The organism is Chryseobacterium sp. RU33C (assembly GCF_900156015.1).
GTDB classification, from domain to species: domain Bacteria; phylum Bacteroidota; class Bacteroidia; order Flavobacteriales; family Weeksellaceae; genus Chryseobacterium; species Chryseobacterium candidae.
Map to the genome: position 1 here is coordinate 1 of NZ_FTMT01000024.1, position 57671 is coordinate 57671.

Consider the following 57671-nt stretch of genomic DNA (forward strand, 5'->3'; position numbering starts at 1 on the left):
AGCATATAATTTCATGGACAAAAAACCTTCGCTTAAAAACAATTTTGTAGATACTAAACAACTGTATTTATTTCAATAGTTATATCGAACTCACGTTAAATAAACATCCGAACCATAAACCGTTGTCTGATATTCACTTAAATTGACACAGGGATTATGGATAGCAGCTCCCGACATTCTGGCTTCATTAATATAGACTTCAGTTCTGTAAAACCCGCCGCCGTTATTGATAGCGGAGACCATAAATTCGATAGGATAATAGACCTTGAGGTATAAACTCTGATAACTTTCCACAGCATAGGAGGCAGAATGTGCTTTACAGAATGAGTATACTGCAAAAGATTCGATTTGCCGGTATACTTCCATGGATAACTGTTCGGGATGTCCCAGCTTTTTACAGGATTCAAAGAAATTATCCTTTACCTTCTGTAATGCCGATAAAGATCGCCCTTTGCCACTCATGGCTCTTCTGAGAACATCTCCATCAGGAGCGGATAACCCACCAAAATGCAGGACAATTTTAATAACATCTTCCTGATATACCATAATGCCATAAGTTTCTCCCAGTTCTTTTTCAAAAACCTCATGGAAGTACTCAAATTTTGTAGGATGGTTATGTCTGAAAATATATTCCCGCATCATTCCGCTTTGAGCCACGCCGGGTCTAATAATGGAAGAGGCAGCTACCAGTACTTTATAGTTGTCGCATTTCAGTCTTCGGAGTAATCCTCTCATGGCAGGAGATTCAATATAAAAACAGCTAATCGTTTTTCCGGAACTTAAGAATTTATTGCATCGGGCTTCGTCTTTTGAGAGAGAAGTGTCCTGGATATCAATATCAATTCCTCTTTTTTCGTTAATCAGCTTTACAGTGTCATCTATAGTTCCTAACCCTCTTTGTGAGAGAATATCAAATTTTTCAAGGCCAATCTCTTCAGCAGTGTACATATCGAACTGTACGATCGGAAAACCTTTAGAAGGCATTTCGAGTGCAGAATAATTAGTGATAGGTTCTTCTGAGATCAGAATCCCACAGGAGTGCATACTTCTCTGGTTAGGAAACTTTTCTAAAAGCTTTCCGTAGTAATAAACCTGTCTGGATACCGAATTAATATCATGTTCTTGGATGGGTTTTGTTGCCAGTGTATCGAATTCCTCTTTCGGAAGACCAAATACTTTTCCTACTTCCCGGAAAATAGAACGGTATTTAAATTCAACATTGGTTCCACAGAAGGCAACATGGTCTTTACCATATTTCTCAAAAATATATTCAAGGATAATATCCCTGGTCTGCCAGCTCCAGTCTATGTCAAAATCCGGAGGTGTTTTACGGTTGAGGTTTAAAAAACGTTCAAAATACAGATCAAGTTCCAGAGGACATATATCAGTAATTCCGATGCAGTAACTGACAATGGAATTGGCACCGCTGCCTCTTCCTACGTGCATAAATCCCATCCTGTTGCTGTATTGTATAATATCCCAGGTGATGAGAAAATAAGCACAGAAATTAAGCTGGTCAATAACCCCCAATTCTTTATCCACTCTTGCTTTTGCCTGTAGGTTATCATCGGAATACCTTTTTGAAAGTCCCTCATACGCTAACTTCTTTAAAAGCTCAAAATCATTTTCCCTGCTGTCAGTGAAATGCTTTTTGTTTTTAGGTGTTGAAAAATCAAAATCAAAATGGCAGCTATTGACCATATATTTTGTGTTTTCAATAATCTGTGACTCATGGTAAAATTGAGCGAGAAGTTCTTTTTTATCAGTAAACATTTCGTTGTCTTTACAGTAATCAGCTTCTGTAAGTTTACTGATCAATGTATTGTGATCAATAGCCCTTACTATTTTATGAAGTTCATATTCTTCAGGAGTTGTAAAGGTAACGGGATGCAGGATGACCATTTTATGGATGAACGGTTTCAATTCAGGTTGAATTAAAAGGTTGAGCTGGTCCTTTCTGATACCTATAAATTCATGATCTGCTAATTGTTCCGGAATATTCTCCAGTGGGTAAATAACAAAAGTATCTGTAAAATCAGGATTTGCTTTAGGAATTTCTATACCTTCACAATTAAACGCAGTTAAAAGCCTGTTGATCTCTCCGATACTTCTCTGATTTCTGGACAGGCAGATATAATACAGTTCATCCTGAACCCGTATTTCCACTCCGACGATCGGTTTGATATTATGATCCTGACAAAGTTTATAAAAATCATAGATCCCGGTAATGGTATTGATATCTGTAAGAGCTAAGGTTTTAATATTAAAATGTACAGCCTGCTTAACCAGTTCTTTAATAGAAATGGTTCCATACCGAAGACTATGATAAGAATGACAATTCAGAAACATCTTATACTTATTTTAATAAACCTGAGGCTCTTCCTACACTTGAAGTTCCAAACCTGTTCTTGATTTTATCCATTGTCTGATACAAGGAGATCAACTCTTCCGTATCTTCAAAGAGATCCATTTGATGGCATCCGTGAACCAGTCCGGTAAACTTTACTCCAACTAACCTGATTCTCATACGTCTGGTATATACTTTTTTAAAAAGTTCTAAAACATACCTGAGCAGGGTATGGTCAGCTGAGGTGTAAGGAATTCTGCATTGTTTGGTTTCCGTATCAAAATTGGCATACCGGAGTTTTACCACTACTACCGATACCAGCCATTTCTCTGCCCGGAGCTGATAACAGAGTTTTTCAACCATTCCTGAAAGTATACTTTGAATCCCCTGAATATCTATAGTATCCTGAGCAAAAGTATCTTCTGTAGAAATGGATTTTCGTTCAGAGTAGGGAACGACAGGGGTTTCATCAATTCCGTGTGCTTTTTTCCAAAGTTCATTTCCGTTTTTACCAATCAGCTGCCCAAGCACATCGACAGGCATTTCTGAAAGCGTTTGTATCGTTCTGATCCCCAGTCTTGAGAGCAGTTGAAAGGTTACATCTCCGACCATAGGAATCTTCTTTACCGAAAGCGGGTTTAAAAACGGCTGAATGTCAGGTTGTTTCACTTCCAATCTTCCGGTTGGCTTTGATTCTCCGGTTGCGATTTTGGATACGGTCTTATTGGTGGATAGAGCAAAACTTATCGGTAAACCTGTATTTTTCTGCACGCTTTCCGCTATTTCATGCGTCCATTTGTAACATCCGAAAAACTGATCCATTCCGGAAAGATCCAAATAAAATTCATCAATACTTGCTTTTTCAAGAACAGGTACTTTTTCCTGAATAATCTCCGTTACCATATGGGACATATTGGAATACATTTCCATATCTCCCTTAATGACTTTTGCTTCGGGACATAGCCGCAAAGCCATTTTGATCGGCATGGCACTCCTTACTCCGAAAAAACGGGTTTCGTAAGAGCATGACGCCACAACACCACGATCTCCACCTCCGATGATCACAGGCTTATTCTCGAGTTCAGAGTTTTTCAGCCTTTCACAGGAAACAAAGAACGTATCCAGATCCATATGTACAATTGCTCTTTCCATGTGGTAAAATTAGTCACGTTTTGAAACAAATTTTGTATTTTTGTTGTCTAAAATTGTAACAATGTCAAAATTCTCTGATAACATCGTGTTTTTGAGAGGAAAGAAAAATATGACTCAGCAAGAACTGGCAGATCTATTATTTCTTACCCGATCCAGATATGTCGCCTATGAATATGGCAGAACGGAACCTCCTATTGAAATATTGCTTAGAATTTCAAAATTCTATAACATCAGCATTGACCTACTATTAACTGTAGATGTCAGAAAATTTTCTATCGATGAACTCATGGAGCTTCCTGAGAACAGGATTGTTCTGCCTATAAAGGTTGATCAGGATGGAAACAATCAGATTGAGATAATCCCCCAAAAAGCTTCTATGGGCTACCTGAATGGTTATGGAGATCCGGAATACATAGAAAGTCTGGAGACCATATCATTACCTTTTTTAAAAGGGGGTAAGTTCAGAGCATTTCCTGCTGACGGAGATTCAATGCCCCCCTATAAGAACGGAACCTATATCGTCGGAAAATATGTAGAAAATCTTTCGGATTTGAAAACGGACAGAACTTATGTTTTCATTACCACCAATGATGGTATCAGTTACAAAAGGTTTCAGTTTCATGAAGCAGATGGTATATGGGTGAAGGCTGACAATCAATTTTATGAGCCTTATAAAATTCCATTGCCTGAAATTAAAGAGATCTGGGAATTTGCCTGTAGCATTACTACCAAAGAATATGAGCCTGATGAATTTGCAGAACACCATATTCAAAACTTTATCACAGAAATTAAAACGGATATTAAACAGATCAAAGAAAAAATGGGAGATAAGAATTGAATTTATTTTGAGTCTATAGCATAATTAAAAAACTTCCCCGGAGGGAAATAAAAACACAATTGATGAAAAATTATTCCGTAGAAAGGGAATGAGACATAGTTAAATGTTTTAAATACAAACTACAATGAACCAGCTGAGTTTATTTGATATAGAAGAATTCTATGAGTTTCCAAAAGATCTTTTGGAATACAAAGAAAATTTCCTGAGCAGGGAAGAAGCCAACCTGCTTAAAAACAAATTATTGGATACTGCTCCCTGGGAACAGCGTACCCAGAAAATGTACGATAAGATGGTGCTTACTCCACGATTGACTGCTTGGTATGGAGATTCAAAATATAATGATTCTGAAGCAGATAAAAAACCAACCCATCCATGGACTCCTGAATTGTTTTCATTAAAACAAAGAATTGAAAAGGAATTTGGCTGCCAATTCAATGGGGTTCTGTTAAATCTATACCGTGATCATAATGATTCCGTTGCCTGGCATCGGGATAAAGAAAGCCGATATGGAAAACGACCTGTCATTGCATCAATAAGCCTTGGACAAACCAGAAACTTTGATTTCAGGAAAAAAGACCACCATCGGAGTAAATATAGTCTGCCATTGCCTAACGGATCACTCCTTATCATGAAAGGCGATCTTCAGGAACACTGGGAACATCGCATTGCGAAATCAACCATACGAATGAAAGAACGAATTAATATGACTTTTAGATTAATAAAGTCTTAAAAATCAACTGTACTTGGAATGTGCTATAGTTTTTGTAAATGCTCTTCGGCACATTCATGTAAAATTCGATCAATTTCCGAATCAATCTCAAGTGAGATGTCTTGTATCCTGTTAAATCCAACTCTACCGCTTCCAGACTGTCCGAAAGTAATCATATACGCTGTTGAAAGATCGATTTTTTCTTCAGAAAGAAAATCCTTATGTTTTTCCTTAAGTTCTGCTATTTTAATTTCAACACAGTCTGAAAATCTTTCAGCACCATTTCCAAAAAGCTTTTCAGTTAAGCCCATAGTCTTTCATATTTTATTGTAAATATCGATATTTTTTAAGTAAATATTTATCACTTAAAGCAAAATTCTTTTCATTACTACGAAAAACTAGTGATTTTATATGATTTCTGTTGTCCAATTTTACATCACCAATAATCATAAAAATCACAGTTATGAATATCGAAAGAACAGAATTTATAGCCTGGATGGAGAGAATCATGGAAAGATTTGACCTACTGAAAGAGCAAATGCTTAAGAACCAGTCCAGATTTATAGAAGTAGACGGGGAACAGCTTCTGGATAACCAGGATGTTTTGCAGCTTTTAAAAATAAGTTCCCGATCATTACAGCGGTATAGGACTGATAAAAAGCTGCCTTACTATACCATCAGCGGAAAGCTGTACTATAAGCTTTCTGATGTCCATCAACTGATCAGAGAATGTTTAAACTCTTGATGGTAATAAGACATCAACAGCCAAATTATTCATCACCATTCCAACCTTTAGAATACTCTTAATTGAGCCTATATTTTGGTTCCATTAAATGAAATACAATGGAAAATGAATTGATAAACCATCAGGAACCTAGTGAACTCAAACCGGCAACAGACACACTCCTTGTCCTGAACATTCATACCAATCAGGTTGAGATGGTCAAAGGTATAGATAAAGAAGGAAATCTTCAAAAGGTTCCTCCACAAGAAAAAAAGGATAACGATCCGCTGATCAGGGTAGATAAACATGGAGATATTTTCTCCAACTTCTTTTCTAATTTTTACCGGCAGCTTAAAAATCCAACGCATTTCAACTTTTTCAAAGTTTCAGAATACGATGCAGTTAATACCGCCCAGGATCTGCAAAAATATGTAGATCAAGCATCCCCCGAAGAAAAAGAAAAGCTGAAAGACTATGAAGTTTTACCTCAACACAACAACAATCCTAAAAATCAAAATACAATGGACAACAACACAGACAATCAGGAATATCGTTTTCAGCCGGAACAGATCGACTGGAAAACGATGGAGAAATTCGGACTTAATCAGGAAAAGCTTGAAAAAATGAATGCGATGGATGCATTACTCAGAGGTTTTAAAACCAATACACTAATTCCCATCACTATTAATCTGGGAACGGCGGTCAGTAAGATGGATGTCCGGTTATCCCTTCAGACAGGAGATACAGGACAGGTTGCCGTTCACCTGCATGGTATCCGAAAGGAACCCAACCTCAATAATACATTCTTAGGTCACCAGTTCACGGATGAAGACAAAAAGAACCTGAAAGAAACCGGGAATATGGGCAGGATAGTAGATCTTGTCAATCCTAAAACTGATGAAATCATTCCATCAGTGATCAGCCGTGACCGTTTAACCAATGAATTGGTTGCTTACAGAGCGGAGTACATGAAAATCCCTGATGAAATCAAAGGAATTAGGCTTGATGAACATCAGAAGCAAACCTTACTGGAAGGAGGACCATTGTATCTTGAAGGGATGACTTCCAAAAAAGGAGAATTGTTCAATGCCACCGTACAGTTCAATGCGGATAAGCGCTATGTGGAATTTCTGTTCAATAATAATCAGAATCAACAACAAAGACAACAACACAATCAACAGCAAACTCAATCTACGGATCAAGAAGCACCCAAAGTATTCAGGGGAAAAGAACTGGATGATTCACAGTATGAAAAATTCAAAGCTGGGCAAACCGTGTACGTTGACGGTCTTACCGATGCTAAAGGTAAAGCCTATCAAGGTTATATTACCTTCAACAAAGAGACTTCCAAAACCGATTTCTCCTTCAATCACCCTAATAAGCTCAAAGAAGAGGCAAAACCTACAGAAGATCATAAAATCCAAACTGCGGTTAACACCCTGGGTAAAACCAATGAAGCTACTAAAAATGTGAAGGAGCCTTTAGAATCCAAACAGCAGCAGCCTGCCAGTCAACAGCAGGAAGACCAGCAAAAAAAGGTTAGAAAACCAAGAGGACCCAAACTATAATAAACATCTAAATCCATCATATGAAAGCAATCATCGCAGAAAAACCGAGTGTCGCAAGAGAAATCGCACAATTATTAGGAGCCCATGAAAAGAAAGATGGTTATCTATCCGGTAACGGATACTGTGTCACTTGGGCATTGGGACATTTGATATCGTTAGGAATGCCAGAAGATTATGGTATAAGAGGCTTTAACAAAGCCTCTTTGCCTATCTTTCCCAACCCTTTTATTCTAACTCCTAAAAAACTAAAGAAAGCAAAAGGCTATGAGCCTGATCCTTCCGCTTTAAAACAACTCAACACCATACAACAAGTCATCAAGCAATGCAGCAGTATTATTGTCGCCACAGATGCAGGAAGGGAAGGAGAGCTGATCTTCCGTTATATCTATCATTACCTACAATGCAACAAACCTTTTGAAAGACTCTGGATCAGTTCCCTGACAGAAAAAGCAATACAGTACGGTTTTAAAAGCCTTCAGCCAGGCGATGCCTTTGACGGTTTGTATCAAGCTGCTAAAGCCAGAAGTGAAGCGGACTGGCTGGTAGGAATCAATGCTACTCAGGCATTAACCATCGCAGGGAACCAAGATGTTTATTCATTAGGCAGAGTGCAGACGCCAACCCTGGCTTTAATCTGTCAACGGTTTCTTCAGCATCAAAACTTCACCAAGCAAAAATACTTTCAGATTCAGCTGAGCCACAGAAAAGAATATACAGACTTCACCAGTCTTTCGCTATTACAATGGGAAGAAAAAAAGCAGGCAGAACAAATTCAAAAGATTATAGAGCGGGAGGGTAGAGCTATTATAGAAGATGTATCTGTTAAAACAGTACAGGAACAATCTCCATTACTTTTCGACCTCACAGAATTACAGAAAGAAGCCAACAGGAAACTGGGGCTTTCTGCTGATGAGGTTTTACAAACAGCCCAAAGCCTCTATGAGAAACAGTTCATCACTTATCCCAGAACCGGCAGCAAGTATATTCCTGAAGATGTATGGACTGATATACCTGAGCTGGTCAGAATACTGAATCAGACCGAACCCTTCAAAGCCGCCATAACCCATTTAAAATTCGGAAACTTCAACAAGCGTATCGTTAATGATCTAAAAGTTACCGACCATCACGGATTACTCATAACCACTAAAACACCTTCTGCACTTAGCGCTACGGAAAAAGCCATTTACGAGATGATTGCTTACCGCTTGTTGGAATCGCTATCCCACACCTGTACAAAGCAAGTCACCCAGATCCAGATAAAAGTCCATCATTACGAATTCCAGATCAAGGGATCAAAAATACTCAACAAAGGCTGGCGAGCCATTAAAGGCATTCTTTCTGACAATGAAAATTCTAATAATAAAGATGAAGTCCTTACTGAACTTCCGGAATTCAAAGCAGGAGATGAACTTAAGATTTCAAAAACTGAATTGCTGGAAAAAACCACACAACCACCCAAACTTTATACAGAAGCTGACCTTTTATCCGCGATGGAAAACGCAGGCAGATCTATTGAAAATAAAGAAGAACAGAAAGCGCTATCTAATATCGGCATTGGAACTCCGGCCACCAGGGCATCCATTATAGAAACGCTGCTCAGCAGAAACTATATTACCAGGAAAAGCAAAATCGTACATCCCACCGATAAAGGCTTACAGGTTTACAACCTTGTCAAAGACAAAAAAATAGCCAATGTCCAAATGACCGCAGAATGGGAAATAGCACTGGATAGAATTGAAAAAGGTGAACTCAATAAAGACCAATTCATGAACGACATCCAACACTATACAACTGAAATCACCAACGAACTCTTATCACTTCATATTCCCCAAGAAAATATTCCCCAACTCAAATGCCCAAAATGCCAACAACACGATCTTATTATCAAAGATAAAATCATAAAATGTCCCGATGAGCAGTGCAACTGGATTCTCTTCAGAACTATATGCGGAGTACAACTCAGTAGTAAAGATCTTACTTTACTGTTAACTCAAAACAAAACATCATTAATCAAAAATATGAAGAGTAAAAACGGTAAAAAGTTTGATGCTTACCTATTACTGAAGGATGATTTCAGTACATCATTTGAATTTATAAACAAGAATTAATTTAAAGAAAATAATAATGTAAAGAAGCAGCCAATAAGCTGCTTCTACATTTTACATTTTATCCAAGTCTAATCCCCTTTTTCGCGCTCGTGAGGTTTTAGCTTTGGATGCTTAGGTTGATTGGGAGGGGTTACCCTTCTTCTTCTGTCAGGTTCTCCATCTGGTTTTTTAGGCTTGGGGCCTGGCTTGATTGCTTCGATTGTATTCATAGTACAATAAAGATTAATTAATAATTATTTTGATATCAAAACAGATTAATACCAGATCAAAAGTAAATTTTTGGTCACCATTTTCATTACGGAAAGCCGTAACCGCTGGTTTCTGAAAAGATGGATAAGTATTTTTAGACAATCAATTTTGATTGCAATTACCTCCTTCTAGGAGCGCTTCTTGTATGTGGTCTAACATAAGTTCCATCTTTTCGCGTATAACCTTTAACATGTACTGATCCGCCTGAATTTGATTGAGAACTGTAACTAGAGGATGATCTTACTGATGGAGAAGAATACGATGAGGTTTTAGAATAGTCACTATAAGCTGTGTAGCTGGGCTTATAGGCCCACCCGTAATAATTTCCCCATTTAAGTTTGCTGTAATTTTTCTTACCAGCTTTTGAAGACAAGAAAACTTCCGTATCTTTAGGAATAGTGGTAACTGATTTGCTGCTGTCACTGCTGTAGTAAAGAGGCGTGTCTTCCTGTAGTCTAACAGTGTAATAGTTGGTACATGAAATAACGGAGAGAAGTAATACAAGATAAAGTAATGATTTTTTCATTGTAGTTAATTTTATATCTGCAAATCTAAATTAACTTTAAAGGAACTAATTACGGTTTTCCGTAGTCTTCTGAATCTTACAATTTTAGTTTTGTTAAAGCCGAAATTAACCTCTCTTTCTCCCCACTTCCCGTCGTCGAAAACCTTACCAACGGAATTCCATACTTCTCCAAAATCTCATTCTTCATATGATCTCTTTCAGCTTGTCGGCTTTCCGTTTTATGATATTCATAACCATCAACTTCAATAGCCAATACAGAATTTTTCCCCAACTTGTTATAAATCAGAAAATCAAGATGTGTGGCATGATGTCTAGCATATTTTTCTTCTTCAGTATTTAATTTGGAAAAATCTAACAGTAAATTTCTCAATGGATGGTGTAGAATGACGCCATACTTTGAAAATTGATCGTCGGACAAAACTTCCTTAATTAACGCATACATTAGATTCTCACTGTCGAAAACAGATTTCTTTTTTTGATCTGATAAAAGGGCTCTTCTTTTTTCTTCATATCCTTTGTACAGGTAATCAAAAATAGAATGTACTTCACTATTGATCGTGCTAAAATTATTGTAATCAATATAACGGATCAGATCTGAGATGTTGGTGTCGTTGTCACTTTCATTTCCGTTCACCAATAAAATCAGTTGATCTTTGGCTCTGGAAATGGCTACATTCAGTCGGTTCGGGTTGTCGGTGAATTCAGAGATTTCATTATCTACTGTAGAAAGAATGATCACATCATTTTCTCTTCCCTGAAATTTATCTACCGTGTCGGCTTTGACATCTGTTCCCTGAAATGTTCTTTGCAGTGCGATGGTCTGATTACGGTATGGGGTTACAATTCCGAGATTCATGCCTTCCAGCTTTTGCTGTGGAATGATTTCCTGAACAATCACATCAATCTGCCGCTGATTCTCTCTCTGCCGGGCATGGTTGCCTTTAGTTGTTTTATATACTAATAAAGGTTCTCTTTCCGTCTGTCCCTCCGAAAGTATGATTAACTGATCATTATAAAACTTACGGTTACAAAAATCAATGATTTTAGGATGACAGCGATAATGTTCCTTTAACAATGTTTTCGGTACTTCTGGAAATACTTCTATTATAGAAGAAAGGAGACTATGATTGGAATACCGATAAGATTCCGGAATATCATAGTTCTTAAAGATCTGATCCGTATTTTCTGCTGTTGCAGAATCCACTACATTGGGAAGCTGTTTTAAATCTCCTACAATGACAGCCTGCTTCGCGCAGGATAATGCGAGTACACCCGTTGCAAGATCCACCTGTGAAGATTCATCAACAATCACATAATCGTAGACTACGTTTTCAGCAAGGCTTCTTCTCAATGAGTAGGTTGTACTCATAATAACAGGATAATCTTTAATAAATTCTTCTGATTTAAAACGAAGATCCCATTCCGTATATTCTGAACGTTTTTCTCCTTTATATTTTTGGTAGAGCTTGTTTTTAAACAGCTGTATCGATCCTTTTGTATATTCTTTCATTTTATCATGAAAGGAAAAATGCTGTAACGTATTTTGCAGTTCCTGCTTTCTTAAGTCAAGTTCTGAAATTTTTACTTCATAGTATTTTGACTGAACAATCCTGATCATTTCTTCATACGATAAGGTATAAAAAATCTTATCTCTTACCCCATACAGAAAAGGAAATATCAGTTTACGCCACCAGTAAAATTTCTTGCCTGTTTTCTCATAGTCTTCCAAGGTAACCCATAAAGAAAGCAGCTGATCTGAACTGATATTCTTTTTAAAACGGATTTCGCTTGCTAAAGCGACATCTTCCGTAAAATGCTGATGTTCTGTTCTGATCTTATCGATTTCCAGCGTAAGCAAAGCCAATTCATTCTTTAGTTCCAACTTTTCAGCAAGTTCAGCGAAAAGAAGGGGAGTAGACTGCATAAGAGATTCTTCCTGTTCTTCCTCTAATCTAAAATCTGATAGATCCGGTATTTCAGTCTGAGCATCGATAAATTCTTTTTTATTCTGACTGCTTCCCAATAATGCCGCTATAAAAGAAACTCCATTGCTCTCCAGTTTCTCAAAAACATTTCTTGTCGCCGAATTATTGCTTGAAACAACAGCCACACTCTGATTATTCATCACTGCATTGGCAATAATATTTAGAATAGTCTGGGTTTTACCTGTTCCGGGAGGACCTTCTATAACACTTAGCGGACTTGAAAATGCATTATCAACTCCTGTTCTTTGGCTCAGATTAAATCCAAAAGGAAAGATTTCAATAGGAGAGGTGTAGTAATTCTTTTCGGGTTCTTTCCCATTAAGATAATTGTAAAGAATTGAAGTCTCAGGAATAAAACGAATACTCCCATAGCTATTGGCAAGAATGTTATTGCCTTCCTCTGTCTTCAAACCAACACTTTCTGCAATCGCCTTTAGATAAGAAAAAATATTTCCTGCTCTCTCACTCTGAATAGCAGATCTCAACATCTTAATTCTATGTTGGGGATAAGAATAGGCCTTCCCACTGTTTTTATACACCACCACACACTTATTACCCTCAAAATAATAAGAATCTATCTCATCAGTTCTGTTCTTATCATCAATATATATCGCTTGTTCTTTTAGTTTATGTATGGTAGATTTTTGCATAATAGCGGATTAAATTCCTGATATTAATTCTTTAAGTTTCTGCATATTGGGGTCTTTCTCTATAGGGTTTATATCGTTAAATGAGTTCTTAGAAAGGGTTTCGTTCAATATTTTTACCTTTTGGAGCATTGGTACAACGTATTTTAGAAAATGGTTAAAATGTTCAGAAACATCTGAATACTTTGTTGCAAGTTTATAACCAGGTTTACCAGAATGGCTTACAATAAATAGTCCTTCATATCTTAGGTCTCTGATTAATATTCTGACTCTTTCACTTTTGATATTAGGAAAAAAATTATTGAGATAAATAAGCAGTTCAGTTGTTGAGACTAAACGATTAGGATTTAGTTCTGACTGGAATCGTAGATATTCTAGTAGCCTAGCTTTTTCTTTAGTTTTTTGAACATTGGTTGATTCTAAGAATTTCTGAATTAACTGATAGTTCATTCTCATGATTTGCCTGTCAAGTTCGGGTTTGCCCTCTATTTCTTTTGTTATCTAGCGCTTTATTTATTAGAAGAAATAATCATTATCCAAAATTAATTGTGAACGAAGCAAATGCCTATACGACGGATACTATGCATAGAGTTTCTGTTAAAGAGGGAATTTCTATTAATGCCTTAGTCGCAAGTTATTACAATTCTTTAAGTTTTGCTTTTGCAGAGGTCAGTGGTAGAAGCCATGGAGGTGGTGTTCTTGAATTAATGCCTAATGAAGCAGAAAATATACTATTACCATATAGTGTCCAAAACGAAAATTTACTTCAAAATATAGACAATATGATGAGGGCGGGGCAAAATATTGAACAAATTTTAGAATTTACTAACCAAATAATTTTAAGGGATAGCTATAACCTCACTGATCATGAAATAAATATTGCAAATAGTATCTGGAGAAAATTGAAAAACAGAAGGTTAAGTCGTAACTGATTTTTAACTAAATTTCAAGTTAATGTAACTAATTTAAAAAGCCAGGATAATAGTTCAAATTATCCTGAGCTTTTAAATAATCCCATCTCTTCTAAGTAAACCATAAGCTATTTTGAAGTTAGGAAAATATGTTATTCTATTAATAGTAGATTCATTATCAATCTCCGTCACAAATGAGGTTTTATCTGCCTTTGCATAATCCGAAGTATTACTAGATAAAAAATTATAAGAATATGATCTATCTGAGCACATTTTTCTAATTTCTAAGCATGTACCCCATATATAGCAGTCTTTATATTCGCCTTTCTTTTTTGCGGGAGGTATTTTGTTAGTAGTTCTAAAATGTGCAAAACTAGCAAATGAACTATCTTGACCTACGAATATAGTCTCTTTTGTTATCGCGAAAATTATTTGACATAACAAATCCTCCAATCCATATGTAGATATATCAATATCTGCTATTGGTGCTATTCCAATATTAGATTTATTTATAAATCCTATGAAATTATTAAATCTCTTTGAGATCGCTTTACTCTCAGTGTTTAACTTTTGTATCCAAGAATCAATGTGATCATTAAATTCAGTAATACACAATTCTGAAGATAAACTGATAACATCTTTGGAAACAATTTTATTTTTTATCTCGATAATTTGTTCTAAAGCATCAATGGTATGATTTCGTTCGGGTAGAGGCAGTCTTATAATATCAAGTAATGCGCAAGTATCCCAAAATATTACTGGTTTTTTCTCCAAATCTAAATAATCGATTACCTCACTCTTGCTTAATATTAATGAGTCAATGATTTTTGACATAAAATTCTAATATAGATAGTGCATACTCATAATCTAAAACAATTTTGGTAACTAAATCATTGTCATTCCAGCCTTTCTCTTCCATTAGCCACCTTTCAAGCAGATCAGGAGTAAGTTTTGACTTATCATTGAATGATAATGAAACAAAAGACGCCCACCTATCAAAATCGAAGCTGTTGATATTGCCTGTAGCATGATTACAATTTTTTTCCCAGTTTATTAAAGCATCATATGCTGAATCTCCAACTATCTCTTTTAGATCATATATGCCACCAGTTTTTTTCACAATAACATTCTTACCATCTAAAAGATCAGCAATACATTCGTTGTTAAAACGATCCAAAATATCATTATATTCATCGTGTGTTAATGATCCCAAAACTATGGGAACAATATTGACAATTTTTAATTCATTTTGCCATAAAACAAACCATACTAGTGCCTTGTTTCCATTTATAACTGGAGACTCAAAGCACCCAATTTCATTTTCTGGCTTACTAATATTACTAGCATAATCCCTTACTAAATCTTGTCTAAACTTCCAGTCGGCCGGTAGTTTTGAAATTATTTCTTCTAAAATATTCTTCAGAGTGCTACTGTCATCAGTAGATATTATAAGTTCCTTAAATGTCTTCATTTTTTTAATTTTTATCAGCTAAAATTAATGTTGTAGGTTTTTAAAATATGTTTACAACAGAATCTCCATCTGTACATTGATTTTATTAGTCTTAGTACAATTATTTTGTTTTAAATGTATTTTCAAAAATAGTAATATTCTAATAATGTAAAATCCGTATAAATACGGTAAATTACAATCTTTTTAAATCATATTTTTTACCAAATGATAGTTTTTTATCTAAAATATGTAGCTATTGTATTAAGTATCATTATTATTTATTCCAGAAATTAATTATAAGATATATGAAATTAGATTGGGAAGATTGGTTGATTCCGGCAAAGAAATGCTTAGACTGGTTTATAAGTGAAATGGGAGAAGAGGAGTGGTCAAGGAGAAGAATGACAGTTGCAGATTATTTTCAAGGTTTAAAACAGGTGACTTTAACAGAAGAAGATATTCAACATGGTGATTTTGCCAAAAAATTTTCGCCGATAGCAATTTATTCTGATTGGATTTCTTGGTATATGTATCTGGTTGAAAGTATTTTTTTGAGGCAAGGTTGCGATGACCCTAGTCAATCATCACGAATTTATCCATTTTTTGCAGTAATTGGGGGTGGAATTGAACTCTTGAAGAAAATAGAGGGAATTAATGAAAAAATCTCTACAATTTTAAATGAGAAACAGAATATGCCTGATTCAACATTATTTGAATTGACAATAGCACTATTTTATGCAAAGAAGGGCTATAAAGTTATTTTTTTAGAGGAGAGAAAGGACCAGAAGATGCCTGACTTGAAGGTTTCAAAAGGAACAGAGATTTTTTTTGTAGAATGCAAAAGGTTTGGTAAGACAACAGGATATGCTGAAGAGGAAAGGCTTGAGTGGCAAAGGCGTTCGAAACATTTATTTAATGCAATGAGAATTCAGAAAATACCCTCACATGCGGATGTAATTTTCAAAGTTCCTCTTGCAGAAACTGATGAATTTTTGCTTGGTAGAGCATTTACAGCGTATGTTAAAAGTAATAAGATAAATGATGGATCAATTTTATCAAATCATCAAATTGACTTTAGAGCATATCCCTTAGATATTGATGAATTTAACAGAAAACTTAGCAATGCACCTAGTCGACCAAATTCTCCACAAATGATTTATGATCTACTAGGAAAATTTGATATTCAAGGAAATTATACTTTACTGGCAGGTCCGTCTCGTATTGACTCAATAAATCCGGATGATAAATTATTTGTTCTAAATGATTTTTATGGTGCAGTTCATGAAGTTTACAGTGCTCAATGGGAATCTATATCGGATGAGTCAATCAATTACAAAGCTAAGGACATAAAGAAGATTTTAAGTAACGCTGTAAAACAGATACCTGATGGAAGCAAGGGTATTATTCATATTGCCTATGAAACAGTGATGGGAAATCGAGTTGAAAAAATTCGCTATGAAAAAATAAGAAAAGTAATTGATGCATTTGATTTCGGTGAAAAAAACATTCAGTCGGTTTATTGTCATGCTATACAGTTATTAACCGATGTGGATGGTCCCAACTGGGCGGAAACGTCTTCTTTCTTTAAAAATAAAAGTTTTAATTTAAGTGATGATATGTTATTTGACTTTCCTGAAACAGATCAGACCCCACACTGGCTTTAGCTACACTCAATTTAGAGAACAATTTAATGCTAAGAAATATTTTGCTAAAATTAAACTAGCTGTCTAATTTTTAGGAATTAAATGTTGTACATTGAAATAGTAAAGATCATTCGTTATTGGGGTTCTTGTTTTTTTATCTGCCACCCTTACAGGAATTTTAAATTTTTTTCCAATTTCTGCTGTTGAATTTTCCCCGGCAAAAACTTTTTCAACTAAATTCTCGTACAATGATTTGTTTTGATCTGGATTTTCAACATAGTATTGATCTATTTCGATATAAGCTGTAGCTCTTCCCAAATAAAAATTGTGGTATTCGAACATTCTTTCTTTCAAAATAGGATCATTATCGAGGCGAATGTATGAAGAGCTAAATATCATAACGTTTCTTCTCCTAAAAGCAGATAATAATTCAGCATAAAAATGTGCTGCTTCACTTTTAGAATTGACATGGAAAGTTGTTGCAAAATGAATTATTGCACTATAGTTATTATCTTCAATTTTAAGTTCAATGTAGTATTCCATTAATTCTGATGAGTTTTTTTAATTTGTTTAATAGTTGAAGGTGATAGTTATAAACACACGGTTCTAATTCTTTTCGTTTCTTTAGAACCCTCTATCGGAAAATCCATGAAATATCTATCCGACAGATCTACAGATGTTGTCATATGGATAAGATTAGAAATGAAGTAAGAATGGGATAATTCTTCGAGTTCGTATAAATTATAGAAATTTGAATTACAGTCAGCATTTGTAGGAGGGTCTAGTTCAGAACCGTCAATCCAATGTCTAATAAAAATATTTCCTCCTAGTGAAAAGTGATTAATAATTCCTCGAGATAGCCTTACTGAATCATCTATGATATTAGAGTTTATTTTTCCTCTATAATCAAATGAAATTAAGCCCCTAAAAATTCTATTTTCATCTGTACGACATAATGTTGGAAATCGATTTATAAAATTAAAATTTTCAACGATTTTGCTTAATCCATTTTTATCAGTTCTGCTGGAAGAAATATTTGTTTTAACTTCAATTATAGCTCTCACTGAACTTGGAGTTACGATTACAAAATTACCCTCTTCTAGTAAAGATCCGTGATTGTTATCGTATACAATAATGTCAATTTGCTTAGATAGTATATTATCTGTTGGTGAAATTGAATTCAGTATAAATCCAGTTCCAACTGATAGGTTGTTTGGCAGCTTACTTTTTATGATATTCCTTAATTTGTCTTCTTTGTATCTACCATCCTCTCCCCAATGAGCATTCCCGATTAGATTTCGAACTCTGTCCTTAAAAATGTTAAGTTCTCTATTTAAGGATTTTTGATACTCTAGAGTGTTGATCATAGTTGTTATAGCTTTGTTATTATTCAAATATACAAAATTATCACCTCCCATTTGCAACAATTGCAATCATCAACTTATCTGTAATTCTTTACCAAAGCAATACATAACTTGCTAATTCTGAGAAGATGTTAGAGTAAAAAGAAACAGTATTACAACAAAAAACAAAACTCTTAAAAGAAACAGAAGAAGTTCTGGAGCCATGTTCTGATCGCTATTGTAAAGAAATCAACAAATAAAAAATCTTAATTAATAAGTTAGGATTTTTTATTTGTTTTAGGCGTGGCTTTTAATATATTGTTTTCTTTCATGTAAAATTCAAAATCAAATTTTAAAGAGAAAAGAATTTGAGGTTCAATTCCAGCAGCTAATGAGATTCTAATTAATGTTGAAAGCTTGGGAACATTTTCTTTATTAATCAATCGATAAACCTGTTTTCTATCTACATTAGCTGCTGCTGCTAAGTCAGATATGTCAATATTCTTTTCCTCAATCACATTTTTTATATAATCAGAGATTGCAATAAAGTATTTATCTTCAATATATTTCATTAAATAAAAGTGACATATTTGTCAAATTTATCATTGACAAATATGTCACTTTTTGAAAAATTTTATTATATTTGTAAAATAAGTTACTGTAATGTAACTTTGCGATACTTCAAGGAATTATAGAAGCTATTGCTTAGAATCTCGCTTAGAAAACTGGTAATTTACGGAACGAGAGGATAAGTATTAAGCTCACGACCTAGGCGTGGGCTCTCTTATCTGTTCCAAGGCATACCAGTGCCCCTAAGCTGATAATGTTGAGTCCCATGCCGTTTTTTTTCAATGCAGTCGCTTTATCTCTACACAAAAAATCTAAGCCCGCTTTCAAAAATAGTATCAGACTACACGATACAATAGGAGGGTACAACCTATTGCGGCTTTAAAAAGCTTACACGGGAACACAGATTTCATTCATATTAAATTCTTTCCGGTGCCTTACGGTCACTGATTGCAGAACCTCACCAGTCCTTTTTCACACCATAGGGCATCAGGAAAGTCTTTACATCAAAAATGAATCAAAAAACTACTCAACTTAAAATCAGAAGAAAGAAAAAAGCCCCTTCCCATGCAGTTTGGACACTTACGGGAAAGAGCGTAGTTCAGTAATTAATCTTTAGAAATTAAAAACCTTTACAAATCTATGAAAAATTCCTATTACCATATAGGAGGCATTTTCTTTGGGCTCATGCTTACTGGTGTAAGCATTACTACAAAAGCCCAAACACGCACCATTTCCGGTACCGTCACCTCATCAGGTAAACCTTTACAGAGAGTCGTAATCTCCCAAGAAGGCAGTGATCAGGTAACCATGACCGGTAACAACGGAACCTATACATTGGAGGTTTCAGCAGAAAATACCATCCTATTGTTCAGACACCCTGATTATGCAGTAGAAAAATTCACCCTCACTAATCAGAACGTCGTTAATATCAGCTTAGAACAAAAAGTAAAGGGAATCGAAGAAGTTATTCTCAACGCTGGCTACTACAAGGTTAAAGACAAAGAAAGAACCGGTAGTATTGCCAAAGTTTCAGCAAAAGATATAGAAAACCAGCCTGTCTCCAATGTCTTATCAACCGTGCAGGGAAGAATGGCAGGGGTAAATATCACCCAGAATTCAGGAGTTCCGGGTGGTGGCTACAGCATCCAGATTCGAGGGCGCAACAGCCTGAGAACTTATGCCAACAGTGAAATCGATGGCAGTCAGCCCTTATATATAGTGGATGGTGTACCAGCGGGAAGCGGAATGACTGCTACCTACGGTGCCAATATTTTGTCAGATGCCAACCTAAATCCTTTAAGCAATATCAGCCCTAATGATATCGAAAGCATTGAGGTTTTAAAAGATGCAGATGCCACGGCTATTTATGGTTCAAGAGGAGCCAACGGCGTGGTTCTGGTAACGACTAAACGGGCCAGGAAAGGAACATTAGGGCTTTCTATCAATACATCCTATGCTTTAAGCAGCAGCCTTTCCAATCTTACCATGATGAATACGGAGCAATATCTGGGAATGCGCAGACAGGCTTATGCAAATGATGGAATTACCGTATATCCGGCCACTGCTTATGATATCAACGGAACATGGGACCAGTCCCGTTATACGGATTGGTTCAAAACACTTCTCGGTAATACATCGGTTACCTCCAATGTCCAACTGTCTTTATCAGGTGGCGGGGAGAAGACTTCTTTTCTGGTAAGTTACGGACATAATGAGCAGACTACAGTATTTGCCAAAGATTTCCGGTATAAAACCAATACATTACTGGGTAACCTGTCACACCGCTCGACAGACAACCGTCTGAACTTTACCATGTCAACACTCTTTTCCAAGCTGGAACATAATGTAATCAGCCTTGACAATACCGGCAGTGCTTTGTTTCTGGCTCCCAATGCTCCCGCTCTGTACGATTCAGGAGGAAATATCAACTGGCAGAATAATACTTTTGATAATCCTTTGGCTGCCTATAACAGTACTTATTCCAACAACAATGTGCAGTTCATGAATAACTTCACGGCGGATTACGAACTTATGAAAAATGTACAGGTCAGACTCAATGGAGGAATCAGTTACCAGACCTTTGATGAACTGTCATTGCAGCCCAGTACGATCTATAACCCATCATTAGGGATAGGCCCTGCCAATTCCAGGGCGTTACAAAGCAATAAAAGCAGAATGTCCTACACTTTGGAACCGCAATTGAACTGGAGCTTTAAAAAAGGTAGCCATCAGGTGGATGTCCTGGCCGGAGGTACCTATCAGAGTGATCTGAATACTCAGGGTGCCATACAGGGATATGGTTTTACCAGTAATGCATTTATTGAAAATATTGCCGCAGCTACCACAAAACTGATCTCGGACCAGACCAAAACAGAATATAAGTATACAGCCGTCTTCGGAAGACTTAATTATCAGTTTGACCATCGCTATATCATTAATATTACGGGCAGAAGAGACGGAAGCAGCCGTTTTGGAACCAACCGTAAGTTTGCGAACTTCGGGGCGGTGGGAGCGGCCTGGCTGTTCTCCAACGAAAGCTTTATGAAAGAACTGTCCTGGCTCTCCTTTGGAAAGCTGAGAGGAAGTTATGGCTCATCCGGAACTGATAATATTGGGAACTACCAGTATAACGATACGTTTATCACTTCTACCTTAGGATATAATAATGTAACAGGACTGGTTCCTTCCAAACTTTTCAATCCTAATTTCAGCTGGGAGAAAACCGTCAAATTAGAAGCCGCACTCGAAATGGGATTCTTTAAGGACAGATTTCATGTTACGGCATCCCATTACCGCAACCGTTCATCGAATCAACTGGTAGGCTATCAGCTTCCATCGGTAACAGGGTTTACTTCAGTGCTGGCCAATCTGGATGCCACCATTCAAAATACGGGGTGGGAATTTGAGATCGCGGGCCGTCCGTTTACCGGAGCTTTTAAATGGGAAACATCAGCCAATCTAAGCATTCCGAAGAATAAACTTCTGTCGTTCCCGGGACTTGAAGGGTCTACCTATGCCAACTCTTATGCCATAGGGCAATCCGTTAATATTATAAAATTGTATCATCTGGAAGGTATCAATCCTCAGAGCGGTCAGTATATCTTTACGGATTACAATGGTGACGGCAGGATCAGTTCCCCTGATGACAGGCAGATTATTAAAAATATAGGCGTAGAGTTTTTCGGGGGTTGGAGCAATAATTTCAGCTATAAAAATTGGTCGCTGTCACTTCTTGTCCAGTTTGTCAAACAGCAGAGCCGCAATTTTAATTATCAGATGTCTTCCCCCGGACTGATGCGGAACCTTCCTGTAGAGGCCTTGAATGTCTGGTCATCCGACAATCCTAATGGATTGTATATGCCGTATCACGCTGCCGCATCACCCCTGCACAGTTTATTTCAGATGAGTGATGTCACTGTGTTCGATGGGTCGTTCATTCGGTTGAAAAATATTCAGCTCAGCTACAGGATTCCTTTGCAGGGGAAACTCATCAAAGAAGCCAAGATTTATTTTCAAGGGCAGAACCTCTATACCTGGACCAAGTATTTCGGGCTGGATCCGGAGTTTTCATCTTTAGGATTTCTACCGCCTCTAAAAACGTATTCTTTCGGCATGCAGATTAACTTTTAAAACCAGTACAATGAAACTTTATAAACAATTCTATATCATAACAGGATTTTTAATACTAAACAATATGAGTTCCTGTGAAAAGCTGATCGAAGTAGAACTGCCTTCCAATCAGATTGCTTCAGATCAGGTATTTGTAGATGTACAGACGGCAGATGCTGCTCTGGCTGGATTATATTCTGGACTGCGCGACAACTCACCGTTTGCAGGGGATCAATCGGGCAGACTATTAGGGCTTTACACTGATGATTTGGATTTTTATTCCACTACAGCAACCAATGGATTACCGGAGATATCCCAAAACCTTCAGAACGATTCCAATGCCAGTATTTATACAGACTGGTCAACTTCATATAAGCAGATCTATGTGGCCAATGCCATACTGGAAGGCATTGAAAAGTCAAAGTCTATTTCCCTGGCAGACCGCAACCGAATCAAAGGAGAGGCATTAATGGTCAGATCCATGCTGCTGTTATACCTTCAGCAGGTATATGGAGATATTCCTTATCCGACAACTACCGATTATCAGGTTAACCAGACGATTTCAAAAACTGATAAGGCACAGGTGCTTATACAGCTTCGTGAAGATCTTAAAGAATCCATCAGCCTGCTTCAGGACAGCTACAGAAATACGGAGAGGATTTTCCCTAACCGTAAAATGGCTGAATTGCTATTGGCTAAAGTCTATCTGCTGGAGGGAAAATGGGTAGAGGCTGAGTTTCTGTTAAAGGGCATTATTCAAAGTCCGCTGTATCAATTTCAGAATGATATTACCAAGGTCTTCATCAAATCCGGTTCGCATATTCTCTGGCAGCTGAAACCTAAAAATTCCGGTGACGGCACCAAAGAGTCCGGAATCTATTATTTTAACAATTCAGCACCTTCAATGACGGCGCTTAGTTCAGCGCTTGTCAATACCTTTTCTACTGCAGATCTCAGAAAACAATACTGGATGGCACCGGTAACTTTTAACGGAACAACCTGGTACAGAGCTGAGAAATATAAAAACAGGACAGCGAATACAACGGAGTATTCAATTATTGCCCGGCTGGAAGAAGTATATCTTCTTTTAGCTGAGGCTTTGGTACAGCAAAATAAAATAGATGAAGCCCTTTTTTACCTCAATAAAACCAGACAGAGGGCAGCAGTAGCATCATTAGCTTTGCCTTTATCAAAAGAAGAAGCACTCAGTGAGATCATATTGGAAAACCGACGAGAGTTTTTTACAGAGATGGGACATCGTTTCTTCGATTTGAAAAGAGTCGGAAAGCTGGATACATCTATACAGGGAAAGCCTAACTGGAAGTCTTTTCATAAACTATGGCCAATTCCCCAGCAGGATATTTTGTTAAATCCCAATTTAAAACCTCAAAATGAAGGCTATTAAAATCAAAGCGCTGTTATGCATAATGATTATCTGTATGTGCAGCCAAAGGCTTTTGGGACAATATAATATTGATTCTATACAACAGAGATATGCTGCATTTTATACTATTGCTCATTTAAAAGTATCAGATGATAACAGATGGGTTTCTTTTTCAAAGATTTACAAGAAAAATACAGATACCACCATTATTGCCACTGCTGACAAACAGCAAACTGTCAAAGCTGTTTTAACTGGAGTTTCTGAAAGCTACTTTTTGAAGGATAATCATTTTTTCTGGCTGGGTAGTGACAAGGCACAACTTATCAATCTTCGAAACGGAGATAAGAAAGATTTTAAGGAAGTTAGCAAAATAGAAATACTGCCCGCTCTGGGATATTATGCTGTTTGGTACAAAAGCCGTTTTCTGGAAGTGTTTGACAGCAAAAACAAACTTGTTGCCTCAGTTTCTGATGTGACACAGTTGGTTAGTAATAAACAGGATAAATTATATGTAATAGTTAACCGAAGCAATCTCTCATCGGTTTGGTCTTTGCAATCCAAAGAATTTAATAAAGTCTATACCTCTGAACAGAATATAAAAAAAATCATGCTCGCACCCTCACAGAAATATCTGGCAGTTACAGAGCAGGAGAAATCTTCTGATGGATTACAGCTTGTATTACTCGATACCAAATCACTCAAAGTTTCAAGAGTTGGCAATGGTTTTATTAAGTCTGATTATATTGAGGTGCGTGAGATCAAAAACGGAGTTGCCTTTTTTCTGGATTTTAATAGTCGTCCAAAACCTGCTCCTACCGCCCAGCCGGAAGTAAAATATGGTACCGATCCCGATTTATGGGTTTATAGAATGGGAGAGCAATATCATGAGTACTGGGTGTATGATGTAAAGTCAGAGCAGTCTCAAAAGGTAGATACTGGTTTTGCGTTTATGGTTGCTATGGATCATGAACGATATTTTCTGAGCTTTGACCGAAAAGAAAAGAATGCCTACATCAGTTCTGTTTCTTGGTTTGACATTTATTTGTATGACCGCTATAGTAAAACTTCAAAAAAGATACTCTCTCAGATCTCCAACCTTGTAGTTAGCCGACAGGGTAAATATGTAGTAGGATTCAGTGAAGAAGAAAAGCGATGGATTCTGTATAATACTTTACTATCCGGAAAAATGACGATTGAAAACCCTCATATTGGGAGGGCAACTTTTAGCGATGACAATCATTATGTTTTTTTTGAGAGCGAGAATGGAATATACAGGCTTAATGTACGGACGAAAAATCTGGAACAACTGCCCTTAACAGCGAATAAAAAAGTTGCTATTCTCAATGTCAAAGAAGATGTGATTTATGGAACGTTAGGCGCAGATTTTAGAATCCGCAGCATTAATGCCAAGAAGCCTATTATCATTGAGCAGTATGATCAAAACAACAATGAAACATCATATGTTCAATGGTTTCGGGATAAAGTAAATGTACTTCTTCCGGCCACTAAAAATAGGATAAGTGATTTCAAAATAAATCTCCAGAGCCAGGCGGTTTTCAGTCTGGAAGAGAATTTTAACAGCCCTCAGACAATTTATCAATATCATAGCGGTCATAAGAAAGAAGTGTATCAAAGCAATAGACATGATCATGAGATCACTACGGCCAGGCAGGAAATACTTTCATACAAGAATAGTTTGGGAGTACAAATCAAAGGTGTATTGTATTATCCCCTTAACTTTGATGTCCGAAAGAAATATCCCTTGATTTTGTCGATCTATGAAGTTCAGAATAAAAGTGCATCGGTATATCCCTATCCTTATTTTTCGGGGATAGGGAGTAATATCCGGTCACTCATTGATAATGGCTATTTTGTTTTTCTTCCCGATGTGGTTTTGGATAGCCGGGGACCTGGGTTCTCTGTGTTGGATTGTGTGCAATCAGGACTGGATGCCCTAAAAGGATATGCCAATATTGACAGCAATAGAGTAGGACTGATGGGGCATTCCTTTGGCGGTTTCGGCACCAGTTTTATATCTACCCGTTCCCATCGTTTTGCGGCCTATATATCAGGAGCAGCCGTTACCGATCTTGTTAAATTTTATTTTTCCTTCAGTCAGGAAAGAAAGCTTCCCAATTACCCCCGCTTTGAAAACGGACAGTTTGATATGAAGGTGCCGTTTTCTAAGAATAAAATGCTTTACTATGATAACAGCCCTATTGCCAATGTAGAGAAAGTTAATAAGCCGATCCTTCTCTGGACAGGACTGAAAGACGGAAACGTTCCTTATACTCATACCGAAGAATTGTATACGGGTTTGCTGCGGAATCAAAAAAAGGCGGTAGTACTGTATTATAAAAATCAGGATCATGACCTGGCAAAAAACAGTGTGGAGAGCATAGATCTGCATTTGAGAATCCTGGAATGGTGGGATTACTTTTTGAAAGATAAAAAAGATATTCCCTGGATTGATAAAGAAATGAAAAAGGATGCCCTGTAAGGCATCCTCTTCTTTTACTGTGGAATTTCTCTGAGAACATTATCGCAGAAAGTTTCTGAGACCTGTTCTTTCAGCTGGGTGCCGTCTGACAGTTCACAGATCGGTCCTGTCGGAATGTCACTACAGTTTTTACCTGCTTGCTCACAAGTGAAATTTCCATTACCATCCGGAACCATTACGTATCCCGGTACAATAGCTTTGTTTGTCTGATTTGCCATCTTAGTGGCAAATGCTGTTCCTGTTCCTAGTACCACTAGTAAAGCAGGGAAAAGGATTTTTTTCATAGAATGAAATATTTAGTGCTGCCTACTCTGTTGATCGGTTTTCGGCTTCCCCGATTTAATATATTGAGATAATGCTTTTGTCATTTTATGTTGGGTGAGTTCATTATTATGGATGGTGTACAGATATTTTTCGGTTACAATGATATCATTGAGTGTATGATCATCTTTCTTGAAAATATAGATGCTGCCTACATAACTTTGGGAATCAATTTCGTAAACATCTAATACATCTGATTTTTTCCAGGCTTTTCTCGATTCGTGTCTGCCCATCAGGTTGGATTGAACGAAAAGTAAATTTTTGTACACCACGGATCTGACATTGACCTTTAGTGCCGGTGCTTTCATCTTGTAAGTGCCGTCAGAAAGCTTCGTAGTTTTAATCTGGACAGTTTTTACGGTATCAATAGTTTTTAAAAATTTTTGCACCTGCATACTGCTGTTCATGACAATTGCCTGATTTCTGTAAGTATAGGTATATAACAGTTTTTTCGTATGCGATTCGTAGGCCATGCTTCCGTCGACGTCAAACAGACCATCGGTCTGTTTCTTTAAAACAGTTGTTTTTAATTGTAATTTCTCAGGACTGTCAATATCAAGTAATCCCAGCACCAGATGATTGCTTGGACGTATCTGTGTCCTAATGGCAAAACGGGAAGAGTCAATGACCTTGAGATCATTAAAATAAGCATCTTTGTAACTTATTCTTGTAGTAGATTCGGTCCCAAGTTTACCTTTAAATAAGATAGGTACCGACCCGTCATAAATATAGAAATGATTGTCCGCTACTATTTGCCTGATATTTTTATAAGGATGATCTGTTTCTATTCGGGCAGAGGTAATCGCTTTTCGGTGCATTGAAGAGTCTATTGTTAGGAGCTGCTGAGGATATTTCTGGTTAGACAGATAAATGTTATGATCATCAAACCCAGCAAAATAATAGAAACCATTGTCCAAATGTACTGATTGATGTTGGATAACAGGGTGCTTGATAAACCGCCTTGTAAAATTATTTTCTTTTTTAATAACATGCTCCGAGGAAAGAAACATACCTATGATTAAAATAATGCTCAGTACGATTGATGTTGATACTGTTATAGCAGTTTTTGATTTCCGGACAAGAATATTCTTTTCCATTAAGAATAAGGCAATAATTATAAGTAATACACATATTACATTAAAAACTAAATGTTCAGTCCAGCCCAGTTTTTCGAGGATTCCTCCACAGGAACAGGGTACAAAGTCACTATAGTTGAGAATGATGAAAATATAGGCTGTAAATGCTGACATTAAAAAAAGTGAGAGGTATAAGCCTGATCGTCTGCAGATGGGTACCAACAGTAACATGGAAGCAATCCATTCTATTATAATGACACTGTAAGAAACAAAACCTGCATAAGCGCTGAGAAGTGGTGATTGTGCTAATTGAATCTGAAATCTTTCAAATTCAAAAAGTTTACTTACACTCGCGTACACAAATAATACAATAAAAAAGTAACTTACAATAGTAGGGAATATGTTGGAAAAATTTTTCATGCTTTGTTGTCATTATGTTTAACAGACCTGAACCAGTCTCCATTTGATTTTCCATCCGCAATATTCAGGCATTGGTTCACCTTTAAAGAGGGTTACAGTTGTTTTAAAATTCCCCATACTTTCCCAGATGCCACTCTTTGGACATGGTAAGCCTGTAACAACTGATATGGAGGTATGGGGAATCATATTTTTTTTGTTTTTAATCCTGAGTAAGCCGCCAATTATCACCGTCTCTGACAGGAGGATCTTTTGTTCCAGGATCTTCAATGACTTCTATGGATTTAGCAGAATCCTGTTTCATTACTAAACCATTTATTGTGGGCTCTGATTTTTCAATATATTCACTATTTGAAATCATATCTTCATCTCGATGGGTGCAGTTTTGTAGACAAACTGCTACGATGATTATGCTAAAAAATGGGATAAACTTTTTCATTTTGATAATTTTAATTGGGTTATCCCGGCCGGATTATATTAGAATTCTGATGTCAAAATTATCCGGCTTATGAGCTAAAAAAAACTGTTATATGGCTCTATTTTAAAATTGTTACGTCTCAATTTTAAAATTAATACATGAGAATATCAGAGTTCAAGTGGCTGTATTTGCATGTTTTACAGGATTTTTATGTTTCTGTTATTTAATTCATTGAAATTTGATTTATTTAAAACATAAATGTTTATTTTTGAGATAGTGAGGTTCTAAATATCAGTATATGAAAAAGTTTTATTGCTTTCTCATCTTATTTCCTGTTTTTTCACAATTTTTATTTTCACAAAAGAAAGATGAAAAAACTTTCAGTGAAATTAGAAAGCCTTATGAAAAAATGGCAATAGATGACATTCATGCAATGCCCTATGTAAAACTGTACATTGAGAAAGCAAAAAACGAAAATAATTTTTCAAAGCTAATTCAAGGGTATAGAGATGCAAGACAGTTTGATTATAAAAACAAGATGAAGTATGCTGACAGTGCGCTTACTGTCAGTTTGCAGCATGGAAGCCAAGATGACATCAGTAAAGAATATTTAAGCAAGGGAATCATCTATTATTTTTATCAAAAAAAATTTAAGCTGGCTTTAAATGAATACATTAAAGCCTATACGTATTCAAAAGGCTCGAAAGATGAGTACCATAGATATAAAGTCCTTTATCATTTAGGAATTGTAAAAAGTCATTTGGGCTATTATGATGATGCCATGAAGCATTTTCTTGAATGTACTTCATTTTACAGGTCAAAGCTAAATGAAAATCATCATGAAAATGAACAGTTTAACTATGAGAAGGCGTATCTCAACTGTTTACATCAATTGACTGTACTTAACAGATATCTGTATCATTTTGCCAAGAGTGATAGTTTAAGCAATTTAGGTTATCGGATAACTGCCAATAATAATGATTTTGTACTTGAAAAAAGCTATTTCCTAAAATGCATAGGAATTTCCAGATTTCATCATAAAGATTATGTTGGTGCTCAGGATCACTTGCAAAAATCTTTACCCAATATTCTAAAGAGAAATGATTTCGCCTGGGCTTCGGTCGTCTATTTTTATATGGGTAGAACTTATGAAGCGCAGAATAATATCGAAAGTGCGGTGAGATGCTATGAAAAGATAGACTCTATTTTCAATAAACATGATTTTATACTTCCAGAGGTCTATAAGAGTTATCACTATCTTATCGATCATTATAAAGATAAAGACCTAGAAAAGCAACTGTACTATACCAATCAGCTTTTAAAAGCTGACAGTTTAATCAGTAAAGATTTTCCCTATTTATCTTTGAAACTTCATAAAGATTTTGACCGACGTACACTGATGGATGCAAAAGAAGAAATCGAGAGATCCAGTACTAAAAAAATAGTATTGGCTCAGATACTGATTGCTTCAGGAAGTTTAGTTCTTGGCTTTTTTGTTGTCCGGTATCGAAGAGATCAAAAGATAAAAAAACAATATCAGCTTCTCCAAAAGAGAATTGCTGAAGGAAGATATAATATGAATGATATTGTAAGAGAAGAAATGATAGAACTGCCTGTAAGAAAGACTTCTCTTACCCCGGAAATGGCTTTAGAAATAAAAGAAAAGCTTGAGAAGTTTGAGCAGGAGCAACATTTCAAAAAGAAAGGGATTACGCAGAAAAGTATTGCTTTAAAGCTGGGAACCAATTCCCACTATCTTTCGGTTTATATCAATGAACAAAAAGGGATGAATTTTAATAAATACATGGCTGAACTGAGAATTAATTATATCACCAATCTTCTTAATACCAACAGTAAATATTTAAATTATACTATCGAGGCTCTGGCTGATGAATGTGGTATAGCGGCACGCCAGAACTTTTCAAATCTGTTCTTTGATATCAATGGGATCAGACCTACTGATTATATAAAGAATCGGAAAAGGGAGCTGGGTATTAGTTGATTAAGTCGTGCTTTAGGTAATTTTTGTAAATTCCTTAAAAAAGGACATGGTAACAAAAACTATTTTTAAAAGAGCTTCGAAGTTATTGGAGGATCTGGACCTAAAGATTAACGAAGTCAATGCTGACGGAAATGATCTGATCAAAATTTCAGAAAAGGCATTGCTTATTATTGATGAGTCGATAAGGAAATTAAAACTTTTGGTTTCCAACCATCATTTTGATCATATTGCTGAAGAAGTATTCTTTTTTAAAAAACTGAAACCGCAGTTTATCTCAAAATTTATTTATTATTCTGCAGTACTGGATATTGAATCTCATAAGCCGGCTGCCGGAAATAAGACTTTAAAAAAATATTATGAAGCAGAACAGGAAAAGTTGAAAGACTTTTATTTGGAGCATTCTGAATTTTACAGCTACTATAAACGGGAAGCAACCTATCTTGATCATAAAATATTTGTTCGCAATTCCTACGACCTAAAAATGAAGTTATCATCCGGATTTTATAATTATGATCCGAGTTTTACAACTTCCCACGATCATATGATCGCCAGATTTATTTCCAATGAGCAATTCGATCAGTATTTAAAAAAGCAAATTGAAAATTCAAATGATAACTTTATGGCAAAAGTATTTTCTCCTTTGAGCTGGTCGGGATCAAAGGTCGGTCTTATAGAGCTTATCTATGCACTTTACCAGATGCGTTGTTTTAACGGTGGTAATATAGAGTTAAGCGAAGTGATAAAATTTACAGAAAAGTCATTGGATTGCGATTTAGGTAACTTTCATAAAACCATCTTTGAAATCCGTAACCGAAAACAGGGACCAACCAAATTCCTTCAATTGGTGAGTGACAATTTGAATCAATATTTTATGAACAGTGATGCTGAGTAACATAAATACAAACAGAAACCTCAAATCGTATGGTATTTGAGGTTTCATTCTTTAATCCGATTTCAATAAATGTTGCAAATCAGGATCATTTTTTATTCGATCCATTTCATCTTTGATGATATTGAGAATATCTGACTTAATTTCTCTGTAATTATCCTGAATCTGCCTGGTCATAGAATCATTCCCGTCTTCATCAATAAAGGATCGGATCGGTGGTATCTGCTGAAAGCTTTTCATTTCTTGAGAAAGCTTAATATTGTCTACGATAATCTCGGAATGAAAAATCTTCTGCCGAATCCTTTCATCAAAGTTATCAGATACAGCACCGACAAAAAATCCCTGGGTTAAGGTAGAGATCTTCGAAGCAGGTATCAAACTGTCCAATTGGGTAGAAATAGAGGTCGAAGTATCGTTCCTATTGATGGATATACTTTGTCTTTTTTGCAATATTTTTCCAAAACGTTCAGATAAGGTTTTTGCTGTTTCCCCAACCACCTGACCGCTGAAAATATTGCCGACCGTATTCTGAATGACTTTACTTTCCTTATCTCCATAGTCTCTTGTCAACTGAGAAAAATCCTGGAATCCGAGACATACGGAAACTTTATTACTTCTGGCAGTAGCAATTAAATTATCCAGGCCTCTGAAATAAATGGTAGGCAACTCATCAATAATCACCGAACTCTTCAACTGTCCTTTTTTATTAATTAGCTTAACAATTCTTGAATTGTACAGCCCAAGAGCAGCAGAATAAATATTCTGACGATCAGGATTATTTCCTACACACAGAATTTTAGGCTCATTGGGGTTATTGATATCCAAAGAAAAATCGTCTCCGGTCATTACCCAGTATAATTGTGGTGAGATCATTCTTGACAAAGGAATCTTTGCGGAAGCGATTTGTCCCTGCAACTGATCCTGTGCACCCCCTTGCCATGCATCCATAAAAGGAGATAGGTAGTTTTCTAATTCAGAGTAAGAGGTTAATATCGTAAAGACCTCTTCATATTTTTTGTTCAACAGCTCTATAGCGTGTGGAAAAGTGCAGTATTTACCGTTTTCATAAATTTTAAGAAACCATATGATGGCAGCTAGCAGTATGATAGGACTCTCAACAAAGAAATCGCCCTGTTTTTGTATCCAGCTTCTGTTCAGGTTTAACATAATGGTATAGGCCGCTTCATATGCATCCGATATATCCGTCATAAAATCGGGATTTAAAGGATTACATCGATGACTTTTTCTGGGGTCGTCAAAATTGATGATATAGAATTTCGGCTTTACGGTATAAGCATCAGAATGATTGAGAAGATGGTTGTACGCAATAGTAGACAAATCATCGAATTTAAAATCATAAATATACATGGAAAATCCTTTTTCAATATGTTGTTTGATATAGTTGTTGACAACAGCATAGGATTTTCCTGAGCCTGGAGTTCCTAAGACAATGGTGGCACGAAAAGGATTGACTACATTAATCCATCCCTGATGCCATTTCCCCTGATAATAGAATTGTGTAGGAAGGTTAACAGAATATTCATTATAGCGTAATTGGGTTTCCTGCTGAAAGCTTTCATTCTCATTGTTAAAAACATCGGTCATTAAGTTTGTTTTGAGTAAACGGCTCATCCAGACTCCTGCTTGCATCAGGAAAATGTATCCGGAACCGGTAGATAGAATATAAAGCAGAGCTGAAAAGCTGGTATCAAGTTGTAAAATAATTGTGTTTAAAAAGAATAAGACAAAACCAATAAAAAAAGCAATACTAATTTTTTTCCAAGTGATCTTATCATTTTTTACGCCTTTGGTACCAAGACAACTCAAAGCCAGTAAAACAATTGCGAAGAGCTTAGAGTAGATGGTATGAGAAAATAGCCCTGCTGTTTTGTTAAAATTATAAAGAATCTTATTGATGAGTTCCAGTGTCCATTGTTGATGTGCAAAAAATCCATAACAAAACCAGTACAGATGCATTAGTACCATAATAATACTGACCGCTCGCATAAACGCCATGATTTTGGCAAGTCCTCTTAAATCGTCTTCACCCTGCATATTACATTTTAGACGCATAAATAACTGATTATGCATTCTCAAATATAAATGCGCCGTTGCATGCATCTATTGGCTGGCTTAGGCTCTTTGAGCATAGTTATAAGACCGTTTTTGCAAAAGAATATTATTTTTTTCTTCTTTTTCTTTGTCTCTTTTTCATTTGTGATTCAAAAATTTGTTCCTCTTGATCCTCATGAGGACCTGAAGACAATAACCCGCTAAAAAATCCGTCAAATACTTCGTAGCTGTTATTGTTGAAGAAATGTTCTGAAGATTTTTCAAGCGATATATCATTGTTAGAACTATTATATGAATTGGTTTCAGGCTTTGTTTCTACCTCATTCCATAGTTTGTTGAATGCGTTGGCTGAAAGCTCTTCACTCAACTGTGAACCATTCCAAACAGATTTGGAGTTATGGTCTATAAATGTGATTCCGTAGATCCTTCCCTCATCATTCTTTCGTATGACCGTAGCGATTCCCTGTTCCAAAAGTTGAGACTTAAAAGAAGCTTCCGATTTACTCGTGCTGAGAACGGTTTCAATAGTTCTTTTAAGAATGAATTTTGAAGGATTATTTTTCATTTTTACTTTAGATTTTTCAATAAGCACCTGAATATTTTCTACTCCTACATGCTTACCAAAAAGGGATGATTTAAAAGGATTGCTTATTTTTTTTCCATTTTTATCCGTTGCAAAATAGACCATTCCTTTTCTCATTTTTCCATGCAGTTCTCCAGTAACCTCTTCACAGGAAATATTAAATTGATAGAGTAAAGCGTTATATGCACCTATACTTTGAAAGCTGTAGGCTTGAGGCATGTGTCTTATTACTGATGATAATTGTGTTTTGATATTCCCCTTAGTATAATCTACAGGTTTAAAAATAGGGCTTTGATTTAAACTTCTATTCTCACCAGCAACCTTTAAGTTGTATCGTTTTTCCAATTTCCTGCAGACTTCCATTGATCGGGGGTGATCATAGCGATCTGATATTTTCTTCCCATCGATCTGGACACAGGTGGTGACGATATGAATGTGAGTCCTGTCAATATCCGTATGTTTAAAGACAACGTAGGGTTGGTTGCCATAACCCATTTCCTGCATATATTGCTGGGCCATTTCCCGATAATCTTTGTCATTAACCTTATCTCCAGGATCAGGATTAAGTGAGATATGTCTTACCGGTTTTTCAGTTTTGTTATTCGCTATCAAGTAGGGTTCAAAATACTGATGAAAAAATTTAACCGAATAAGGGCGATCCCACAAATCAGGAATCTTGTTAGTAAATAAAACAGTTCCTTTTTCGTTGTCTACTTTCTGTTGATTGTAGGTAAGCGCACCCCATAGGTTTTCACCTTTTCCAATTTTTGCGATCATTTATCATAAGTTTTTTGAATATGGTTTTGTTCAAATTCTTTTGTGAGTTCTATAATCTGCTTACCAATTAAAGCTAGTTCTCTGGTATGATTTTCCAGTTTAAAGAGATAGAAAGAAGCTTTTTTCTCCGTGAAATTTCGGTATAAAATCTTTACTATCTGATTATAATTGTTTCCAATCGACTGGAATTGGTAGAACAATTTGGTCAGTTGGGTATGATAATCTATTGTTGAAATATCAACTTTTACAATTTTTAATTCTTTCTGAAACAAAATTGTTGTAATAAATTTCGCTTTGTTACTCATTCCGGAAGCCTCATATAAATTTAAAAACTTTATATTTTCCTCATCCGTAAGTCTAAATACATATCTGTTTTTACTTGGATTCATCTTGGGCTTACGCCCGCCTTTGCTTTTTTTATTTACGTCCATCGCATTTAATTTAATATTAGTAAAATCATGACTTCGGAGTGGTTTTTAAAGCCCCAGCCAGGGCAAGTTGTTTTGAGGCACGAAAAAAGTTATGAGGCACTCAAAACATAACTTGCTCCTTTCGGGTGAAAGGAAATTCCAGTAATAAAGCAGATGTAATACTGATCACGTTCATAAAGTTCAATTTCCCAAGACCTCCTTAGTCTTCTGAAACAAAGTAAACCACAATCATTTGTAGGGACAATATTAGAAAGAAAGTCAAAGAAAGTCACTTAAAGCCAAAAACGACCATTAGAAATGTTTTAAAAAAGAAATACTATTCATTTGTATCAGATTGAGGGCGGGATTTCCTGACTGCAGATCTGATAGAAATCCTGAATAGTGGAAATCCAGCATGCCAGCCTTCCGGAATTCCAGCCGTCAAGATAGTCTCTGTGAAAGATAGTCTTCCGGAAAGCAATTTTTCAGGATTGCAGGATGAATGACATTCAGCCAGAACTGATTGAAATCAATACAGCTTTCGGGAATTCCGTCCAGTAGCACTGAAAGCAGTACAGGGAACCTGATATATGTACTGCCCAGGGGCTGTCAATCAGTCTTTCTTCCCAATTATGTATAACCAAAATCAAGCAAAATGAAAACAAAAAAGCAACCTACCATTATTGCATTTTCCACTCAAAAAGGTGGAGTAGGAAAAAGTACATTTACCACACTTATGGCAAGTCTCCTTCATTATCAGATGGGGTACCAGATCGCTGTATTTGACTGTGACTTTCCTCAGTACAGTTTACTTCAGATGAGAGAGCGGGATTTGAAAATGGTGATGCAGAATGAGATTTTAAAAAAGATCGCTCACAAACAATTTACGAGTATTAATAAAAAAGCGTATCCCATTTTCCAGAGTAAATCCGACCAAGTTTTAGAGGATATAGATGCTTATGTTAATGGCTCCGAAACAATTCCCGATGTTATATTTTTAGATCTACCGGGAACTGTGAATACCGCCGGGATTTTAAAAACTTTGACGAAAGTCCATTATATTTTTTCTCCCATTACTGCGGATCGTGTTGTGCTGGAAAGTACGTTAAGTTTCACCCATGTTCTGACCAATGTATTAATGAAAGAAACTCAAACGGGAATTCGGGCTGTATATCTATTCTGGAATCAGGTGGATGGAAGAGAACGGACGTTGCTCTACAAAAACTACAGTAAAGTGATTTCAGATTTAGGACTGCCACTTATGGAAACAAGTATTACAGACAGTAAAAGATTTCGGAAAGAAGGAGAGTCGACATCAAAAACGGTTTTCCGATCGACTTTACTGCCTGCAGATCCTAAATTGTTAGCTCAGTGCAGGCTGGATCAATTTGTAGAAGAATTTTTAAGAATTGTAAAACTATAAATTATGGAAGAGGACAATAACAATGAAGATAACGGTATAGATGAACAATATCTGATGTCCATTATGGCAGGAAGTCCTAAGAAGGAAGTTATTTCAAAAACTGATGATCCTCCAAAGGAGAAGGGTGAAGCAAAAAATAAGTTGAATACTAAGAAATCCTCAGATATAAGCTATATGGAGCAGTTTCTTACTCATCATACCATGACTAAGCGGGGTGATAAAAGTATCTATATCCGTCCTGAATATCACGAGCGCCTATCACGCATTATTCAAATCATTGCCGATGACCAGATTTCTCTGTATGCTTATCTGGATAATATACTGGCGTATCATTTCGAAATGTTTGAAAAGGAAATTACTGATGATTTCAATAAAAAATACCGTCCCATTTTTTAATATCATTTTATGGAAAAAATAATCATTATAGGTTTATTAATGGCTATCATTCTAATTCTTCTCGACAGAAGATTTCCAGTCAATGTCCGTGCGAAAGATAGGGGTAATACTAAGAAAAGTTCTCCACCGATAATGGGAGATATTAAGCAAACAAAAAGAAAAGGTTGGCCAGTTGAAGCCACTGAAAGCCACCTTGAATTTACTTCATTAGCAGAAGATAATTTTGAATCAGAAACCAGGAAGGGGAAAGCTGAGGATGTAACCGAGAATAAAAACCTTGATGATATTCTAATCAAGGATAATTGGGGGCAGGAGGAAGAGGATTGGAAGTATCAGGACTCTAATATCGAAAGCGGTTTTGCTACAGGGGTTACCTTTCAGGAATTGAGTACTGCGGGTCAGCTGTTACAGCGGAAAATGCTGGAACCTGATTTAGAACAGCAAGCAGTTGCTATAATCCAAAAAATTCATGGGACCGAGCTTTTTGATCTTTTAGAGAATTCGTTGGGGGAGGCTTCGAAGCGTATTTCAAATTTGTTAAGTCAGAGCATTTCGAATGATGTTGAAGGCATATCTTCCAGTTACAAAGATGGTGTTGAAGGTTTCGATATTGGGGAGTTTGTTTAGGCAAATTCCCCTTTTGTTATTAAGAAGTTTCAACTAAGATCTGTTATCAAACAATTCATGCAGTTTTTTCTGCAGAACCTTTTTGTCGGGAAGCTGCGTTTTGTATTCAGAAACCATTGTCGGAGAAAGACTTCTACTCAGCGCATATTCTACTACTTCGCTGTCTTTGTCTTTACAAAGCAGTACGCCGATGCTTGGATTTTCGTTCTGACGTTTAACATCCCTGTCCAGCGCTTCCAGATAAAAGTTAAGCTGACCCAGATGTTCGGGTTTGAATTTATCTGCTTTCAGTTCGAAAGCGACAAGGCATTGCAGCCCCCTGTGGAAGAATAAGAGATCGATATAAAAATCAGAATTTCCGACCTGTACTTTGTACTCTTCGCTGATAAAAAGAAAATCCCGTCCTAACTCCAGGATAAAATTTTTCATCTGCTCAATTAAACCTTTTTGGAGATCATTTTCATTGAATGTTTCAGGCAGATTTAAAAAGTCAAATACATAGCTGTCTTTAAATGTATTGACTATATCAGCGTTAGTTTCTCTCAACACTGTCGAGAGTTTTGAATTTCCAATCATCGTTCTTTCAAAAAGGCTGCTGGATATCTGTCTCTCTAACTCCCGGAAGCTATAATTTTCCTGTTTGGTCAACTTGATATAAAACTCCCTTTCCTCGATTGATTTACATCTGGAGAATATGGACAGATTATGAGACCAGCTGATTTCTCTCAACAGTGTTGAGATTTTTGGAAATTCCTTGTAAGTCTCATAAAACTGCTTCATTCTCCAAAGATTCTTATCCGAAAAACCTTTTAGTTCAGGTTCATGAGTCTGGATAAACTGAGAAAGTTCTTTAACCACAGATTGTCCCCATTCACTCAGCTCTACCTTTTTGCTGATATACTCACCAATATTCCAGTATAGATCGATGAGTTCCTCATTGACTTTTCTTATCGCATTGTTACGAGACTGTTTGATGATCTCAATAATATCTGTGAACCTTTTATCCATGATTTCTCTTTTTTGAAATTCCTTACAAATTTACAATTATTTATACAGGAATTCTGACTGGCGCACGGTTCTTTAACAGCCAAAAGAGTCCATCCACTGCCATTCCTGTTACTGAGTACCTAGACTCGGACATCTTTGTCATCAAGCCTGTAAAGTGCGGGTTTGATAATCAAAAAATCTATTCATTATGAAAAAACAAAGAAAAAAATTGCTGTATGCTGTTTTAACATTGGTAACAATTAATTCGGTATTCGGCCAAGGCAATGGTTCAGCCGGAATCAATGAGGCTACACAGATGGTCACTTCTTATTTTGAACCCGCTACACAATTAATTTACGCCATCGGTGCAGTCGTCGGACTCATCGGAGGCGTAAAAGTCTATAACAAGTTCAGCAGCGGTGACCCTGATACCAGTAAAACTGCTGCCAGCTGGTTTGGAGCATGTATCTTCTTAATTGTTGCCGCAACCATTCTTCGCTCATTCTTCCTTTAAATGACGACTATGAATACCTATCATATCAATAAAGGAATAGGAAGGAAGGTAGAATTTAAAGGGTTAAAAGCGCAATACCTCTTTATCTTCAGTGGAGGACTCTTAGGAATATTGATTTGTGTCATGGTTATGTATATGGCAGGCATCAATACCTATCTGTGTTTAATTCTCGGAGGAATCAGCAGTGGACTTCTTACCTGGCAGACTTTCGCACTGAATAGAAAATACGGTGAGCACGGTCTGATGAAAATGGGTGCTCAAAAAAAGCATCCGAAATATATCATCAGCCGTAAGAGTATTTACCGGTATTTGAAAACTAACCGTAAAAGAACAAACATATGAGAAATTCTTCCAAAGCAGCCACTTTGGAAAGTAAATTTCCACTGTTGGCGATTGAAAATGATTGTATCATTTCAAAGGACGCTGATGTTACGGTTTGTTTTAAAGTAATACTCCCTGAACTGTTTACTATTGCTTCAGCAGAGTATGAAGCCATGCATTCCGCTTGGTTCAAAGCGATTAAAACTTTACCGGATTTCACTGTGGTTCACAAACAGGACTGGTTTATCAAAGAAAACTACAATCCTGATTTGTCACAAGAAGACCAGAGTTTTCTTTCCAAATCATTTGAAAGGCATTTCAATGAGAGGCCCTTTTTAAATCATTACTGCTACCTGTTTATAACAAAAACAAGTAAGGAGAGAATGCGGATGCAGAGCAACTTTTCATCACTCTGTAAAGGAAAACTGATTCCGAAAGAGATAAAAGACAAAGAAGTCATTGGTCGTTTTCTTGAAGCGGTCGATCAGCTGGATCGGATTATGAATGACAGCGGTTATATCCATTTGGAAAGGATGAGAGAAGATGAAATATCAGGAACTTCTGAGAGGTCAGGACTACTGGAACAGTATCTGACTCTATCCCGTGAAACCCATCCATCATTGCAAGATATTAAGCTGGGATCTGAAGAAATGCGAATCGGTAATAACCGAATCACTATGCACACCTTATCGGATACGGAGGATTTACCAAGTACTGTCTCATCACACAGTCGTTATGAGAAATTAAGCACCGATCGCAGCGACTGTCTTTTATCATTTGCTTCTCCGGTGGGACTTCTGCTCAGTTGTAATCACATTTATAATCAATATCTGTTCATTGACAATAGTGACGAGAACCTTCGCCAATTTGAAAAATCAGCAAGGAATATGCACTCTTTAGCAAGATACAGCAGAGCCAATCAGATCAATAAGGAATGGATAGAAAAGTATTTGAATGAAGCACATTCTTTCGGGTTACAATCTATCCGCGCTCATTTTAATGTAATGTCATGGTCTGACAATCCTGCTGAACTCAAGCAGTTAAAGAATGATACGGGAAGTGCTTTGGCTTTAATGGAATGTAAACCCCGTCATAATACCACGGATACCGCTACTTTATATTGGGCTGGAATACCCGGTAATGAAGGAGATTTTCCGAGTGAAGAAAGCTTCTACACATTCATCGAACCTGCTGTGTGTTTTTTTACAGAAGAAACCAACTATCAGGATTCACTTTCACCTTTTGGGATCAAAATGGCTGACCGTTTGACCGGAAAACCGATTCATCTGGATATTTCAGATTTGCCGATGAAACAGGGGATTATTACCAATAGAAATAAGTTTATCCTTGGTCCATCGGGCAGTGGTAAATCATTCTTCACCAACCATATGGTGCGACAGTATTATGAGCAGGGAGCTCATGTCCTTCTTGTAGATACCGGAAATTCCTACCAGGGATTGTGTGAACTTATCAGGGGAAAGACGAAAGGAGAGGATGGTGTCTATTTTACCTATACTGAGGATAATCCAATCGCTTTCAATCCATTCTATACCGATGACGGTGTCTTTGACATTGAAAAAAGGGAGAGTATCAAAACCTTAATTCTGACACTTTGGAAAAGAGACGATGAACCACCAACCCGTTCAGAGGAAGTGGCACTCTCCAATGCAGTCAGTGGATATATCGAAAGAATTAAAATTAATGACCAGCATCCTTCCTTCAATGGATTCTATGAGTACGTCAAAGATGATTATCAGAAAGTATTGGAGCAAAAGAAAGTCAGGGAAAAAGACTTTGATATTGCCAACTTTCTCAATGTGCTGGAACCTTACTACAGAGGAGGAGAGTATGACTATCTGCTCAATTCAGAGAAGCATCTGGACTTATTATCCAAGCGTTTTATTGTCTTTGAAATCGATGCTATTAAAGATCATAAAATTCTATTTCCTATTGTAACCATTATCATTATGGAAGTCTTTATCAATAAGATGCGAAGACTCAAAGGTATCCGGAAACTCATCCTCATCGAAGAAGCCTGGAAAGCCATTGCCAAAGAGGGGATGGCTGAGTACATCAAGTATTTGTTCAAAACGGTAAGGAAATTTTTCGGTGAAGCCATCGTAGTAACTCAGGAAGTAGATGATATTATCCAGTCACCGATTGTGAAAGAAAGTATCATAAATAATTCGGATTGTAAGATTCTTCTTGACCAAAGGAAGTACATGAACAAGTTTGATGATATCCAGGCAATGTTGGGGTTAACGGATAAAGAAAAATCTCAGGTACTTTCTATTAATATGAACAACGATCTGAGAAGGCTGTACAAGGAAGTCTGGATTGGACTGGGTGGAACGCACTCTGCAGTCTATGCCACTGAAGTTTCTACCGAAGAATATCTTACTTATACTACTGAAGAAACAGAAAAGATGGAAGTGATGAATCTTGCATCAGAGCTCGACGGCAATGTCGAACATGCCATCAAGCGGATTTCTCTCAAGAGAATCAAATCGAATACAAAAGACCAATTAAATCATTTAAAATCTTAAAACAATGAAACAATTAATCATCAAAACAATGATGGCAGCGTTCTTCGCTACCGTAACATTGGCAAAGGCACAATTTGTAGTGACCGATCCGGCCAACCTGGCATCAGGCATATTAAACTCTGCCAATGAAATCGTGCAGACCTCATCGACGGTATCTAATGTGATAAAAAACTTCAATGAAGTTAAGAAAGTCTATGAACAGGGAAAAGAGTACTATGACCAGCTGAAAGCCATCAACAATCTCGTTAAGGATGCCAGAAAAGTACAGCAGACCGTTCTTTTGGTAGGCGATGTTTCTGAAATGTACGTGAACAATTTCGGAAAGATGCTCAATGATCCCAATTTCAATGCTCAGGAATTAGCTTCTATTGCCAATGGTTATTCTGCGCTTCTTACCGAGAGTACGGAGCTTTTAAAAGAACTCAAAGAAATCATTACGTCCAATGGGCTTTCCCTTAATGATAAAGAAAGGATGGATGTTGTGGACAGAGTTTATAAGGAAGTTAAAGCGTATCATAATTTAGTTAGATACTACACCAATAAGAATATTTCGGTCAGCTATCTGAGAGCAAAAAAACAGAACAACACCCAACGGGTATTAGATCTTTACGGAACCTCCAATCAAAAATACTGGTAAGATGGAACCAAGTAACTTACACGAAGTCCTGCGTTCCGTATACGAAGAAATGATGCCGATGTGCGCCGATATGGCGGCGGTAGCAAAAGGCGTAGCCGGCTTAGGCGCCTTGTTTTATGTAGCCCTAAAAGTCTGGCAGTCGCTGAGCCGTGCAGAACCGATTGATTTGTTTCCCATGTTGAGACCTTTTGCCATAGGCATCTGCATTATGTTTTTTACCACATTGGTTTTAGGAAGCCTTAATGGAGTGATGAGTCCCATTGTTCAGGGAAGCCATTCAATGCTGGAGAATCAGGTCTTGGATATGAACGAGCTGCAGCAGAAAAAGGATCTTTTAGAACGGGAAGCGATGCTTAGGAATCCGGAGATGGCTTACCTTATTTCAAACGAAGAATTTGATAAAAAGCTGGAAGAGCTCGGATGGTCACCATCGGATTTGGTCACGATGTCCGGAATGTATATTGAACGAGAAATGTTTGCCATCAAAAAAGATATCAGGGACGGCTTCCGTGAATTTCTTGAAATTCTGTTTCAATCGGCAGCCTTAGTTATTGATACCATCAGAACCTTCTTTCTGATTGTCCTTTCAATATTAGGACCTATCGCATTTGCCATTTCTGTATGGGATGGTTTCCAAACTACTTTAACTCAATGGTTGACGAGATATGTTTGTGTTTATCTATGGCTTCCTGTTGCTGATATATTCAGTGCCATTCTTGCGAAGATGCAAACCTTGATCTTAGAACGTGATATCGAGATGCTCGCAGATCCCACCTTTATTCCTGATACCTCTAATACGGTATACATCATCTATATGGTAATTGGGATCATAGGTTATTTTACGGTACCAACGGTGACTGGCTGGGTGATTCAGGCAGGAGGCGCAGGCAATTTCATGCGCAATGTGAACCAGACTGCTACCAAGTCGGGCAATGTTGCAGGAGCAGCGGTAGGTTCCGCAACAGGAAATATTTCAGGGAGATTATTAAAATAAAAATACAGTTCTATGGAATTTAAAACTTTAAGAAATATTGAGAGCAGCTTCAAGCAGATCCGTTTGTTTACGTTTGTTTTTGCCGTGTTGTGTTTTGGAGTGGTAGGGGTAGTAGTCTTCAAATCCTACCAGTTTGCCGAAGAGCAACGTCAGAAGATCTATGTGCTGGATAACGGCAAATCATTAATGGTAGCGCTATCTCAGGATATGTCGATCAACAGGCCTGTTGAAGCAAGAGAGCATGTGAAACGCTTCCACGAATTGTTCTTCACCATAGCTCCTGATAAGAATGCTATTGAAAGTAATGTCAAAAGGGCTTTCAATTTGGCCGATCAATCGGCATTCAATTACTATAAAGACCTTCAGGAAAAAGGTTACTATAACAGAATCATTTCAGGTAATATCCAGCAGAGAGTTGAGGTAGACAGTGTCGTTGCCAACTTTGATAGTTACCCTTATGACGTAAAAACTTATGCAAGACAATTCATTATCAGGTCCAGTAATCTTACCATCAGAAATTTAATTACCAACTGTTCATTGGTTAATTCTGTACGGTCTGACAGCAATCCTCAGGGATTTATCATTGAAAAATTCAACGTGCTTGAAAATAGAGATGTCGAAACTGTTGAACGCTAATAAGACCGATATGAAAAAACTAAGAGATACACTCGAAAATTATGTTGTAAAGATTGATACACACTGGAAATCTCTTCCGGTAGAGCGACAAAAATTCCTGACCAAGGTTTTCTTTGGTGGTTATGTTTTGATAACCGTCATCGTCATTGTCAATATCTGTATTTCTACAGGTCAAAGAAGTAATACCATTTCTATCAATCATATTGACGGCATTTCTAAGAAACCTATCGAAAAAGGATCGACGCATAATGAAATAGTAAACTCATCCACTAAAAAATAGAATATGAAAGATTCAGAGAAAATTAGAGTGACAGAAAATGATCTCTCCCAAAATTCTAACGGAGTGAATGATCATCACAAGGCTCAATGGGAAAGATTAAAGAAACCTTTCATCTACTTTTTGATGGCTGCTGTATGTGCATCTTGCTTTTATCTCATCTTTAAGCCCAAAACCGATCATACCATTATTGAAGAGGCTGGCTTTAATGCAGCTATTCCACAGGCAAAAGACGCTCAATTACAGTCTGATAAGCAAAAGGCTTATGAGCAGCAGTTATTAGAGCAAAAGAATGAAGAAAAGCGAAATTCAATAACAACTTTATCAGATTACTGGAATGACCAGAACGGAGTAAACGATAATAGCAACCCACCTTCTTCAGCATCCACTAAAAGTGTATTTCAGCAATCCGATCAGAATGCTCTGAACAGTTATCGAAATGCACAGCAGACCTTAAGCTCTTTCTATAATCGGGATAATCAGGAGGTCAATAATCTGAGGAAAGAAATTTCAAGGTTAAAGAATGAGTCAATGCAAAATCATGCTGTTCCTGCGGGTCTGGGAATGAACGACCAGTTAGAGCTCATGGAAAAATCGTATCAAATGGCTGCTAAGTATCTTCCAACGATGCCAAAGCAGGAAAAACCAGCAGAAAAAGAAGAGATCGAAAAGCCAACGGAAAAGAAGGTTAAACTGACTTCAGCAATACCGGTACGTTCCAATGTTGTTTCCTCATTATACAGAGACCAGTCGGATAGTGCTTTTGTCGCAGGTTTGAATCAGAATAGATTTTATGACAGTCAAAATGATTCAGAAAACTCAGTTCAAACAAAAAATGCAATAAGAGGTGTGGTCTATGAAACTAAGACTTTGGTCAACGAAAGTACATTATCTATAAGGCTTTCAGAAGCGATGAAAGTCGGACGAGCTGAAATTCCAATTGGGAGTTTACTGATTGCAGTGAGCAAATTTCAGGGTGGGAGGCTTCAGTTAAAAATATCTTCCATTCAATCTCAAGGTAATATCTATCCTGTAGAAATCAATGTTTATGACACTGACGGTCAGGTGGGATTGTATGTTCCTTATTCAGCGGAGCAGAATGCGGTAAGCGATATTGTAGCTAATATGAGCCAGACTTCAGGCACTAATATTATGATGACCCAATCTTCAGGGCAGCAGATTGCAGCTGATCTGAGCAGGGGAGTAGTGCAGGGACTGTCTGGTTATTTTCAGAAGAGAGTCAGACAATTGAAAGTAACTGTAAAAGCGGGCCATCAGGTCTTACTCTTACCCAAAAATAACTAATCAAAAAAAATAAAAATGAATACACAAAAGAGTCATTATATTCTCATTATGCTATTACTTCTGTTAGCAAGCAAGGCATTTGGGCAGGATTCTGTGACAACTTATATTTCCTTGGAACAGGCAAAATTGGACCCTTTCCGGATTAACGTCACCTACAATAAAACAAGTCATCTGATATTTCCTACATCAATACGATATGTTGACCTGGGAAGTGATCTCTTGGTTGCCAATAAGGCAGAGCCTATAGGAAACGTCCTTCGGGTTAAGTCAGCTGTCAGGGATTTTGAAGAGGAAACTAATTTTTCGGTCATTACTGAAGATGGAAAATTTTACAGTTTTGACGCATCCTACAGTTCTTATCCCGATATACTCAGCTATGATTTAGTAAAACTTCAGAGAGGTATGGAGCGACAGTATGCTGATGTATTATTTGAAGATCTTAAAGGAAGCTCAACTTCTCTCACCTGGCTTATTATGGAAAATCTTTACAGGAAAAGCAACAGAACTATTAAGCATATTGCTTCGAAAAGTTATGGAATTGAGTTTTCAGTCAGGGCGCTGCACGTTAATGACAGCAAGTTTTATTTCACATTGCAGGTTAAGAATCAAAGTAATGTGGGGTATGCTATTGAATGGGTCAATTTTAAAATTGTCGATAAAAAGAACTTAAAGCGAACGGTCGTTCAGGATAAGATTTTAGAGAAGGTTCGTACCTATTTCCCGGAAAGGATAATAGCTGATCATTCAGACAGTAAAGGGATTTATATGCTTGATCAGTTTACGCTCTTAAAAGATCAGGTTTTGGAGATTGAAATTCTGGAAAAGAATGGGGGAAGGCATCTGAAAGTACAGCTTGAAAATGAAGATATTGTTCATGCAAGATTGATAAACAGTTTAACCATTAAAACGGAGTAAGATGCACAAAATATTTTTAACAGTCATCTTAACGATGATAATGGGTAGCAAAATATTTGCTCAACAGATGATTCCTAAGCAAATTGGTATTGAATTTACCTATTCGGTATTTCCAAAATCTCCAGAAAAGCAAAATTATATGTTTAGTACGGGGCTTGTTTCTTACTCGAAGAATGGTAATTACTTTTTTGGACTGGCAGAATATGGTAGAAAATATTATAAATACACAAGCGGCGATATCCCGATAGATAGTTTCCTGCTGAGCAGTGGGTACAGTTTTTATGTTTGGGGAGACTTCATGCGAAATGTCAATTTTAATCTGGGAATTGGAGGTCTTGTTGGTTATGAACAGATTAATAGAGGTGATGAATTGTTGTATGATGGATCAAAGCTTAACTCTACAGGTAATTTTATTTATGGGACGAACGGTAAGCTGTCTATTGAAAGCTATCTGACTGAGCATTTAGTTTTCCTGGTCAACGGGCAACTTCGCTTTTTGAAAAATAGTCAAATGGTTAATTTTCACTCTCTGCTGGGGGTAGGAATAAGATATAATTTCTAAAAATAATGAAAAATGAAAAATATAATTAATACAGCTAAAATACAACTAAAGTGTTTCTTGCTACTATTTGTGATTGGACTATTTTTACAATCATGTGAGAAAGAAGATTTGGAAATTCAGCAGAATTATCTTTTTAAGGTGTCGGTTATGCCTGTTCCCAAGGATATCGCTAAAGATGAGTATGTGGAGATCCGTATCAAAATTATTCCTGAAGGTAATTTTGCTGACACCAAATATTATCTTCGATATTTTCAGTTTGAGGGAGCAGGAAAGCTGCAGTATTATAACACTCAACCTTACTTTCCTAATGATATTTATCCTCTGTATGAGAAAGAGTTCAGATTGTATTATACTTCAACCTCTGAAGTTTCACAATCATTTACGGTATGGCTCTCAGACAGTTTTGGAAATGAGGAGAAAATTGAATTTCAATTCAACAACAAAAAGCTAAACGGATAAATACTATTTCTTTAGCTTACAAATATATATTTCCACTTCAAATAAAATCATCTAATTTGAGAAGCATTGTTTAGTATTTGCGGAAAGATGGTTGATCCCTAAAGGGCAAGCATCTTTCCGCGACGCAACAAGAATCCAGACCAGGAACCGGCTCTGGATTCTTATTTTTAGAAATTTAAGTCCCTTATAAAATACCTTCATCGGAGAAAGAGAAGGAGTCGGTTGAAGTTATTATACAATGATCAAGCAGGTTAATATTTAACAGTTGGGCAGCCTCCTTTATTTTTTGTGTGATGCATATGTCTTCGCGAGAAGGTGTAAGGTTTCCGGAAGGGTGGTTATGGGCTATAATAAATGATACGGCATTACATAATAGAGCTCCCTGCATGATGATTCTGATGTCAACAAGAGAAGAGGTAATTCCAGATTCTGATATTTTTTGTATTCCTAAGACCTTGTTAGCCTGATTCATATACATTGAGTAAAATGACTCTCTGTAGTCGATCTGATCTGCATCAAAATGTTCCCTGAAAATATCTGCAGCATCCTGGGAGTTCAGTACTTTTTTTTCAGCATTTCCTTTTCTTGTGTAGATCAATTTGATCTCATTTACGATATTATATTTCATTGTTATTGCTCTGAGTACGGCAGAGCCTTTTGTTTCCCGTACTTAAGTTAAAACAGCATTTATTTAAAACATTATTTAAAACACTATTTAAAACATCTTTGAAATGTTATGTATCTTTTCTGGATCAAAAGCCTTTTCAATCTCTTCTCCGTTCTATTTCTTAAAAGCCTTTCAGGCTTCGCTGAATATTTTTCAAAAGAAAAACCGGAAAAAAGAAAGCAGATATGAAGTGTTGACAATGAAAAAAAACAAAAGGAAACGGAATAATTGGAGGGTACCTTTAGGGAGGAAACCGTTTATGCCGTAGTCTTTTGGTTGGATTAGCAAGACGGCTGGCAACAATACCTTAGCTGCCTTTTTACCGGTTTATTATTGAAAATGTTTCGTGTAATAGCAGTCAATAACCTGTTTTTGTATATGAAATGAATGTTTAAATTAACAATGTTGATTTTATTTGTATTTTAGTTGAATCTAAGAATGATGAATTTCTTTGCATCAATTTTCTCTTGTTGCACCTAAAAAATAAATTTAAACGTAACCACATCTTTTATAAATAAAAATTTTTTCCGCCTGATGGTTGATGTTAAGTGTTTCGTTTGATTTTACATGTTCAAGCGTTAGACATTTATATTTAAAAGCCAAATACATCACATAAGTGTCTGGGTTTAATTTCAGAACAGTTGTCCAATACTTTTATTAAAAAAGTATTGGTATGGAGAAGAAAGTTGAAATTAGTAACATTACCATAGAGGAGATTATCAAGATTTTTAAAGAAGAGGAGGGAATTGAATTAAGCATTGAGGAGGCGAAAGATATTTTAAGCTTTCTGACGATGCTCTTAAAAATTACCATTAAGAGTTTTTTAGAACAATAATATTTTCTAAGATTTATATATGAAAAAAGCCGATTTATATATCCGTGTGTCAACTGATGAGCAGGCAGATAAGGGATACTCGCAAAGAGATCAGGAGGAACGATTAAAACGTTATTGTGAAAACAATAACATTAAAGTAGGTCAAATCATCTATGAAGATTACTCAGCCAAGACTTTTATCAGGCCAGAGTGGATTAAATTACTGGATACGCTAAAGAAAAAAAGCTCAAAAACGGATCTGCTGCTTTTTACAAAATGGGATCGCTTCAGCAGGAACGCTGGCGATGCGTATCAAATGATTAACATACTTAGGAAAAGTAACGTTGAACCGCAGGCTATTGAGCAACCTTTAGATCTTTCAATTCCTGAAAATAAAATGATGCTGGCTATATATCTTGCTGCACCGGAAGTTGAAAACGACAGGCGCGCTCTGAATACTTATTATGGAATGCGCCGTGCTAAAAAAGAGGGCAGATTAATGGGAAGGGCACCTTATGGCTACGCTAACAGAATAACGGAGAACGGGAAAAAGTATGTAATCCCGAAGGAACCGGAAGCTTCCAATATGAAATGGGCATTCAATGAAATGTCCAAAGGCGTTTATTCAGCGAGCCAAATCATGGATATGATGAACAGAAAAGAAGGAAAGTCAGTTAAGATAAGTGCCTTTCTTGCAAGTTTACGCAATACCGCATATTGCGGGAAAATTTACGTGGAGCAATTCAATGAAGAGGAGGCTCATTTTGTTAAAAGTATTCATGAACCTTTGATCAGTGAAGAACTATTCGAAAAAGTTCAATGTATAATGGATGGAAATGTGAATCCAGCCAGACCTAATGTAAAAGTACTGTCTGACGATAATTTGCCATTAAGAGGTTTCCTTCTGTGTCCGGAATGTGGTCATTTGATTACAGGCAGTGCCTCTACGGGACGTTCTGGAAATAAATATTATTACTATCATTGCCAATCCCCGTGTTCATACCGTTACAAATCTGAGATTATTAATTCTAAATTTTTAGAAATATTGCAGTCATTGGAAATGCGCGCATCTATAAAAAATTATTTGAAAAAAGTGTTGAGGCAAAATTTTGAAAAATTAATCAATAATCCCCAAAGAGAAAGGAAAGCAATTCTATTAGAAATAGATCGTTTAAACAGTAAATTGAAACAGGCAAGAAATAAACTGATGGAGGAAGTCATTGATGATGAAGATTATCTTGAAATTAAGACCGGCTGTAAAGGACAAATTGAAAAGCTCGAAGCTAAATTAACTAAAGGAAAGGATAATAAGAAAATAGATTTTCAAAAACTACTAGACCAAGCATTATCGAACCTAGTAGACCTTGCGAAAGTCTATACTGATGGGGATATCGAGGTAAAACGTAAAATAATTGGTTCGATATTTCCTGAAAAATTGCAATTTTCAGAAAATCATTATCGAACCACCCGACCCAATGTTTTGCTCTCTTATATATACCAGATAAACAATGAGTTAGGCATGAAAAAAAACCGGAAAGAAAGTGAATTATCATCTCTTTCCGGTCTTGTACCCAGGACCGGGATCGAACCGGTACTCCTAAGAACTGGTGTTTGAGACCAGCGCGTCTACCAATTCCGCCACCTGGGCTTGATGTTGATTACAAACATGACGTTTGTTTCAAATTGGTGTGCAAATATAGGAACTTTTTTCAATGTTCAAAAGCTTTTTGAAGAAAATATTTTAAAAATTAAGTTCCAAACCATCGTAGGCAAGATGTATACCGGCTGGAAGCTCCTTATCTTCAATATCATGCAGCCCTAAATGGTGGCTTATGTGGGTTAAAAATAATTTTTTAGGTTTTAATTCTTCAAACAGTTTAATAACATCGGGAAGAATAAAATGGGCAGGATGAGGATCAAATTTTCTGATGCAGTTTAAGATCAGAATGTCCAGATCCTTCAGTTTTTCCTTCTCTGTTTCAGAAATGTAACCTGCATCCGTAATGTAGGCCAGCTTTTTAAACTTATACCCAAAAACAGTAATCTTATAATGAATGACTTCCACAGGAGTAATTTCTGTCTCCAGTACCTGAAAAGGTTTGTTTTCTATTTCATGAAGCTCAAAAGCTGGCGCACCGGGATATTTTACATCTGCAAAAGCGTAAGGAAACCTGTTTTTTATTTCTTGAGCCACTCTTGAATAGCAGTATAACGGAACATCTTTTCCACTTTTAAAAATCAGTGGCCGCATATCATCCAGCCCAATCACATGGTCATTATGTTCATGGGTAATCAACGCAATGTCTACGTTATGTTCATGGTTGGCAAGCATTTGCTGCCTGAAGTCCGGACCGCAGTCTATCAGTATTTTTTTATTTTCCTCCGTAGTGATTATCACGGAAGAGCGTAAACGTTTGTCTTTGGGATTTTCTGAAGTACACACTTCGCATGTGCAGCCTATAACAGGTACACCTTGAGAAGTACCGGTTCCTAAAAATTTCAACTTCATTTTGTTTTGAGGTTGGTTTAATTTTGGTAAATTTACAAAAAATTTCATGTCCTAATGTATCAGAAACTAACTCCTAAACAAAAAGCATTAACAATTAATCTAGATCCTACTATTTATGGTACTTTCGCAGAAATTGGAGCAGGGCAGGAGACTGTTCGCCACTTTTTTAGAGCAGGGGGAGCTTCCGGTACAATTGCTAAGGCAATGTCTGCTTATGACAAAGATTTTAGTGATGCCATCTACGGAAAGGAAGTAAAAAACAGGTACGTTACCCAGAACAGGCTTCGCAAAATGCTTCGATATGAAGTAGCTTTGATTGAAGAGAGAATTTCAAGAGATAATAATCCGGATAGAAAATTCTTTTCTTATGCCAACACAGTAACTACCATCAATTTTGACAAAACGGTAAAAGGCCACGGCTGGGTGGGAATCCGTTTTCAGACCAAAGAAAATGAAGATTACAATGAAATCGTTATCCATGTAAAATTCAAAGAAAATGATGCTACTCTTCAGCAGGAAACTTTAGGGAACCTGGGAGTAAATCTTATTTTTGGAGCTTTTCATTATTTTGACAATCCAAGAACTTTGGTAGAATCTCTTTACGATGATATTGCAAAAGATAACCTGGAGATTGATATGATCGACTTCAGCGGACCAGCTTTTGCGTATGTTGACAACAGACTGATGTCTCTTCAGCTTGTAAAGAACGGAATGACTGATGCCGTGATCTTCAATTCTCAAGGGAGCAACATGCTTCCGGCAGATGTTTTATACAAGAAAAATATTTTCGCGGTAAGAGGAAGTTTCAGACCGGTGACCAAGGTAAACATTGATATGCTTAAAAATGGTATGGATATGTTCTTCAAAGATGCTACCTGCACCCATGAAGAAACAGAAGTTCTTATCGAAATTACCATTTCCAATCTGAGAGCAGATGGAGACATTGATGAGAGAGATTTCCTTGATAGAGTAGATATTCTTGCAAAGCTGGGGTATACTGTTATTATTTCAAACTTCTCTGAATATTACAGACTGATTGATTATTTTGCCTCTTATACAAGTGGTGACATCGGAGTAGCAATGGGGGTAAATAATATGCTGATGGTATTCGATGAGAAATATTATAAAAATCTTTCGGGAGGAATTCTTGAAGCATTCGGGAAGTTCTTCAGAAATGGAATGAGAGTATATCTGTATCCTTACAAAGATCCGGAAACTCATCAGTTATTAGATTCTTCCAACCTGAAAGTGGAAGAAAATCTGAAAGAATTATATAAGTACTTCAAACACAACAACCGTATCGTAGATATTACCAATTATAATCCTGAGTTTCTGGAAATTTATTCCAGAGAAATATTGAGAAAAATTGCATGTTGTGTGAAAGGCTGGGAAACCCAGGTTCCGGAAGGCGTAGCAGAAATGATTAAAGAGCGTGGAATGTTCGGGTATAAAGAAGAACTTTCCCTAAAACAATTCTCTTAAAATATAAATACAATGTCAGAATTAAAAAAAAGACTTTCCTCAATTCTCGAAAGTCCTAAACATAATACAGAAGAAAAACTTGAAAAAGTCTGCCACCTTTTGGATCAGGAAATTCCTTACTTCAACTGGACGGGTTTCTATTTCAAAAACGGAGATAAGGATGAATTGATTTTAGGTCCTTATGTAGGAGCACCTACCGATCATACAATCATTCCTTACGGTAAAGGAATCTGTGGTCAGGTTGCAGTTTCCAACGAAACATTTGTAGTTCCTGACGTACATGAAGAAAGTAACTACTTAAGCTGTTCTATCGATACGAAAGCAGAGATTGTAGTTCCTATTTTTAAAGATGGAAAAAATATTGGCCAGATCGATATTGATTCTCATACCATAGATCCTTTCACGCAGGAAGACCGTGAATTACTGGAATGGCTATGCAATGAAATTGCAAAAATTATATAAAAAGCTAAATGTTTTGTAGATAAAATATTTGTAAAAACCGTTAAAACCCCTATTTTATAAGGGGTTTTTTCATGGCTTTAATCTATTATTTTATTAGAACTTCGTTGTACTAACTAATAAAAATATAACGTCATGAAAAAAATGTTAACTCTTTTACTTTGTTTATTTCTTATATATGGAAGTGCACAAAAGATTAAAACCCAAAATCTGGGTATAGAAAAAAGAACTCGTATCACAGAAGGAGGTTCGGTACAGATGTCTGTGAGATGGGGCTGGAAGAATATATGGCCTTTTTGCCATAAAGATGGTTTATTTTGTAGAAAAGTTCAGAAAGCTAACGAAGAACCTGCTATTGATCAATTAATTGTGGATGAAACGATCAATACAATAGACATAGAACAGATTTCTGAAAATAAAATTTTAATCAAATCGATGCGCATTGCAGGAAATGTTTCGGATGAATTGGTAAAAAAATTTGAAGAAAAAGCAATTCCTATTGAAACAAATGAGCTTTCTTTAGATGGGCTGAAACCTTATTTTTCAAAAATGAATATGGAAATTCAAAGTGAGCCAGTAGTTTTCACTCCCGAAAATCAAAGATATGAAGTAGATATAGTAAAGGAAAATGGAAAATCCATGAAAGTCATCAAGGATATCAGCAGTCAAAAATAAATATCAATAACAAGCCTTTTATTCTGAATATAATAACCTCCAGCAGAAAATTTTAGTTTAAACGATCAGATAACCATACTAATGTCTTGTCCATAAAGCAAGGCATTATTTTGTATAAGCAAATTGAGAAACCAATTCCCTGAAATATTCTTCACATTTCGCAATGTGCGTCCCATACCAGGAAAAAGCTTCACCATCCACTATTATGATTTTTTTATCAGGATAAAAAGCCTTTAGTTCCTCAATATGCTTTTCTTTAAACGGAAATGGTTCAGACGAAAGCATAATGACATCGGCATCTGCAAGATCTTCAGTAGTGATTTGAGGATAACGGGTCTGGTTTTTAAAAATATTTTCAAAACCAATTTCAGTTAAGATCCTATGAATAAAGGTATCCGAACCAATGGTCATATAAGGGTTCTTCCAGATAAGATAAGCAGCTTTTACTGGAATATCCAGTTTGGCCTGATTCAGAACATCATAGATTTTAAGATTAAACAGCTGTGCTCTGTCTTCCTTTCCGAAGAGCTTTCCGAGATTCTTAAGCAAATAATAATTGTCCTCAATAGTGTCGATATTAGTGACCATTACTTTATAATCATCCATCAGAACTTCCACCTGATCTTTTACATTTTCTTCCTTATTGGCAAGAATAAGATCCGGCTGTAATACTTTAATCTTTTCAATATTAATATTTTTTGTTCCGCCGATTATGGGTACATTTTTTATTTTATCCTGAGGATGAATACAGAATTTTGTTCTTCCTACCACTTCATTTTCGGTCAGTCCAAGGTCAAATAAAGCCTCAGTAATAGAAGGTACAAGTGAAACGATTTTCATATTGGCATGTTAGATGATGCCTAAAATTACAAAAGTTTTCCGGTTAAGAAAAGTCCGGCTACGGTAAAATAGATAATAAGCCCTGTAACATCCACCAGCGTTGCTACAAAAGGAGCAGATGAAGTAGCAGGGTCAAGATTCAATTTCTTTAAGACAAACGGGATCATGGAACCTGATAATGTTCCCCACAATACAATGGCAATCAGGGAAACAGAAACACTTAACCCTACGTATACCCAATACTGTCCGTAATCAAACAGGCCTATCTGCTGCCAAAGCATAATTCTGACAAATCCGATAACTCCTAAAATTGCTCCAAGACATAATCCGGAGATAATTTCTTTTTTCATTACATACCACCAATCTTTCAGACTGATTTCCTGAAGAGCCATCGCTCGGATAATCAAAGTAGCAGCCTGTGATCCGGAATTTCCGCCACTGGAAATGATCAATGGAACAAATAGAGCAAGAACAACCGCTTTTTCAATTTCCTTGTCAAAATATCCCATTGCAGAAGCAGTCAGCATTTCAGAAACAAATAAAATGATCAGCCAGGTGGCTCTTTTCTTGATCATTTCTGTCCATGAAGTCTGGGTGTAGGGAAGGTCCAATGCTTCCAATCCCCCAAATTTCTGGATGTCTTCCGTGTTCTGCTGTTCAATCTGATCCAGAATGTCATCTATTGTTACAATTCCTACCAGAACACCAGCTTCCGTAATAATGGGAAGCGCACCACGGTCATATTTTTCGAAATAGGTTACCGCATCCTCTTTGGAAGTAGTGGTGGTAATAGCTACGAAATGATTGTCTGTGATATCAGAAACCAAAGTGTCTTCCTCTTCCAGCAGTAATGTTCCTATGGCAAGGTCATCAATCAGGCGGTTTCTTTCGTCTACCACGTACAGGTAGTTCATGGTTTCCACCCTTTTTCCTACCTTTTTAATCTGCTGAAGACATCTTTTTACCGTCCATTCCTTACGGATCTGGATATAGTAAGGAGTCATCAGACGGGCAATAGAATCCGAATTGTATCCAAGAAGTTTTAACGCAATCCTTCTTTCCTGAGGGTTAAGATGATTGATGGAGTACTTAATCAGCTCATCCGGGAAATCCTCGAAAAGAGCAGTTCTGTCATCCGGAGTCATTGCATTCAGGATTTCGGAAACTTCATCGCTTCCGATACTTCTGATGGTATCTTCCTGAAAATCAGGATCAAGATGTGAGAAAACTTCTGCTTTGTATTCTTTCGGAACCTTCAGGAACGCGAGCAGCCTCTCGTCAGCAGGAAGTTCGCTGAGAGTTTCGGCAATATCGGCAGGGTTAAAGATAAGTTCGTCTCTAGAATTCAAAACGTGAAATTTTTGGATATGCAAAAATAATTCAAATTTTTAAGACTGAGTAATAAACTGACAAAATTAAGGATTAATTAAAGTTGATAGCTTCATTATAAGGGCAAAAAAACACCCGCCGAAACGGATGTGTAAAAATTAAATTTTAAATTCCAATATTCTCTACATTGGTTCGGATTGTGAGGTGGGAATGTATATGCATACAGCATTAGTAGGGTTCGCAATCTGAATGGTCACCACACTTTTTTATTCCACTTCCTTTAATGTTTTTCTGTTCCAGCCTGTTCAGGTTTTTAGATTTGCATCTTTTATCGTAATAAGATATAAAATGTTTTCTAGTCTTCTATACAGGCATATTCCATACATGCTCCTCTGCAGCAGAAGCCTATGTAGCAAGGTCTTGTTTCGCTGCATCTGAAAGGTCCGGATCCTCCGTTAATTTGTTTGGTAGCTTCTCTGCTGAGTTTCTTTAGATTTTTCATAAGATTTTGGATTTAATGTCTGTCTAAAGTAGTAAAAAATATTTAATAAATCCTTGTTTTGTGAAAATATTTAATTGTTAATCAGTTTTTTATAGTGTTTTTTTAATAAAAGGCATCCATCCGTAAGTATGAACAAGCGCTTTATTTAACATGAAAATATTTAGAATTCAGGACACGGGAAACAGTTCGTAAAAAATTATGAATGATGAATTTTTCTCGTACAGCTTATTAAAAAAGTAATAACATTCACAATTGACTAGCAAAGCAAAATTGACTATTGACGATAAAATTCTTAATATTCCAGCCTTAACCCCGGAATTTTAAACCCTAAAGCTCTGCTTCCGTCGGTTTCAGCTTTCTCAGTTTCTTAATAATTCCTTTTATAGCTCCTTCGGTTCCTATTTTGACGGAATTAACGGTAGAACCCAGCAGACGCATATTTTTCCGGTAGGTATCATGGTCGGTTTCGGTAACAAGTGTTCCGTCAGCACCAAAAAGTTTCATACTCACAACCACCTGATTGGAGAAAACATACTTGCCAAATCCTACTTTGAAATATCTCACTT

At 36.6% G+C, this 57671-nt stretch carries 56 protein-coding genes, 1 tRNA gene and 1 pseudogene (1 of these 58 running past the window's edge); 31 read left to right on the plus strand and 27 right to left on the minus strand.

The annotated features are described in order from the left end of the window. Positions 1–96: 96 nt before the first annotated feature. Positions 97–2349, minus strand: a pseudogene (locus BW946_RS17850) (PHP domain-containing protein); the annotation flags it as partial. A gap of 7 nt (positions 2350–2356) precedes the next feature. Further along, positions 2357–3499: a DNA polymerase IV gene (dinB, locus tag BW946_RS17855; RefSeq protein ID WP_076597459.1), complete on the minus strand. Its 1143-nt coding sequence runs from the start codon at positions 3497–3499 to the stop codon at positions 2357–2359. A gap of 61 nt (positions 3500–3560) precedes the next feature. Between dinB and BW946_RS17860 the strand changes: the two genes are divergently transcribed. Next, complete coding sequence (locus BW946_RS17860; protein WP_076597460.1) at positions 3561–4337, plus strand: XRE family transcriptional regulator; 777 nt, start codon at positions 3561–3563, stop codon at positions 4335–4337. 124 nt (positions 4338–4461) lie between these two features. Then, complete coding sequence (locus tag BW946_RS17865; protein WP_076597461.1) at positions 4462–5067, plus strand: alpha-ketoglutarate-dependent dioxygenase AlkB family protein; 606 nt, start codon at positions 4462–4464, stop codon at positions 5065–5067. A 23-nt stretch (positions 5068–5090) separates the two neighbouring features. On the opposite strand, the gene BW946_RS17870 is transcribed toward BW946_RS17865, so the two are convergent. Beyond that, positions 5091–5357 carry a hypothetical protein gene (locus BW946_RS17870; protein ID WP_076597462.1) on the minus strand — a complete coding sequence of 89 codons (267 nt, stop codon included), beginning with the start codon at positions 5355–5357 and terminating at the stop codon, positions 5091–5093. A 152-nt stretch (positions 5358–5509) separates the two neighbouring features. Between BW946_RS17870 and BW946_RS17875 the strand changes: the two genes are divergently transcribed. The 3 genes from BW946_RS17875 (at position 5510) to BW946_RS17885 (ending at position 9446) form a co-directional block, all read left to right on the plus strand. After that, positions 5510–5791 carry a helix-turn-helix domain-containing protein gene (locus BW946_RS17875; protein WP_002980966.1) on the plus strand — a complete coding sequence of 94 codons (282 nt, stop codon included), beginning with the start codon at positions 5510–5512 and terminating at the stop codon, positions 5789–5791. Positions 5792–5889: 98 nt separating this feature from the next. Next, on the plus strand, positions 5890–7338 hold the full coding sequence (locus BW946_RS17880; RefSeq protein ID WP_076597463.1) for a DUF3945 domain-containing protein: 1449 nt from the start codon (positions 5890–5892) through the stop codon (positions 7336–7338). Between the two features lie 20 nt (positions 7339–7358). Further along, positions 7359–9446 (plus strand): type IA DNA topoisomerase, encoded by a 2088-nt coding sequence (locus BW946_RS17885; protein WP_076597464.1) that lies wholly within the window; start codon positions 7359–7361, stop codon positions 9444–9446. A 68-nt stretch (positions 9447–9514) separates the two neighbouring features. On the opposite strand, the gene BW946_RS21490 is transcribed toward BW946_RS17885, so the two are convergent. The 4 genes from BW946_RS21490 to BW946_RS17900 form a co-directional block, all read right to left on the minus strand. Beyond that, a complete protein-coding gene (locus tag BW946_RS21490) occupies positions 9515–9655 on the minus strand; it encodes a hypothetical protein (RefSeq protein ID WP_170872098.1) in 141 nt (46 codons plus the stop codon). A gap of 158 nt (positions 9656–9813) precedes the next feature. Then, positions 9814–10221, minus strand: coding sequence for a hypothetical protein (locus BW946_RS17890; RefSeq protein ID WP_002980961.1), 408 nt, complete (start codon positions 10219–10221; stop codon positions 9814–9816). A 76-nt stretch (positions 10222–10297) separates the two neighbouring features. Next, on the minus strand, positions 10298–12856 hold the full coding sequence (locus BW946_RS17895; RefSeq protein WP_076597465.1) for an AAA domain-containing protein: 2559 nt from the start codon (positions 12854–12856) through the stop codon (positions 10298–10300). A 9-nt stretch (positions 12857–12865) separates the two neighbouring features. Next, a complete protein-coding gene (locus tag BW946_RS17900) occupies positions 12866–13303 on the minus strand; it encodes a hypothetical protein (RefSeq protein ID WP_076597466.1) in 438 nt (145 codons plus the stop codon). Positions 13304–13347: 44 nt separating this feature from the next. Here BW946_RS17900 and BW946_RS17905 point away from each other — a divergent pair, with 44 nt between their 5' ends. Beyond that, entirely contained in the window at positions 13348–13785 is a 438-nt protein-coding gene (locus tag BW946_RS17905; protein ID WP_076597467.1) for a hypothetical protein, read from the plus strand. Between the two features lie 72 nt (positions 13786–13857). Here the strand turns inward: BW946_RS17905 and BW946_RS17910 are convergent, their stop codons facing one another. Next, positions 13858–14598 (minus strand): PIN domain-containing protein, encoded by a 741-nt coding sequence (locus BW946_RS17910; protein WP_076597468.1) that lies wholly within the window; start codon positions 14596–14598, stop codon positions 13858–13860. Then, the gene (locus tag BW946_RS17915) at positions 14582–15235 is read right to left on the minus strand and encodes a hypothetical protein (protein WP_076597469.1); all 654 of its coding nucleotides are present in this window, start codon (positions 15233–15235) and stop codon (positions 14582–14584) included. Before BW946_RS17915 ends, BW946_RS17910 begins: the two co-directional genes overlap by 17 nt. Positions 15236–15519: 284 nt before the next feature. Between BW946_RS17915 and BW946_RS17920 the strand changes: the two genes are divergently transcribed. After that, positions 15520–16878 carry a hypothetical protein gene (locus BW946_RS17920; RefSeq protein WP_083688913.1) on the plus strand — a complete coding sequence of 453 codons (1359 nt, stop codon included), beginning with the start codon at positions 15520–15522 and terminating at the stop codon, positions 16876–16878. 63 nt (positions 16879–16941) lie between these two features. Here the strand turns inward: BW946_RS17920 and BW946_RS17925 are convergent, their stop codons facing one another. The 3 genes from BW946_RS17925 to BW946_RS17935 form a co-directional block, all read right to left on the minus strand. Beyond that, entirely contained in the window at positions 16942–17400 is a 459-nt protein-coding gene (locus tag BW946_RS17925) for a hypothetical protein (protein ID WP_076597470.1), read from the minus strand. Positions 17401–17447: 47 nt separating this feature from the next. Next, entirely contained in the window at positions 17448–18224 is a 777-nt protein-coding gene (locus BW946_RS17930; protein WP_139326029.1) for a DUF6602 domain-containing protein, read from the minus strand. 254 nt (positions 18225–18478) lie between these two features. Further along, a complete protein-coding gene (locus tag BW946_RS17935; RefSeq protein ID WP_076597472.1) occupies positions 18479–18772 on the minus strand; it encodes a helix-turn-helix domain-containing protein in 294 nt (97 codons plus the stop codon). Positions 18773–19409: 637 nt separating this feature from the next. Between BW946_RS17935 and BW946_RS17940 the strand changes: the two genes are divergently transcribed. The 3 genes from BW946_RS17940 to BW946_RS17950 are packed head-to-tail and all read left to right on the plus strand — an operon-like array spanning position 19410 to position 26263. Continuing rightward, positions 19410–22400 carry a SusC/RagA family TonB-linked outer membrane protein gene (locus BW946_RS17940; RefSeq protein ID WP_076597473.1) on the plus strand — a complete coding sequence of 997 codons (2991 nt, stop codon included), beginning with the start codon at positions 19410–19412 and terminating at the stop codon, positions 22398–22400. Between the two features lie 10 nt (positions 22401–22410). Further along, positions 22411–23784, plus strand: coding sequence for a RagB/SusD family nutrient uptake outer membrane protein (locus BW946_RS17945; RefSeq protein WP_076597474.1), 1374 nt, complete (start codon positions 22411–22413; stop codon positions 23782–23784). Beyond that, positions 23771–26263: an alpha/beta hydrolase family protein gene (locus BW946_RS17950; protein ID WP_076597475.1), complete on the plus strand. Its 2493-nt coding sequence runs from the start codon at positions 23771–23773 to the stop codon at positions 26261–26263. Before BW946_RS17945 ends, BW946_RS17950 begins: the two co-directional genes overlap by 14 nt. Positions 26264–26277: 14 nt before the next feature. Here the strand turns inward: BW946_RS17950 and BW946_RS17955 are convergent, their stop codons facing one another. Genes BW946_RS17955 through BW946_RS17965 form a run of 4 tightly spaced genes read right to left on the minus strand, consistent with a single transcriptional unit; the run spans position 26278 to position 28516 of the window. Next, a complete protein-coding gene (locus tag BW946_RS17955; protein WP_076597476.1) occupies positions 26278–26547 on the minus strand; it encodes a DUF6520 family protein in 270 nt (89 codons plus the stop codon). A gap of 12 nt (positions 26548–26559) precedes the next feature. After that, positions 26560–28080, minus strand: a complete 1521-nt coding sequence (locus BW946_RS17960; protein WP_076597477.1) for a DoxX family protein — start codon at positions 28078–28080, stop codon at positions 26560–26562. An 18-nt stretch (positions 28081–28098) separates the two neighbouring features. After that, the gene (locus BW946_RS21495; protein WP_156121964.1) at positions 28099–28266 is read right to left on the minus strand and encodes a hypothetical protein; all 168 of its coding nucleotides are present in this window, start codon (positions 28264–28266) and stop codon (positions 28099–28101) included. Between the two features lie 13 nt (positions 28267–28279). After that, positions 28280–28516 (minus strand): hypothetical protein, encoded by a 237-nt coding sequence (locus BW946_RS17965; RefSeq protein ID WP_076597478.1) that lies wholly within the window; start codon positions 28514–28516, stop codon positions 28280–28282. Positions 28517–28793: 277 nt separating this feature from the next. Here BW946_RS17965 and BW946_RS17970 point away from each other — a divergent pair, with 277 nt between their 5' ends. Beyond that, positions 28794–30497: a helix-turn-helix domain-containing protein gene (locus BW946_RS17970; protein WP_076597479.1), complete on the plus strand. Its 1704-nt coding sequence runs from the start codon at positions 28794–28796 to the stop codon at positions 30495–30497. A 46-nt stretch (positions 30498–30543) separates the two neighbouring features. Continuing rightward, positions 30544–31389: an RteC domain-containing protein gene (locus BW946_RS17975; RefSeq protein WP_076597480.1), complete on the plus strand. Its 846-nt coding sequence runs from the start codon at positions 30544–30546 to the stop codon at positions 31387–31389. A gap of 51 nt (positions 31390–31440) precedes the next feature. On the opposite strand, the gene mobC is transcribed toward BW946_RS17975, so the two are convergent. The 3 genes from mobC to mobA all read right to left on the minus strand — a co-directional run bounded on the left by mobC (position 31441) and on the right by mobA (position 35250). Further along, the gene (mobC, locus tag BW946_RS17980; RefSeq protein ID WP_076597481.1) at positions 31441–33441 is read right to left on the minus strand and encodes a conjugal transfer protein MobC; all 2001 of its coding nucleotides are present in this window, start codon (positions 33439–33441) and stop codon (positions 31441–31443) included. A gap of 124 nt (positions 33442–33565) precedes the next feature. Further along, entirely contained in the window at positions 33566–34819 is a 1254-nt protein-coding gene (mobB, locus tag BW946_RS17985) for a conjugal transfer protein MobB (protein WP_076597482.1), read from the minus strand. Continuing rightward, entirely contained in the window at positions 34816–35250 is a 435-nt protein-coding gene (gene mobA / locus BW946_RS17990) for a conjugal transfer protein MobA (protein ID WP_076597483.1), read from the minus strand. The genes mobB and mobA overlap by 4 nt, the downstream gene beginning before the upstream one ends. A gap of 634 nt (positions 35251–35884) precedes the next feature. Between mobA and BW946_RS17995 the strand changes: the two genes are divergently transcribed. The 3 genes from BW946_RS17995 to BW946_RS18005 are packed head-to-tail and all read left to right on the plus strand — an operon-like array spanning position 35885 to position 37675. Beyond that, positions 35885–36652, plus strand: a complete 768-nt coding sequence (locus tag BW946_RS17995) for a ParA family protein (protein ID WP_076597484.1) — start codon at positions 35885–35887, stop codon at positions 36650–36652. 3 nt (positions 36653–36655) lie between these two features. After that, on the plus strand, positions 36656–37048 hold the full coding sequence (locus tag BW946_RS18000; protein ID WP_076597485.1) for a DUF3408 domain-containing protein: 393 nt from the start codon (positions 36656–36658) through the stop codon (positions 37046–37048). A gap of 9 nt (positions 37049–37057) precedes the next feature. Further along, on the plus strand, positions 37058–37675 hold the full coding sequence (locus BW946_RS18005) for a hypothetical protein (protein ID WP_076597486.1): 618 nt from the start codon (positions 37058–37060) through the stop codon (positions 37673–37675). Positions 37676–37708: 33 nt separating this feature from the next. Here BW946_RS18005 and BW946_RS18010 read toward each other — a convergent pair whose 3' ends face one another. Further along, positions 37709–38683, minus strand: coding sequence for a PDDEXK nuclease domain-containing protein (locus tag BW946_RS18010; RefSeq protein WP_076597487.1), 975 nt, complete (start codon positions 38681–38683; stop codon positions 37709–37711). Between the two features lie 187 nt (positions 38684–38870). Here BW946_RS18010 and BW946_RS18015 point away from each other — a divergent pair, with 187 nt between their 5' ends. Genes BW946_RS18015 through BW946_RS18065 form a run of 11 tightly spaced genes read left to right on the plus strand, consistent with a single transcriptional unit; the run spans position 38871 to position 47828 of the window. Then, positions 38871–39176 (plus strand): DUF4134 domain-containing protein, encoded by a 306-nt coding sequence (locus BW946_RS18015; RefSeq protein ID WP_045495720.1) that lies wholly within the window; start codon positions 38871–38873, stop codon positions 39174–39176. Positions 39177–39185: 9 nt separating this feature from the next. Beyond that, positions 39186–39518 carry a DUF4133 domain-containing protein gene (locus BW946_RS18020; RefSeq protein ID WP_076597507.1) on the plus strand — a complete coding sequence of 111 codons (333 nt, stop codon included), beginning with the start codon at positions 39186–39188 and terminating at the stop codon, positions 39516–39518. Then, positions 39515–42043, plus strand: coding sequence for a TraG family conjugative transposon ATPase (locus BW946_RS18025; RefSeq protein WP_076597488.1), 2529 nt, complete (start codon positions 39515–39517; stop codon positions 42041–42043). The genes BW946_RS18020 and BW946_RS18025 overlap by 4 nt, the downstream gene beginning before the upstream one ends. Positions 42044–42071: 28 nt before the next feature. After that, positions 42072–42680 carry a DUF4141 domain-containing protein gene (locus BW946_RS18030; RefSeq protein ID WP_410493470.1) on the plus strand — a complete coding sequence of 203 codons (609 nt, stop codon included), beginning with the start codon at positions 42072–42074 and terminating at the stop codon, positions 42678–42680. Position 42681: 1 nt separating this feature from the next. Continuing rightward, complete coding sequence (gene traJ, locus BW946_RS18035; protein WP_076597490.1) at positions 42682–43674, plus strand: conjugative transposon protein TraJ; 993 nt, start codon at positions 42682–42684, stop codon at positions 43672–43674. A 12-nt stretch (positions 43675–43686) separates the two neighbouring features. Further along, positions 43687–44310: a conjugative transposon protein TraK gene (gene traK, locus BW946_RS18040; protein WP_076597491.1), complete on the plus strand. Its 624-nt coding sequence runs from the start codon at positions 43687–43689 to the stop codon at positions 44308–44310. A 10-nt stretch (positions 44311–44320) separates the two neighbouring features. Next, entirely contained in the window at positions 44321–44590 is a 270-nt protein-coding gene (locus BW946_RS18045; RefSeq protein ID WP_228402641.1) for a hypothetical protein, read from the plus strand. A gap of 3 nt (positions 44591–44593) precedes the next feature. Next, positions 44594–45892 carry a conjugative transposon protein TraM gene (traM, locus tag BW946_RS18050; RefSeq protein WP_076597493.1) on the plus strand — a complete coding sequence of 433 codons (1299 nt, stop codon included), beginning with the start codon at positions 44594–44596 and terminating at the stop codon, positions 45890–45892. A 15-nt stretch (positions 45893–45907) separates the two neighbouring features. Then, positions 45908–46807, plus strand: a complete 900-nt coding sequence (gene traN / locus BW946_RS18055) for a conjugative transposon protein TraN (protein WP_076597494.1) — start codon at positions 45908–45910, stop codon at positions 46805–46807. Between the two features lies 1 nt (position 46808). After that, positions 46809–47369: a conjugal transfer protein TraO gene (locus BW946_RS18060; protein ID WP_076597495.1), complete on the plus strand. Its 561-nt coding sequence runs from the start codon at positions 46809–46811 to the stop codon at positions 47367–47369. Positions 47370–47381: 12 nt separating this feature from the next. After that, complete coding sequence (locus tag BW946_RS18065; protein WP_076597496.1) at positions 47382–47828, plus strand: DUF3872 domain-containing protein; 447 nt, start codon at positions 47382–47384, stop codon at positions 47826–47828. 184 nt (positions 47829–48012) lie between these two features. Here the strand turns inward: BW946_RS18065 and BW946_RS18070 are convergent, their stop codons facing one another. Then, positions 48013–48456 carry a JAB domain-containing protein gene (locus tag BW946_RS18070; protein ID WP_076597497.1) on the minus strand — a complete coding sequence of 148 codons (444 nt, stop codon included), beginning with the start codon at positions 48454–48456 and terminating at the stop codon, positions 48013–48015. Positions 48457–49168: 712 nt separating this feature from the next. Between BW946_RS18070 and BW946_RS21500 the strand changes: the two genes are divergently transcribed. Together BW946_RS21500 and BW946_RS18075 are read left to right on the plus strand one after the other, a co-directional pair. Beyond that, on the plus strand, positions 49169–49330 hold the full coding sequence (locus BW946_RS21500) for a hypothetical protein (RefSeq protein WP_002980924.1): 162 nt from the start codon (positions 49169–49171) through the stop codon (positions 49328–49330). Positions 49331–49349: 19 nt separating this feature from the next. Next, positions 49350–50924: a recombinase family protein gene (locus BW946_RS18075; RefSeq protein ID WP_076597508.1), complete on the plus strand. Its 1575-nt coding sequence runs from the start codon at positions 49350–49352 to the stop codon at positions 50922–50924. Here the strand turns inward: BW946_RS18075 and BW946_RS18080 are convergent. Beyond that, positions 50878–50957, minus strand: a tRNA-Leu gene (locus BW946_RS18080). The genes BW946_RS18075 and BW946_RS18080 overlap by 47 nt on opposite strands. A 93-nt stretch (positions 50958–51050) precedes the next feature. Beyond that, complete coding sequence (locus BW946_RS18085) at positions 51051–51818, minus strand: MBL fold metallo-hydrolase (protein WP_076597509.1); 768 nt, start codon at positions 51816–51818, stop codon at positions 51051–51053. 54 nt (positions 51819–51872) lie between these two features. On the opposite strand from BW946_RS18085, the gene BW946_RS18090 reads away from it, so the two are divergent. From BW946_RS18090 to BW946_RS18100, 3 genes are all read left to right on the plus strand, one after another. Continuing rightward, complete coding sequence (locus BW946_RS18090; protein WP_047432722.1) at positions 51873–53300, plus strand: hypothetical protein; 1428 nt, start codon at positions 51873–51875, stop codon at positions 53298–53300. Between the two features lie 12 nt (positions 53301–53312). Next, positions 53313–53762 carry a GAF domain-containing protein gene (locus BW946_RS18095; RefSeq protein ID WP_076597498.1) on the plus strand — a complete coding sequence of 150 codons (450 nt, stop codon included), beginning with the start codon at positions 53313–53315 and terminating at the stop codon, positions 53760–53762. Positions 53763–53894: 132 nt separating this feature from the next. Continuing rightward, positions 53895–54434 (plus strand): hypothetical protein, encoded by a 540-nt coding sequence (locus BW946_RS18100; RefSeq protein WP_076597499.1) that lies wholly within the window; start codon positions 53895–53897, stop codon positions 54432–54434. A gap of 105 nt (positions 54435–54539) precedes the next feature. On the opposite strand, the gene BW946_RS18105 is transcribed toward BW946_RS18100, so the two are convergent. The 4 genes from BW946_RS18105 to BW946_RS18115 all read right to left on the minus strand — a co-directional run. Beyond that, positions 54540–55274, minus strand: coding sequence for an ABC transporter substrate-binding protein (locus tag BW946_RS18105; protein ID WP_076597500.1), 735 nt, complete (start codon positions 55272–55274; stop codon positions 54540–54542). Between the two features lie 26 nt (positions 55275–55300). Continuing rightward, positions 55301–56623 carry a magnesium transporter gene (gene mgtE, locus BW946_RS18110; protein WP_076597501.1) on the minus strand — a complete coding sequence of 441 codons (1323 nt, stop codon included), beginning with the start codon at positions 56621–56623 and terminating at the stop codon, positions 55301–55303. Positions 56624–56958: 335 nt separating this feature from the next. Continuing rightward, positions 56959–57105, minus strand: a complete 147-nt coding sequence (locus BW946_RS21505) for a bacteriocin-like protein (protein WP_168801953.1) — start codon at positions 57103–57105, stop codon at positions 56959–56961. Between the two features lie 327 nt (positions 57106–57432). Continuing rightward, positions 57433–57671: the 3' end of a pyruvate decarboxylase gene (locus BW946_RS18115; protein ID WP_076597502.1), read on the minus strand. It continues 310 nt past the right edge of the window; only the last 239 of its 549 coding nucleotides appear in the window; the start codon falls outside the window, past its right edge — the gene reads right to left on this strand; its stop codon occupies positions 57433–57435.

Excerpts from the sequence above, each read along its gene's own strand:
- BW946_RS18025 (WP_076597488.1), top strand. The coding sequence starts at position 39,515 with ATGAGAAATTCTTCCAAAGCAGCCACTTTGGAAAGTAAATTTCCACTG.
- BW946_RS17960 (WP_076597477.1), bottom strand. The coding sequence starts at position 28,080 with ATGAAAAATTTTTCCAACATATTCCCTACTATTGTAAGTTACTTTTTT.
- BW946_RS17950 (WP_076597475.1), top strand. The coding sequence starts at position 23,771 with ATGAAGGCTATTAAAATCAAAGCGCTGTTATGCATAATGATTATCTGT.
- BW946_RS18085 (WP_076597509.1), bottom strand. The coding sequence starts at position 51,818 with ATGAAGTTGAAATTTTTAGGAACCGGTACTTCTCAAGGTGTACCTGTT.
- BW946_RS18060 (WP_076597495.1), top strand. The coding sequence starts at position 46,809 with ATGCACAAAATATTTTTAACAGTCATCTTAACGATGATAATGGGTAGC.
- BW946_RS18095 (WP_076597498.1), top strand. The coding sequence starts at position 53,313 with ATGTCAGAATTAAAAAAAAGACTTTCCTCAATTCTCGAAAGTCCTAAA.
- BW946_RS18005 (WP_076597486.1), top strand. The coding sequence starts at position 37,058 with ATGGAAAAAATAATCATTATAGGTTTATTAATGGCTATCATTCTAATT.
- traN (WP_076597494.1), top strand. The coding sequence starts at position 45,908 with ATGAATACACAAAAGAGTCATTATATTCTCATTATGCTATTACTTCTG.
- BW946_RS17870 (WP_076597462.1), bottom strand. The coding sequence starts at position 5,357 with ATGGGCTTAACTGAAAAGCTTTTTGGAAATGGTGCTGAAAGATTTTCA.
- BW946_RS17865 (WP_076597461.1), top strand. The coding sequence starts at position 4,462 with ATGAACCAGCTGAGTTTATTTGATATAGAAGAATTCTATGAGTTTCCA.
- BW946_RS18030 (WP_410493470.1), top strand. The coding sequence starts at position 42,072 with ATGATGGCAGCGTTCTTCGCTACCGTAACATTGGCAAAGGCACAATTT.
- BW946_RS17920 (WP_083688913.1), top strand. The coding sequence starts at position 15,520 with ATGAAATTAGATTGGGAAGATTGGTTGATTCCGGCAAAGAAATGCTTA.
- BW946_RS17895 (WP_076597465.1), bottom strand. The coding sequence starts at position 12,856 with ATGCAAAAATCTACCATACATAAACTAAAAGAACAAGCGATATATATT.
- BW946_RS18070 (WP_076597497.1), bottom strand. The coding sequence starts at position 48,456 with ATGAAATATAATATCGTAAATGAGATCAAATTGATCTACACAAGAAAA.
- traJ (WP_076597490.1), top strand. The coding sequence starts at position 42,682 with ATGGAACCAAGTAACTTACACGAAGTCCTGCGTTCCGTATACGAAGAA.
- mobC (WP_076597481.1), bottom strand. The coding sequence starts at position 33,441 with ATGCAGGGTGAAGACGATTTAAGAGGACTTGCCAAAATCATGGCGTTT.
- BW946_RS17875 (WP_002980966.1), top strand. The coding sequence starts at position 5,510 with ATGAATATCGAAAGAACAGAATTTATAGCCTGGATGGAGAGAATCATG.
- BW946_RS17885 (WP_076597464.1), top strand. The coding sequence starts at position 7,359 with ATGAAAGCAATCATCGCAGAAAAACCGAGTGTCGCAAGAGAAATCGCA.
- traM (WP_076597493.1), top strand. The coding sequence starts at position 44,594 with ATGAAAGATTCAGAGAAAATTAGAGTGACAGAAAATGATCTCTCCCAA.
- BW946_RS18010 (WP_076597487.1), bottom strand. The coding sequence starts at position 38,683 with ATGGATAAAAGGTTCACAGATATTATTGAGATCATCAAACAGTCTCGT.
- BW946_RS17890 (WP_002980961.1), bottom strand. The coding sequence starts at position 10,221 with ATGAAAAAATCATTACTTTATCTTGTATTACTTCTCTCCGTTATTTCA.
- BW946_RS17925 (WP_076597470.1), bottom strand. The coding sequence starts at position 17,400 with ATGGAATACTACATTGAACTTAAAATTGAAGATAATAACTATAGTGCA.
- BW946_RS21495 (WP_156121964.1), bottom strand. The coding sequence starts at position 28,266 with ATGATTCCCCATACCTCCATATCAGTTGTTACAGGCTTACCATGTCCA.
- BW946_RS17970 (WP_076597479.1), top strand. The coding sequence starts at position 28,794 with ATGAAAAAGTTTTATTGCTTTCTCATCTTATTTCCTGTTTTTTCACAA.
- BW946_RS17930 (WP_139326029.1), bottom strand. The coding sequence starts at position 18,224 with ATGATCAACACTCTAGAGTATCAAAAATCCTTAAATAGAGAACTTAAC.
- BW946_RS17945 (WP_076597474.1), top strand. The coding sequence starts at position 22,411 with ATGAAACTTTATAAACAATTCTATATCATAACAGGATTTTTAATACTA.
- mobA (WP_076597483.1), bottom strand. The coding sequence starts at position 35,250 with ATGGACGTAAATAAAAAAAGCAAAGGCGGGCGTAAGCCCAAGATGAAT.
- traK (WP_076597491.1), top strand. The coding sequence starts at position 43,687 with ATGGAATTTAAAACTTTAAGAAATATTGAGAGCAGCTTCAAGCAGATC.
- BW946_RS17940 (WP_076597473.1), top strand. The coding sequence starts at position 19,410 with ATGAAAAATTCCTATTACCATATAGGAGGCATTTTCTTTGGGCTCATG.
- BW946_RS17935 (WP_076597472.1), bottom strand. The coding sequence starts at position 18,772 with ATGAAATATATTGAAGATAAATACTTTATTGCAATCTCTGATTATATA.
- dinB (WP_076597459.1), bottom strand. The coding sequence starts at position 3,499 with ATGGAAAGAGCAATTGTACATATGGATCTGGATACGTTCTTTGTTTCC.
- BW946_RS17915 (WP_076597469.1), bottom strand. The coding sequence starts at position 15,235 with ATGAAGACATTTAAGGAACTTATAATATCTACTGATGACAGTAGCACT.
- BW946_RS18015 (WP_045495720.1), top strand. The coding sequence starts at position 38,871 with ATGAAAAAACAAAGAAAAAAATTGCTGTATGCTGTTTTAACATTGGTA.
- BW946_RS17900 (WP_076597466.1), bottom strand. The coding sequence starts at position 13,303 with ATGAACTATCAGTTAATTCAGAAATTCTTAGAATCAACCAATGTTCAA.
- BW946_RS18075 (WP_076597508.1), top strand. The coding sequence starts at position 49,350 with ATGAAAAAAGCCGATTTATATATCCGTGTGTCAACTGATGAGCAGGCA.
- BW946_RS18045 (WP_228402641.1), top strand. The coding sequence starts at position 44,321 with ATGAAAAAACTAAGAGATACACTCGAAAATTATGTTGTAAAGATTGAT.
- BW946_RS17975 (WP_076597480.1), top strand. The coding sequence starts at position 30,544 with ATGGTAACAAAAACTATTTTTAAAAGAGCTTCGAAGTTATTGGAGGAT.
- BW946_RS18020 (WP_076597507.1), top strand. The coding sequence starts at position 39,186 with ATGAATACCTATCATATCAATAAAGGAATAGGAAGGAAGGTAGAATTT.
- BW946_RS18105 (WP_076597500.1), bottom strand. The coding sequence starts at position 55,274 with ATGAAAATCGTTTCACTTGTACCTTCTATTACTGAGGCTTTATTTGAC.
- BW946_RS17965 (WP_076597478.1), bottom strand. The coding sequence starts at position 28,516 with ATGAAAAAGTTTATCCCATTTTTTAGCATAATCATCGTAGCAGTTTGT.
- BW946_RS18000 (WP_076597485.1), top strand. The coding sequence starts at position 36,656 with ATGGAAGAGGACAATAACAATGAAGATAACGGTATAGATGAACAATAT.
- BW946_RS21500 (WP_002980924.1), top strand. The coding sequence starts at position 49,169 with ATGGAGAAGAAAGTTGAAATTAGTAACATTACCATAGAGGAGATTATC.
- BW946_RS17995 (WP_076597484.1), top strand. The coding sequence starts at position 35,885 with ATGAAAACAAAAAAGCAACCTACCATTATTGCATTTTCCACTCAAAAA.
- BW946_RS18100 (WP_076597499.1), top strand. The coding sequence starts at position 53,895 with ATGAAAAAAATGTTAACTCTTTTACTTTGTTTATTTCTTATATATGGA.
- BW946_RS21505 (WP_168801953.1), bottom strand. The coding sequence starts at position 57,105 with ATGAAAAATCTAAAGAAACTCAGCAGAGAAGCTACCAAACAAATTAAC.
- BW946_RS17880 (WP_076597463.1), top strand. The coding sequence starts at position 5,890 with ATGGAAAATGAATTGATAAACCATCAGGAACCTAGTGAACTCAAACCG.
- BW946_RS17860 (WP_076597460.1), top strand. The coding sequence starts at position 3,561 with ATGTCAAAATTCTCTGATAACATCGTGTTTTTGAGAGGAAAGAAAAAT.
- mobB (WP_076597482.1), bottom strand. The coding sequence starts at position 34,819 with ATGATCGCAAAAATTGGAAAAGGTGAAAACCTATGGGGTGCGCTTACC.
- BW946_RS17910 (WP_076597468.1), bottom strand. The coding sequence starts at position 14,598 with ATGTCAAAAATCATTGACTCATTAATATTAAGCAAGAGTGAGGTAATC.
- BW946_RS18090 (WP_047432722.1), top strand. The coding sequence starts at position 51,873 with ATGTATCAGAAACTAACTCCTAAACAAAAAGCATTAACAATTAATCTA.
- BW946_RS21490 (WP_170872098.1), bottom strand. The coding sequence starts at position 9,655 with ATGAATACAATCGAAGCAATCAAGCCAGGCCCCAAGCCTAAAAAACCA.
- BW946_RS18065 (WP_076597496.1), top strand. The coding sequence starts at position 47,382 with ATGAAAAATATAATTAATACAGCTAAAATACAACTAAAGTGTTTCTTG.
- BW946_RS17955 (WP_076597476.1), bottom strand. The coding sequence starts at position 26,547 with ATGAAAAAAATCCTTTTCCCTGCTTTACTAGTGGTACTAGGAACAGGA.